Here is a 57,671-nt window from a genome sequence, read left to right as displayed (position 1 = left end):
TGCAGGTTACGACCTGATAGCACGTTTCCAGGGCGGCCCCAATGCCGGGCACACTTTGGAATTTGACGGTAAAAAATTCGTTTTAAATACCATTCCTTCAGGTATATTTTTTGAGAATACCATGAACCTGATAGGTAATGGTGTGGTGATCGACCCGATCACGCTGAAAAAAGAATTAGAAAAACTGAAAGATGCCGGGCATGACCTCTTAGCAAAAAAGAATTTGCTGATAGCTAAAAAGGCTCACCTTATATTACCAACACACCAGTTGCTTGATGCCGCTAATGAAAAAAAGATGGGTGATGGCAAAATTGGTTCTACCTTAAAAGGTATTGGCCCTACTTATATGGACAAAACCGGTCGTAACGGTTTGCGTATAGGAGATATCACCCTGCCCGATTTTAAAGAACGTTACCAGAAACTGGTTGATAAGCATGTATCCATGCTGCAAGCATTATATGGCGAAGTGGCCGATTTTTCGGAACGCGAAGCAGCGTTTTTTGAAGCGCTTGATCTGCTGCGTCAGTTCCCACTGGTTGATTCTGAGCATCTGGTAAACAACTACATTAAACAAGGTAAAAAAGTACTGGCCGAAGGCGCGCAGGGAGCTATGCTCGATATCGACTTTGGTTCATATCCTTTTGTTACTTCATCAAATACAACCGCCGCCGGGGCCTGTACAGGTTTAGGTATAGCGCCGCAACAAATTGGCGAGGTAATAGGTATTTTTAAAGCTTATTGCACCCGTGTTGGTGGTGGCCCTTTCCCTACCGAACTGGAGAATGAAACAGGCGAAGAATTACGCCAGACAGGCCATGAATTTGGCGCGACCACCGGAAGGCCACGCCGTACCGGATGGATTGATCTGCCGGCTTTAAAATACGCCATCATGCTGAATGGCGTTACCCAACTGGTAATGACCAAAGCCGATGTATTAAGCGGTTTTGATAAAATATATGCCTGCACCCATTACAACTACCTGGGCGAAAAAATTGACTACATGCCTTACGATATCTGTTCGGTAAGCCCAGAGCCAATTTTGAAAGAAATTGATGGCTGGAACGAAGACCTGACCGGTATTACCGAACTATCTGAGATTCCTGCCAAACTGCAATCATACATTGATTATTTAGAAGCAGAGTTAGGTGTTCCTGTTAAATACCTATCCGTAGGGCCCGACAGGAAACAAACCCTGGTAATGCACTAAGAATTCATTGCCTTATATTATTTATAAAAGGCCGCTTTATGCGGTCTTTTTGTTTTTATTTTTGCCTTGTGATTGCCCCAATTAAAAATCTTCCCCTGTTTAAACAAAAGGCCTTGCAATGGGCCTCGTCATTTGATGCGGTTTGCTACCTGGAATCCAACGGTTTTAATGATCCTTACAGCAAATTTGATACACTGATAGCTATTGGGACAAAAGACGAAGTGACCACACATGCCGGGCACGCTTTTGATCAACTGGAAACCTTTCGCCAAAATAACCCAGGCTGGATAACCGGATTCTTCGGTTATGATTTAAAGAATGAAACAGAGCGCTTATCGTCGGCTAACCCGGATGGATTAGAATTCCCTGATCTTTATTTTTTCGCGCCCTTACATCTTATTATCATTAAGGATGGCAAAACAGAGATCATCAGCGATGAGTCTGAACAGATTTTTAAGCTGATTGATCAACAGGAATTGATCATGTATACTGAACAACTAGCTATAGTGTTAAAATCCCGCTTTAGCAGGCAAGAATATATTGATGCCGTAAAGGGTATCCAAGAGCACATCAGCCGTGGTGATATTTATGTAACCAATTTTTGCCAGGAGTTTTTTGCTGAATATGCACAGATAGATCCACTGGGTATATTTATACAGCTTAACGAGGTTTCGCCAAATCCGTTCAGCACCTTTTTCAAGTGGAAAGACAACTATATATTGGGCGCATCGCCAGAGCGTTTCCTGGCCAAACGTGGCAATAAATTAATATCACAACCTATAAAAGGTACCGCCAAACGCCACATAGATGTGCAGGTTGACGAACAGATCAAACAACAACTACGCAACCACCCCAAAGAACTCCAGGAAAACGTGATGATAGTTGACCTGGTGCGGAACGATCTGACCCGATCTGCCAAACAGGGCACCGTTAAAACCGAAGAGCTATTTGGTATACATAGTTTTGAATATGTGCATCAAATGATATCAACCGTGGTATGCGAGCTTCAGGAGGGCTTATCGGCCATACAAGCTATCAAAAACACTTTTCCTATGGGTAGCATGACCGGCGCTCCTAAGATAAGCGCCATGCAACTCATGGAGCAATATGAGCGCAGTAAAAGGGGGGTATACTCAGGAGCTATCGGTTATTTAAGTCCGGATAATGATTTTGATCTGAATGTGGTTATTCGTACGCTCTTGTACAATTCGGCAAACCAATACCTATCGTTCCATGCCGGTAGCGCGATCACTTACCATGCCGATCCGGAAAAAGAATATGAGGAATGCCTGCTCAAAGCACAGGCGGTAATGGAAGTTCTGGGAGTGACGAGGTAAGATAATGTCCATCTTCACGTCATTGCGAGGAACGAAGACAACAGACCGGAGTTCATTAATACTAATAAAAACAAACACAACATTAATAATCTCTATGCTATACAGAGTGGATATGTATAATTTACCTGCTTGTGTAGGGATTGCTTCGTTCCTCGCAATGACGCGTTTATTTTATTAAGTCCCAGGCTATATAGTTATCTTATCCCCCATCCTCACTTTAATATCAGACCCTGCTGAAAAAAATACCGACACAGGCTCTTTTTTCAGATAAGGTTCAAAGGCCTCCCCATAAAGTCCGGCAACGTCTGCCTCAAACACGTGATCTTTAACCGAACCGGTTTGCCAGGAGATATGCTCAACCTGGTATTCCATTGTGCTGAAATCGGATAATTTATTGTAACCCCAGTAATGTTCCAGGATAAATTCTTCGGCGCTGCCGGGTGCAATATCCACTAATTGATTATTCGCAGTGGCGCCCAATTTGTTCCACTTGCCTTTGAATTTCCATTCATATAAAAACTCCGTATGTCCATCCCCGGTAAGAACAATTGAACTTCGCATGGGCATCGCGCTGTAATGCTCTTTATATAGGTTATTGGCAATAAGGGCTATCATATTTTTGGGTACTATCTCGCTTACAAAAACAGCACCGCGCTTCCATTCACTCCCGTTATAATACCTTACATAAAAACGCAGATTTACCTCTTCAAAATTTACATGCCCAGGCCATTTGATACCCAGCACACGCGTATTGGCAAATACAAAACCCACCATACTTACCAGTGCCTTTCCCTGCCAAAGGTCAAGTTCGGTACCAGGCGGTAAATACGCATCTAATATTTGCGGATCAACCTCGTAATTGATCATCACCAGGTTTTTCCACTGTGCCTGTAAAAATTGACGTTTAGCCATGTTGCGAATGTAAAATGCCAATACAACCGAAGAGTAGTATAATAAAAGGTCCCATTGAAAATGAGACCTTTTATTATTTTCATTATTTTTTATAATATTTCATGGCCTCAGGTATAAGGCGCTGGATATTAGCTATACGTGTAGCATCAGAAGGGTGTGTACTGAGCAACTCTGGTGGAGCGCCACCTTTATTCTGAGCAGCCATACGCTGCCAAAAACCTACAGCTTCATGCGGATCATATCCTGCCATGGCCATAAAGGTAAGTCCTAATCGGTCGGCTTCTGATTCCTGATCACGGGAATATTTTAATAAAACAACCTGCGTACCGACACCATACGCCTGGCTAAAAAGCCCCTGCATTACCTGCGACTGTTTGGCTACAGCTATACCGGCCAATGAACCGCCAAACTGGGCCAGGGTTTGCTGGGATATACGTTCGGCAGAGTGCCTGGCTATCGCATGACCAATCTCATGCCCCATTACAACGGCCAGATATGCATCAGTATTAGCAACAGGTAATAAACCGCTATATACGGCTACTTTACCACCCGGCATACACCAGGCATTTACCTCGCTGCTTTGTATGAGGTTAAACTCCCACTGAAAGTTATATTGATTGGCATAACCATTCTGTTGCAGGTATTGCTCAATGGAAGCAGCCAGATTGCTGCCAATCCGTTTAACCCGCTGAGCATCGGCACCACTGCCAACAACCTTGGTTTTAGGATCTGTTAATAATTGTTTGTAGCTGGCTGCCGCCGATTGGTTTACTTCGGCATCGCCTACCAGGCTTAGCTGCCGGCGACCGGTTAACGGCACTGTTGAACAGGAATTCAATGCAATGATAAATATCAGAGCAAGGGCAGGTCTGAATTTTTTCATGATGATCAGGTAGTTTTCTTCTTTAAAAAATTAACTTTCGACTCTGTGCCTTTTAATAAGCGTTCGATATTTTTCTGGTGCGTTACCAATATGAGCAAGCATATGCACATACCATAAATAACTACCGACCGGATTGACGTTGGAAAAATAAACGAAACTCCGATAGGATATGTAAACGCAGCGGCAATAGAGCTAAGCGAAACATACCTGGTAGTTAACAACACAATCACAAATACCAAAACACATAATAAAGCGGCATGTAAATGAATAGCCAAAATCATTCCAAATAAGGTAGCTACACCTTTACCACCTCGGAAACCCGCAAAAATCGGGAACAGGTGGCCCATTACCGCGGCTATGCCCAAAGCAAGCGCGTAATTGGTATAAGCTATAGAGTTAGACGGTCCGGTGGTTGATACCCCGATAAAGTAGGCCAGGTTAGTTGCTGTCCATCCTTTTAAAATATCCAGCAGCATTACAGGTATACCGGCCTTTTTACCCAACACCCTGAAAGTATTGGTTGCACCGGCGTTTCCGCTGCCATATTCACGAACATCAATATCATAAAAAGCCAGCCCTATCCAAACGGCTGTAGGTATAGACCCGCAGAGATAAGCCAGAATGAGCGCTGAAACTGAATAAACGGTTATCATTTCCCTGCAATATTACGAAATTGATACGGTACTAAATTTTTTATCATCATTTAAACGCTTAACGTTAAACCCTAAATTGCGAATACTGATTTCTAAATGCGAAAATCAGATAGCTTTAAGACTCAGGTCAAGACTTTTAATGGAGTGAGTTAGGGCTCCTACCGATATATAATCAACCCCGCACTCTGCATAACCACGTATATTATCAATGGTTATCCCACCCGATGCTTCGGTAATAAAACGGCCCTGAATAATATTAACAGCTTGCTTTAGGTTGGCAAAGTTAAAGTTATCTAACAAAATACGGTTTACATGGCCCGTTTGTAAAACCTGATCAAGCTCATCCAGATTACGCACTTCTATTTCAATAGCCAGTTTTTTGTTGTTGTCGATAAGGTATTGATTGGCCCTTTCAATGGCTTGTCTTATACCTCCGGCATAATCAACGTGATTATCTTTGATCAGGATCATATCATACAAACCAAAACGGTGGTTAACACCGCCCCCGATCCGTACCGCCCACTTTTCAAGATAGCGCAGGCCTGGGGTCGTTTTACGGGTATCCAGTACTTTGGTATTGGTATCTTTTAACAGGTCAACTATCTGCCGTGTTTTAGTGGCGATGCCCGACATGCGCTGCATACAGTTCAATACCAAACGTTCGGCTTTTAAAATACTTTGCGAATTGCCTTCTACCTCAAAAGCCACGTCCTGGGGTTTTATAGCAGCCCCATCATTCAAAAACACATTTACTTTCAGGTCGGCATCAACTATTTTAAAAATCTCCAGTGCCAGTTCAACTCCGGCCAGTATGCCTTCGTCTTTCACCAAAAGTTTTGCTTTACCGGTGCTATCGGCAGGTATGGTTGATAAAGAAGTATGGTCGCCATCACCAACATCTTCCTTTAAAGCTTCAATTATAAAATGGTGTATTAGTTCCTTATCCAAGAGTATTCAATTTAAACCTCAAAAGTAACAACATTTTGCAGATTTTTTTGATGTCCATGGTCGATGGTCTATAGTCCTTAGTAAATAATGTTTATTGTTCATGAGTTAACCATGGACAATCGACTAAAAATCACTTCACCTTCTCATTCTCAATCCGGAGTTCAATGATTGACATTTTGCCACCTACATCCTTCAGGGTAAAGGCAACCCGGTACAAGCCGGTATCGGTAGTTAAAATAAATACCCCAAAACGATAATTAGCGCTTGAGTTTACTTTATGCAGTAATTTGATGCTTTTGGGTTTATTTTTGGAGAAAAATTTATCCAGTATTAGGGTAGCTTGCGCCTGGGAGTAAATATTCTCCTCGGCCATTAATGTGATTTCAACGCTGGAGGCAAATGATTTAGCCAATTCCCTGGTATTACCCAACTTTAAAAGGTTGGCTACATCATCTATCGGATCGGCTGGTGTAAAGCCAGGCAAAAGAAACAGCATAATAAACGAGGACAGACAAACCAGCTTCATATAATTATTTAATAAACAGAATTTTAAACAATACGGATTATTAATTAGAATCAACGGGGCTATTGACCTTCAAATAAGATATAACTGTTTTTACAGACAATTATTATCAAATCATGAATAGTATATTCCGTAAACCGAAATTAAAAAAATAATCATATAAAGTACAGCGTTGCCTTTATATTTGCGATGTGGAAAATCAAAAAAAACTCGCATTAATTATTCTTGATGGCTGGGGTTATGGCCGTAACGACCAGTCGAACGCTATACTTGCCGCAAACACTCCTTTTGTTGATAGTTTGCTGCAGCAATATCCAAATTCAAAACTCGAAGCATCCGGAACCGCTGTAGGTTTACCCGCAGGGCAAATGGGCAACTCAGAAGTTGGGCACATGAACCTGGGCGCTGGTCGCATAGTTTACCAGGAGTTGGGGCGCATACATAAAGCGGTTGACGATAATGAACTGCCAACCATCCCGGTACTGAAAGATGCTTTTGAATATGCCAAACAAAACAACCGCGATGTACATTTCATCGGCCTGGTTTCTGATGGTGGGGTTCACTCCCATATCAGGCATGTAAAAGGTTTGTGCGATGCCGCGAAGCAATTGGATGTTAAAAATGTATACATCCATGCTTTTTTAGATGGCCGCGATACTGATCCTAAATCGGGATTAGGCTTTGTTACCGATCTGGAGCAATATATCGATGGATCTGATGCAAAGATCGCATCTGCTATTGGCAGGTATTATGCCATGGACCGCGATAATCGTTGGGAAAGGGTAAAACTGGCCTATGACCTGCTGGTTAACGGCGAGGGAGAAGCAACCCAGCACATTACAGACCTGATCAAAAAATCATACGAAGAAGGTGTAACCGATGAATTTATAAAACCAATTGTACGTGTTGATGCCGATGGCAAACCATTGGCCGTTATAAAAGAGGGTGATGTGGTGATCTGCTTCAATTTCCGTACAGACAGGGGTCGCGAGATCAGTATAGCATTAACGCAGAAATCATTCCCAGAATATAATCTGCACCCGCTGGCTATCCGCTACATCACCATGACCCCGTACGACGAAACCTTTAAGAACGTACAGGTAGTATTTAACAAGGAGGATCTGACCAAAACACTGGGTGAGATCTTGCAGAACGCGGGTAAAACACAGATCAGAATAGCCGAAACGGAGAAATACCCACACGTAACCTTCTTCTTTTCTGGCGGTCGCGAAAAAGAGTTTGATAACGAGAAACGCTTACTGGCGCCATCGCCAAAAGTAGCCACTTATGATCTGCAACCCGAAATGAATGCGGCAGGTATTCGTGACGCTATCATTCCTGAACTGGAAAGCGGCTGGCCCGATTTTGTTTGTCTTAATTTTGCCAATACCGACATGGTGGGTCATACCGGTGTTTTCAGCGCTGTGGTTAAAGCCGCCGAAACTGCCGATGCCTGCACCAAAGCTGTGGTTGAAGCAGGTTTGGCCAATGGTTATTCCTTCATCATCCTGGCCGACCATGGCAATGCCGATTATATGATTAACGAAGATGGTTCGCCAAATACAGCGCATACCACCAATCTGGTGCCTTGTATTATTATTGATAAAGATGTGAAACATGTAAAAGATGGTAAACTGGGCGATGTTGCCCCTACCATTTTAAGTATACTGGGCGTAGCTATCCCTGCGGAAATGACCGGGAATGTATTGGTATAAATTGAGATTACTACCCATAACCGCTTTTTTTGGCGGTATACTGCTTATATCCGGCTTGCCATCATGCAGGCCGGATATCAAGCAAAGCGGCGCTGTACTCAAATACGTCGATATAAGCGGCTTTTTCAAAACTGATACCGCAAAGCTCACCAAACTAAATCCGCTGGTTAATAAAACCGTAACCCATAACGGTGTAACAGAAAATAAAACTGTACATATTACCAATTGGGGACAGGAGTTAAACCTGTTCATCCAATCAGATATTAACCGGCCAGCCTGGAAAAACAGCTACAAGGTTCAAACCACCGATAGTTTGATCGTATATCAGGCCAAATACCCCGATCTGCGTACTACGCGCATCGTGATCAGAAAAAATGGTGCTCAAATAAAATGGGTGCTCATTTTTAATCATACCAAAAACCTGCTGTATGAAACCCGCGAAAAATTAAGCTATTTCCCAGATTCGGCCTATCTGATTGAAAAATGGCAGCAAGTGCGGTTAATGGGCCGTAACAATTATCGTATTGAAGGGGTTTTGGTTAAGTAGGACTATTGGATTTTGGGACTATTAGACTATTAGATTTTAGGAGTGTTAGATGGGGGAATAAAAAGGTAAAACTAAATTTGTTCTATTCCCAATGAAATCTTGGGGGCTTTCTCCTTTGTCTCAAAAGTCCAAAAATTCTATAGTCTAGAGATCTTTGATCCTCTGTCTAAAAATCCAATAATCCAAGAAATCTAAAAATCCCCCTTAATGGCGGGCTACTGCAGGGCTAACAGCCTGTGAAAGTTTATCTTTTGACTGATCGATCAGATTGGCAATATCCATTCTTCCGGGGTTATCGTTCAGCACTTTTTCAAGATCAGTTATAGATGCTTTAAGGGAATTTATACCCCTTGCCCTATCGTAGAAATGTGAGTTATTCTGTAGTTTAAATAATCCGTAATCACGGTAAGCAAGTCCCCTGTTCTGGTAGAATTTACTATCATTTGGGTCGCTGCTGATAGATATGGCCTTGGTCAGGTCAACAATTGCCCCTAACAGGTATAATTCCTTATCCGCAGGCGACGTCTGGTTATCTTTCCCTAGGTAGCTTTTTGCCCTGGCCCGGTAATAATAGGCCGAAGCATCCGCAGGTTTTATGGCAATAACACGGGTATAAGCAGCTATTGATTTTTTATAATTATCGCTATGGTAATAAGAGTAGCCCAACATCCACAGCGCGTTGGCGTTGGTTGAATCTGTGATACAGGCCTTCTCCAAGTGAGATACCGCCGATCTGAAATCGCCATCCATCAAGGCCTGCTGTCCCATTTTTACATAGGCACTTTGTGCCACTGCTGTTTCGAGCGAGGACATAATCAGAAAAGATACAATGACCGATAACTTCATTTAGCTATTAATAGTGAAACAGAAACGGTATAACAATAACTACCATTACATCGAATTATTATGCCAAACGGTACTTTTCTTTAAAAAAATATCGTTTTCAAAAAAATTCCAGAAGGCTATAGTATGACTTTTTTTCATATTTATCAATAATTTCTCATTTAATTGATTAACTTATAAGTCACTTGTAATAAACAAACGGGCAAACCAATATACTGCCATATTGCTTGTTAAGCATTATAACCATATCTTGGCACAGCTCTTGAAACATAGGTTACAACAAGTAACAACCGTGGTTTTACCTGTATTTTACAGCCTCATAGTAATGCAGGCTGACAACATGACGGTTTTATCTATATAATATATAATTAATGACTTTTGATCCATTCGATTTTAAAAATGCGCTACCGGTTATAAACGAAGACTCAGAGTTTTTTCCGCTAATGTCTACCGAAGACGAGGAGGAAATGAACAATGAGGAAATGCCGGAGGTATTATCCATATTGCCTTTACGTAACACCGTTCTATTTCCGGGTGTGGTAATACCGATAACGGTTGGCAGAGACAAATCAATTAAACTGATACGTGACGCCAACAAAGGCAATCGCATGATTGGGGTAGTTGCGCAACAGGATGTGGGGATAGAAGACCCTAATTTTAACCAGTTAAATAAAATTGGCACCATTGCCCTCATCATCAAAATGCTACAAATGCCCGATGGTAACACCACAGTTATCATTCAGGGTAAAAAGCGTTTTGTTTTAAAAGATGAAGTACAAAGCGAGCCTTATATAAAAGCTACTGTTGAACCTTTTAAAGAAATAAAGGCCAAAGAGGATAAGGAATTTAAAGCCATGGTATCGTCTATTAAAGATATGGCCATGAACATTATACAATTATCGCCCAATATCCCGAGCGAGGCCGGTATAGCCATCCGAAATATCGAAAGCACTTCATTTTTGATCAATTTTATTTCATCAAACATGAATGCAGATATGGCTGCCAAACAACGCCTGCTGGAGGTTGCCAACCTGCGCGAGCGGGCCAACATGGTATTGGAACACCTCACGCTTGATTTGCAGATGCTGGAGCTTAAAAACCAGATCCAAACCAAAGTACGTGTTGATCTGGATAAACAGCAGCGCGATTACTTTTTAAATCAACAATTAAAAACCATCCAGGAAGAATTGGGCGGTAATTCACCCGATCTGGAAATTGATGACCTGCGCCAACGTGCCTTGAAAAAGAAGTGGGCCAAGGAAGTAAAAGATCATTTTGCTAAGGAACTCGAAAAACTGGCCAGAACCAACCCGGCAGCTGCAGACTATTCGGTGCAAATCAACTATCTTGAGTTGTTACTGGATCTGCCCTGGAATGAGTTCACCAAAGATAATTTCGATCTTAAACGGGCACAAAAGGTGTTGGATAAAGACCATTTTGGCCTGGATAAAGTAAAACAACGTATTATTGAATACCTGGCTGTGCTTAAGTTAAAGCACGATATGAAAGCCCCTATACTTTGTTTGGTGGGCCCTCCGGGAGTTGGTAAAACATCCCTGGGAAAATCAATAGCTAAAGCGCTTGGACGTAAATATGTACGTATGGCCTTGGGCGGTATCCGTGATGAGGCCGAAATAAGGGGGCACCGCAAAACTTATATTGGTGCGATGCCGGGCCGTATCATACAATCAGTTAAAAAAGCAGGTGCGGCCAACCCTGTGTTTATACTGGATGAAATTGATAAGGTAGGTAACGATTTCCGTGGAGATCCATCATCGGCTTTATTAGAAGTACTCGACCCTGAACAGAACAGCACTTTTTATGACCACTATGTGGAGATGGACTTCGATCTGTCGAACGTGATGTTCATCGCTACAGCCAATTCATTAAGTACCATTCAGCCGGCTCTTTTAGACAGGATGGAGATCATCGAAGTAAATGGCTATACCATTGAAGAAAAGATAGAGATTGCCAAACAACATTTGTTACCCAAACAGCGCGAAGCCCATGGCTTAAAACTAAAGGATGTAAGCCTTAAAACCGATGTATTGGAAAAGCTCATCGTTGACTATACCCGTGAGTCGGGTGTACGCGCGTTGGAGAAAAAAATAGGTTCGGTAGTGCGCGGTGTAGCCAAAAACATTGCCATGGAAGAGGAATACAATCCCGTGGTAAACAAGAAAGATATCGAAAAAATACTGGGTGCCCCTATCTATGATAAGGACCTTTATGAAGGTAACGACGTTGCCGGTGTAGTTACAGGTCTGGCCTGGACATCGGTTGGCGGCGATATCCTGTTCATTGAAGCTAGTTTAAGCCCGGGTAAAGGACGTTTAACCTTAACGGGCAGCCTGGGCGATGTGATGAAGGAATCGGTGACTATCGCCTTAGCTTACCTGCGTGCACACGCCGACTATTTCAACATCAACCCGAAGTTATTTGACCAATGGGATGTGCATGTGCACGTACCTGCAGGCGCTACACCAAAAGATGGCCCATCGGCTGGTATAACCATGCTTACCGCCCTGGTTTCGGCATTTACCCAACGTAAGGTAAAACCTAACCTGGCCATGACCGGCGAGATCACCCTGCGCGGCCGTGTTTTAGCCGTAGGTGGTATCAAAGAAAAAATACTGGCAGCCAAACGCGCCAATATTAAAGAGATCATTCTATGTAAATCCAACCAGAAAGATATTCTGGAGATCAAAGAAGATTATATCAAGGATCTAAGCTTTCATTATGTAGCGGATATGCGCGAGGTTATCGCGCTGGCACTCCTGGATGAAAAGGTAAGTCATCCGATCGATCTTACCGTCAAGGAAGACGAAAAGCCGATAGCTAATTAAAAAAAGAGGGGTTAAAAATAATTTAACCCCTCTTTTTTTGTGCATACATAAATCAGCTCAATTTTTCTATATTAGGCGCTGATATATTTTACAACCTAATGTCTAATAAACTATTCCTCACACTGTTGTGCCTGTTGGGTTCCATCAGTTTATTTGCGCAAACCCGCGGTCACGAAATTGCTATACAAACTGATAATGATGGGTACCTGGGTCAGGGCTCAGACAGGTATTATACCAATGGTATCTTTATTTATTACCGTAAAGCTTTAAAAGCCGATGGTGATTTGCAGAACAAGGTTTTAGGGTTTGAGATCGGTCAGAAAATGTACAATCCTCAATCGGGCTATGTACCTAATGCCTCATACATAGACAGGCCTTTCGCGGCCTACTCCTACATTGGGTCAACACTCAACCTTTTATATAAAAACGAAAGTAACATCAAGCTTAGCGCACAGGTAGGCATTGTAGGACCAGCCGCAGGCGGCGAACCGATACAGAAATTCATTCATAATACTTTCGGCTTTTATTCCCTCAATGGCTGGCAGTACCAGATAAAAAACAACGTAGAACTTAATTTAGGCGCCGAGTATAATAAACTATTGGCCAGGGCATCATGGGTAGACCTGAGTTTTACCTCATATGCCAACCTGGGTAACGGGTTTACCGGTGCAGGTTTAGGTCCGTTGATCCGTCTGGGCAATTTTAACCAGCTTTTCAATTCGGTAAGTACCCAAAGTACAACTTCCCTGGCCGATCAAACCGGTTTGTTGCACGCGCATGAGATCTTTTTTTACTATAAACCGCAAATCAACGGTGTATTGTATGATGCCACTATACAAGGCCCCCTGTTTAACAAAAACAATGACCCAGGCAGCCTGGAGGTTACGTTAAACAAAAAGCCTTTTATATTCAGCAACCAGGTTGGGGTAGCCTTTACTACCAGTCGTTTTACTTTTGACGTGGCGGCTGTTTTCCACACTAAAGATGCGGAGCAGATGCTTAGGTCGCATCAATGGGCCAGCATTACCGGTGCGTATCGGTTTAAATAAATGATCTATCTTCTGAATCAGAATTAACTTGGTTGATGGCTTCGCTGTTTACAGAATTCAAGGATTAACAGAATGAAGACCAATTCTGTTAATTTACAAATTCTGAGAATTCTGATTCAGACAAAATTCGACAAAATCATGGTTTACACTTTTTATCAAGAAAAATAATTAATCTATTGATAGTCAATTGGTTAATCCAATATTAATGGTAAAAAGTGTAAACCATGTAAACCCACTTTTTAACAAAATTATTGTCGCCTTTTCAGGGCTCAATCAAAATCAACTTTCCGGTTTTCTTTCCTGGCGGAGTGTTTCTTTTTGTCATCCAAGCGGGCGACTTTTGCGGCCTTACTTACTTTGGTTGGTTTACGCACGTTGGGTTTCTGTAATGCGCGAGTAAGTAATAATATCAATCGTTCAATAGCTTTCTCTTTGTTAAGGTATTGGCTACGCTCTTCATCACAGATCACTTGCACAAAACCATCCTTATTAAAACGGTTCTGCAATTTATCGTTCAGCAGTAATTTTTCTTCTTCGGTAAACAGTGCGGAGCTATCCACATTAAATAAAAGCTCCACCTTGCTCGATACTTTATTTACATTCTGACCACCCTTACCCCCGCTACGCGAGGTTTTATAAGTAATTTCTTTTTGCAGATCTGATTTAGTAAGGTTCATTCGGCAAAGGTAATTATTTAGGTTGATTGGGTGAATGGTTGATTAAGTGGGTAGTTTCCAGGATGTACAAAGTATTCAAACTAAGCAACTACCTATTTCATGAACTTAATCAATCACTCACCTGCTCAATCAATCACAATTATTTGTACTTTAGCTACGCTTATGAGTAAAAACATAGTAGTGGCAATTGATGGCTATTCATCATGTGGTAAAAGCACACTGGCCAAAGCGTTAGCAAAAAAACTTCATTTTATTTATGTAGATAGCGGCGCAATGTATCGCGCTGTTGCCTTGTATTTTTTACGTAACAATATCGATGTAACCAACCACGATCAAATTGAGGAGGCATTAGAAAACATCCACCTTAATTTTCATTCGCGCGATTATCAAACCCACATTACCCTTAATGGTGAAGAGGTATCTGAGGAGATCCGTTTGATGCCCGTATCCGATAAAGTAAGCGAGGTTTCGGCCATTCGCGAAGTGCGGAAAGAAATGGTTAAACAGCAGCAGCGCATGGGCCATTCTAAAAACATCGTGATGGACGGCCGCGATATAGGCACAACCGTTTTCCCGAATGCCGATGTAAAAATATTCATGACGGCAGACCCTAAAGTGCGTGCCGAAAGACGCTATAACGAGATCAAGGACAAAAACCCCGAAATAACGTTAGAAGAGGTATTTGAGAATATAGCCCACCGGGATTACCAGGACACCACCCGTGAGGAAAGTCCGCTTGTAAGGGCCGAGGATGCAATTATATTGGATAATACCAACCTAACTCCACAACAACAGCTGGACTTTGCTCTGGACAGGGTAAAACCGCTCATTCTTTAAGTAAGGGTGAAAGGATAAAGGTCAAAGGCGAAAGGTGTAGATTAAAGATCAAAAGCGAAAAGTCCTTCTCCCTTTCGCCTTTGACCTTTCATCTTAAAGAGTCGGGCTTTAAAAAGCTGCCATCTATAATTAAGAGCTTTACACCGGCCGCGGATACAGACCGGTGCGAGCTCAGATCGTCAGATACGATATAGGTCATTCCTTTAGTTAAGGTAAACGCTTCGCCATTTTGAAGTTCACTTATAAACTCCCCTTCCAGGCAATGCACAATATGCCCTTTCTGGCACCAATGATCGGCCAGGTAACCGGCAGAATATTCTACCAATCGCACTCTGAGCCCATCAAGCAACAAAGTTTGCCAAAACGCGGTTCCAGTCTCTCCTTTGTGTTCTGTTTTCCCAACTGAGGCCCAGTCAATAGTTTGAAAAGGTATATTGTACATGATTTGCGAATTATTTACTTATCCAATAAACTTTTCGGCTTTAACACCAAAGTGATTCAAAAAATCAACTCCTTCATCGCTGGCTAAACCTTTGTATTCGGCATATGACTTATCAAAATACACGTGTTTAATGCCGGCCGAAAATATCAGGCGGGCACAAGGCAGACAAGGTGATAAGGTAGTGTACAGCGTAGCTCCTTCCAATTTAGCCCCATTTTTTACGGCATATAGTATGGCATTTTCTTCGGCGTGAAGTGCCAATGAGCAGCTTCCTTTTGAATCCCGGGGGCAACCCTCGCCGGGCCATTCCTCATCGCAATTATGCGTATGTGCAGGCGGCCCATTATAGCCAATGGATATAATACGGGTGTCGCGGGTTAAAACAGCGCCTACCTGGGCTTTAACGCAGTGTGAACGCTTAGCCAGATCAGTAGCCAGGTTCATAAAAATATGATCGAAACTTGGTTTCATGTAGTTTATTGGTTCATTAGTTCAATGGTTCATTAGTATCGGCAAATTTGCTACCAATAAACTAATGAACCATTGAACTAATGAACTAAATATTAATGTCCGCCTGATACTTCAACATGGTCAAGGTCGATGCCCTGGCTGCGAAGTTCACGGCTCACTTTCCATGCAAAATATGCCAGGTAAGCAAAGCCCAATACCGGTACAATGTACGAGAAATGGATACCGCTCATGCCTGGTACAACATTACCTGCACCATCGGCTATTTTACCTTGCAGTGGCGGGATAATTGAGCCCCCCAGGATCATCATGATCAAAAATGCCGAACCCTGGCTGGTGTATTTACCTAAACCGGTAATAGCCAATGAGAATATAGATGGCCACATGATTGAGCAGCATAAACCACCGCTAATGAAAGCGAAAGTGGCTACCCTGCCGGTAGTGAACAAACCGATGAGCATAAATATAACGCCAAGTATACCTAATACAGATAAAGTACGTGTTGGCTTTTGCTGACCGATAAAGAAGGCCACAATAAGCACTGCCACACAAACCGCGTAAACATACAGGTTACCTACATTTACACCGGTTATGGCGTTTACAAATAATACCAGACCAAACGCTACAAACGGAACAAGAACGTATAAAATATACTTGGTTGACGTAGAAAGGTTGAAAGCCCCAATTGAACCAGCAAAACGACCGATCATCAAGCTACCCCAGTATAAAGATATATAAGGTGCAATGTCCGATTCGTTGAATGATCCAAATTCCGGAGTTTTTAGTAAAGAGCCCATGTTACTTTGAATAGTAACCTCAGTACCTACGTAGGTGAAAATAGCCAGCATACCCAAAATCAATTGCGGATATTGCATAGCGCCCCAACCTTCTTTACTTTGTTTAGCGGCAAATATGGTACCTACAAGCGTAAATATGATAATAGCCAATGAAGCATACACAAAATACTGGCTTGGGATACCAATAGCATTGCTTAATGGGTCGGCAGCTAGTATCAATAAAAACGCGATGAATATGATAAATAACGGCGTATTAGCTTTTTTGCTCGATTCAATTTTCTCGTCGCTGGTAACTTTGGGCAGGTTTGAGAACCAGAAGAACACAGCCACAGCTATAAATAAAGCTGCCAGCATGTAGTAAAGGTTATTGATAGACGATATTTTAACTTCCGGTTTAACCTCGGAATTTGCAGTACCAAACAACACCACACTCACAACTATCGGGCCTAACAGGGCACCTATATTATTGATACTACCGGCAAAATTCAAACGGTTGGAGCCTGTTTCGGCAGGGCCTAAAGCCACCACAAATGGATTCGCAGCAGTTTGTTGTAAAGAGAAACCAACAGCAATGATAAAAAACACCGCCAATATAAAACCAAACGCGCCACTGGCCACAGCAGGTATCATACCTAATGCGCCTACGGCTGATATAACTAAACCCAGGATGATACCATTTTTATAACCCAACTTATTCATGATATCAACCTTACTGGCCTGTGATGCGAAGTAAAGTATTAATGAGCCTATAAAGTATCCACCATAAAAGGTAAAATCGATCAACTGCGACTCAAATTGAGTGAGATGAAAATGCGTTTTACAAAATGGTATAAAGATACCGTTTGATGCGGCTAAAAAACCCCAGAAGAAAAACACAGTAATCAGCGTGTATAATGCCGAACTGTAATTTTTATTGTCTTTTTGTTCCATTTTTAAGTTTAGTTATACAGAATGTATTTTGAATCGCTAAACATAATTCAATTTTTGTAAATGTTATTATTCTTTTTCAAATTAAATAAATCACAATTTTAAGTTTCGTTGTTTAAGAGATAAAATTGCATATTCGCATGGTTCAAAATTTTGGAACATAAGCCTAAATAATGATAGAAGCTGTTATTTCGGGATTGGGGATAGGATTAGTGTTGACGTTTTTGACTGGCCCGGTCTTTTTTGCTCTTATTAAAACCAGCATCGAAAAAGGTTTTCATGCCGGTGTTGCCTTGGCACTCGGCGTAGTTAGCAGTGATGTGGTTTTCGTGGGAGCAATTTTATTTGGCTCTCAATATTTTGATATATCTAACCATACCAAAACCATAGCCGGTGTTGTTGGAAGCATCATATTATTTAGTGTAGGGATACGCTACCTGTTTAAAAAGGGCGAGGTGAACTATGAAAACAAAGTACCCTCGGGTATAAACCGAGCCGGATACTTTTTAAAGGGGTTCTTGATGTGCATTTTTAACCCTACCCTGCTATTTCACTGGATTACCGTGATTGGTACTGCCAGTACGGTTTTTCATGAAGGTGTAGCCCATCGCTCTTTTAAAATCGCGGTGATGTTTGCCACGGTACTTATAGTACAGTTTGGCATGGATATCACCAAAGCTTTTTATGCCAATAAACTGCGCGACAAAATATCTGTTAAACTGGTTCACCGCCTTAACGAGGTAGCGGGTATAGCGCTCATCATAGCCTCCTTGATATTGGTAGATAAACTGGTTACTCACTTTGTATTTTCGGCTCCGGCAGGAAGTTAATCCTCTTTTTAATTATTGAATTAGTGAATTAGTGAGTGTTATTTCCATTAATCAATTTCTTCTCCGTTAGCAGTTATGTTCCGACTGAAATCAAAATCAGCAAAACAAAAAAAGGCGATGAGTTAAAACTCACCGCCTTGAATATCATATTCCCCCTTTCAGGGGGTTAGGAGGCTCTGCTTACATGTAAGCTCTCTGGTTTTTACCTTCCATCCAGTTTACAAAGGCTCGGTTAACTACTTTGTTACCGCCCGGGGTTGGGTAATCACCGCTGAAATACCAGTCGCCGGTATGATCCGGGCAGGCTATGTGCAGGTTATCCAGGGTTTGGTATAAAACCTCAACTTTACACTTGATATCTTTTGGAGTGATGATCTGCGCTATGCGATCAGATATCTGCTGATCGGTAAACAAAGAGTAGATCTCTTTTACATAGTTCTTCACTTCTTCTTTTGGCAACTTGGCACTATCCTTACATTTCTGGTAAACATCCAGAATGATGTCTTCGCGATCCATCTCCTTCAGTAAGCTGATAGCCGCCTCAAAAGCCACGAATTCACCCATACGCGACATATCGATACCATAACAATCCGGGTAACGGATCTGCGGAGCAGAGGATACTACCACCACCTTTTTAGGACCTAACCTGTCTAATATTTTCAGGATGCTTTGCTTCAGCGTGGTACCACGTACAATAGAATCGTCCAATACTACCAGTGTGTCGGTATTCTTTTTGATCAATCCGTAAGTGGTATCATACACATGCGCTACCATTTCGCTACGGTCGGCATCCTGGGTAATAAAGGTGCGCAACTTTACATCCTTAATCGCTATTTTTTCAACCCTCGGCGCCATCTGCAATACCTCTGTTAGCTCCTCTTCACTTATCTTATCCTCACGGTTAAGCAGTTTATCACGCTGGTATTTTTTAACGTACTTGTGTATCCCCTCAACCATACCGTAAAAGGCGACTTCTGCAGTATTTGGGATATATGAGAATACGGTGTTTTTGATATCGTTATCAACTGCGTTCAATATTTGCGGACAAAGCAATCTGCCCAATTGCTTACGCTCACGATAGATAGACGAATCGCTGCCACGTGAAAAGTAGATACGCTCAAAGGAGCAGGCCTTTTTTTCCAGCGGTTCGCTAAACATGTCCTCGGTTATTTTACCGTTCTTTTTAACGATAAGTGCATGACCTGGGCGGATCTCTTTAATATCTTCAACAGGTACATTGAAGGCAGTTTGGATAGCCGGGCGCTCTGAAGCAGCAACAACTATCTCATCGTTATAATAGTAATAAGCCGGACGGATACCCACAGGGTCACGCATTACAAACGCATCACCATGACCTATAATACCCGCAATGGTATAACCACCATCCCAGTTTTTGGCCGATTTGCGAAGTATCTTGGCTACATCCATATCATTGGCTATCAACTTGCTGATCTCCATGTTATCGTCCAAACCTTCTCGTTTGTATTGATCAAACAAGCCTTGATTTTCTGTATCCAGGAAATGGCCTATTTTTTCCAGAACGGTTATGGTATCGGCTTTTTCTTTAGGATGTTGGCCCAAGTCGTACAATTGCTGTAATAACTCATCAACATTGGTCATGTTAAAGTTACCGGCAATAACCAGGTTACGGGTCATCCAGTTGTTTTGCCTTAAAAACGGGTGGCAGCTTTCGATGCTGTTTTTACCGTGAGTACCGTATCGCAGGTGCCCCAGTAAAACTTCGCCCGTAAAGCTTACGTTTTCCTTCAACCATTCGGTATCAGCTAGTTTTTCAGGACTTTCTTTTTGAATATCCGCGAATTTCTTCTGGATATATTCAAAAATATCAGCAACAGCGTTTGATGCCATCGACCGGTGTCTGCTGATGTACCGCTTGCCAGGCTCTATGTCCAGTTTAATGGTAGCAACCCCCGCACCATCCTGGCCCCGGTTGTGTTGTTTTTCCATCAAAAGGTAAAGCTTGTTCAGGCCGTACAGAGCTGTTCCGTACTTTTTCTGATAATAAGACAGTGGCTTTAAGAGGCGGATAAATGCCACACCGCATTCATGTTTAATCTGATCGCTCATGATTTGGAATGAGGCTGCAAAGGTATCATTTTATAATGAACTATCCCCATATCAATTGTCATTAAACAGTAGTTTGTGGATAAGTTACCGCAACGTTAATTTTTTGCACACCTCATTTACCTATTCGGGAGATAGAAAGATTGTGTAATTTCTATCTGGCCTAATGTAATGATCTTGTTTGTTTACACTTTACTAATTTAGCCTATTTGCTCCTACTTTGCAAAACCAACCATCTGGTGCAGTTTTACCGGATCATAGATTCTGCCACCTTTTATAACAACCGAAACATTACGGATATCCCTGATATTTTTTACCGGATCACCATCAATAATAACCAGATCTGCCTGTTTACCAGCTTCCACCGATCCGGTTTGTTTATCCATCTTCATCACAGCAGCCGGAATAATGGTAGCTGTTTTGATAGCCTGCGCAGGTGTAAGTCCGGCTTCTACATACAGCTCCAGTTCCCGGTCGAGGCTATAACCCGGGAAACCCATATCTGTGCCTGCCACAATAGGAACGCCTGCATCATAAAGCTTCTTTACAGCTTGTTTAAGACTTGCGAATAAAGGCTTGAACTTATTGGCCTGTTCAGGCTCTTCGCCCATGTTTTTAAATAAGGCCTGCAATGGCATGGGTAGGTTATAAAATGCAGGCTCAAGCAGTGTTATATCATCTTTCAAATTCCGAAAAGCCAGTTCATAAACCCCTACCGTAGCATCAATAACCACATGATGCTGTTTGATAAAATCAATAACAGCTATGCTCTGCGGATCATTAAAATCAACAGACTTGTCGGCGTTCCGCTTCATGATCGAATAAACATATTGGATATGATTCACCATGTTCATTCCAGAATCAACACCTTGCTGTAGGGTCATTCCATTTGGGATATGTCCGGTTACCGTCAGCCCGAGGCGGTGTGCCTCATCACAAATTATCTTAACTATCTCAGGCTTTACCGAACTGTATATTTTTATCTGTACAAAACCATTTTCCTTATAGCGGTCAACCGCTTTGATAGCTTCTTCTTTGGTATCAGCCTGTATAATTCCTAAGGCTTTCTGGCCTTTGCCATCAATAATACCTGCCTTTAATATATTGGGGCCGATACCTTTATCGCTGTCAATAGCATTCTTGATGGCGTTGATATATTCAAACTCATTACCACAATCCCTCACTGTAGTAACGCCAGCAGCCAGGTAGACAGGTCCCCACTCGGCCTGCTCAAAATGCGAGTGCATATCCCACAAACCCGGTAAAATAGTTTTGCCTTTAGCATCAATTACTTTTACACCAGCAGGGATAGTTAGCGATCCGGCCTTGCCCGTGCGTACAATAACACCTTTACTGATCAGTATAACCGCGTCGGGAATGCTTGTACCGGTTACTACGTCATATAATGTCCCTCCTGTTATAGCAATGGTTTCATCAGTCGCAGTTGATTGTCCGGTGGCTTTCGTAAACAACTCCATACCATAAACAGCTGCCTTGCTGATGAGTTGCGGCAATAAGGCTTCATACTCCGTGCGCATCGCCTCTAATTTATCCCCTTCGGCATCATTGGTGATCAGGCAGATGAGGTTGCCTTTATTATCAGCCCAGATCAACTCATTACCCCAAACCAAACCGCTGATGGTAAACCTGTCAAAGCTTACTGATTTTCCATTAAAACTCAATTCATCAGTCCCCTCCTTTTTTATTTGTACCGAACCAAACGGCAGGGTGCGGATTGTCGCTGGTTCATGTTGCTTTTTCCAGTATTGCAACAGTACCTGCTGTACGGTTCCGGGAGAATATCCCGCTACGGTAAAGCTGGGTGGTGATACTTTTTGCGTATAGGAAGAATCATTTACCCGGATGGTCGCCTCGCCGCCACGTATGGTAATTTTATCATCCACTTTTGAAAACCTTGAAGTACTGCCTTTTATGGTAAGCTCCAGTGGATCGTTAACCGGATTTACTTTCAACTCGGCCTTTAAGGGTACAGGTGAACCACGGTCAACAAACTTAAAGTCGATGTTATACTGTATAGCGTCTTTATATTTATGCACTACATAGGTCTCTTTACCTATTTGCTGCGCAAACTTGTGCAGAAAGAAGGTTCCGCTATCGGCCGGAAGGCTGGTTTGAGCACTTGCATTTAAAAAAGACAACACGGAAATAGTAAACAGGATAGACTTCTTCATAGATCAGGTAATGTTTTATAGGTATGATAAATATATGACGATATTTTAAGAGCATCTGTTACAAGATCAATAAAAATATAATAGCCTCAATATATTTTCCGGTTGATGAAATATGCCAGCCTCTCCCCTTGCCAAACTTTTTAAACCTTAAATTTTAACAAATTTTAGTCAAAAATGGCCCGAAAACGATTCAAAAACATTCAAAAAACATCGATTTTAACACTTTTTAACAAATTCCAGCGTGGTTTTCAACGTGGTTTTGAAACTTTAAAAAGTATTAAATAATTAACTATCAAATAACTATGTGAAAATTAACTAATTTTTATGCCCTTTTCCCTCTTAACAAAACAGCCCGGTTATCTCTTTTCAGAAAAAACCGGGCTGGTATTGATATAAAGATACGAAAATTAGCGCTCAAATACAATCACATCATCAGCGGTTTTAATATTTAATATCCCGGAAAGTAATATTGATACGCGGGCCTGTATCGCCGGTTGTTTTGGGCACCTGGTGCAGCCAGTGGTGCTGGGTTTCGCCCTGCATAATTAGTAAGCTGCCATTGCTGAGCGCCATGGATACTTTGGCATTTTTTTGTTGTTTGTGTTTAAACTGAAAAGTACGCGTAGCGCCAAATGATGCCGAGGCGATAACAGGGTTGCCACTCAGTTCTTTTTCATTATCGCTGTGCCAGCCCATGCTATCCTCGCCATTGCGGTAAAAGTTGAGCAGGGCCGAATTAAATTGCTTATTGCATTGCTGCTCGGCTGCTTGTTTGATCTGGAGTAACAGCGGTGTAAACGGCAGGGGGATATTTACCACGCCAGAGTAGGTGTAAGTTTTACCGCTATCGGAGTACCAGGAAGTAAGGCGCGGAAAATTGACCTGCTTGCCATAGATCTTCATTTTATCCTGTTTCCACAGAACGGAATGTTTGAGCTCATTAAATATGTCATAAACATCATCCTCCTGGTAAAAATTGGGATATAAAAATACCTCCCCATCAAATGGCAACAGGTTTTGACGGGCCGCGCTAAATATATTCAATTGATTATCGGCGCTCATTTTTTAGAATCTTAATAGAATCAAGAACTAAGAGTCAAGAATCAAGACAAAACTCGATTAGTTCCGGCATCTACAAATTTAGACAAGGAATATGGATCACAGTTTAATATCATACACATACTTGTTATCTTTTCTTGACTCTTGATTCTTATATCTTAATTCTTTCCCCTACCGCCTATTTAAGCGTCTACGCTTAAATACCAAACAGGTGAGCGTCGACGCTCACCTAAAGTAAGGTTCAAGCGCAGACGCTTGAACCGGCGTAAGGCAAAGATTAAGACAATTCCGCGTTCCTCTTGATTCCTGACTCTTATATCTTGTTTCCAGCGCCGTCCTTGCTCCTTGCTCCCCAAATTCTTGATCAAAAAAAATCCGGCTTTTACAGCCGGACTCTCTCATGTTTATGTAATTGGTTTGAAATGCAATAGTTATAGCTTTTCGCCATGCTGGCTAATATCCAGCCCCACAACCTCTTCCTCGGCCGAAACCCTCAGCGGCGATATCATATCGGTAATTTTAAGCAGCAGCATGGAGCCAAAGAACGAGAATATAGAAACACAGATCAGCGCTACCAACTGCACGATAAACAAATGCGTTTGGCCAAAAAATAAGCCGTTGCCAGTTAAATTACCCGCATTTACATGCTGATTAGCAAAAACACCGGTAAGCAACATACCCACCATACCACCTACACCGTGGCAAGGGAACACATCCAGCGTATCATCAATAGAAGTACGTGTGCGCCACTCCACCACCAGGTTACTCACTACGGCCGATATGATACCAATGGCCAGTGAATGCGGCACGGTAACAAACCCGGCTGCTGGTGTAATGGCTACCAGGCCCACTACGGCACCAATACAGGTACCCATAGCTGAAGGTTTGCGTCCGCGCAGCATATCAAAAAATATCCAGGTAATACCACCAGCTGCCGATGCAGTGGTGCTTGTAGCCAAAGCGGTTACCGCCAAGGCGTTGGCGCCAAAGGCCGAACCCGCGTTAAAACCAAACCAGCCAAACCATAAAAGTCCGGTACCAATCATTACGTAAGTAATACGGGCAGGTGAATGATTAGCCTCGTTACGGCGTTTTAAATAAATAGCCGAAGCCAAAGCGGCCCATCCGGCCGACATGTGCACTACAGTACCACCGGCAAAATCAAGCACACCAAATTTGGCCAGTATGCCATCCGGGTGCCAGGTACAATGTGCCAATGGCGAAAATATAAATATCGAGAACAGGCAAAGGAATATAATGTATGAGTTGAAACGGATCCGTTCAGCAAAAGCACCGGTGATCAACGCCGGGGTAATGATAGCGAACTTCAGCTGATACATAGCGAATAACAGCAGTGGTATAGTTGGCGCGGCTTTCCAGGTGGCGTTGCCCAGCATGCCCTTCATCATAAAATAGGTTGATGGATTACCGATGATACCATAAAAGCTATCGCCAAAAGCTAAACTAAAACCAAATATGCCCCACATCACCGTAATGATCACCATACAAACAATGCTTTGCAGCATGGTTGATATCACGTTCTTTTTATTAACCATCCCGCCGTAAAAGAAAGCCAAACCGGGTGTCATGATCAAAACCAGGGCCGTCGACATCAACATCCAGGCAATATCGCCGGTATTAAAGTGAGGATTGCCGGAATTTTTGAATTCTACAGATGGAAAAAGAAAAGTTAGTACTAAAATGACAAGAATTACTAAGAAAGGAAAATACCGTTTCATGGAAATATTAGAATTGCTTTGTAAAACGGCCTGAAAGTATGATTTTAATTATAAAAAAACGAAGAATATTAAGTTTTTGTTAAAAAATTACGAAAATTGAAAAATTAGAGCAGTTGAAGTACCCAATGAGGGAAAATACCCAGCAAAACCAGGATAAAACTTATGAATATTGATAAAATGAGCAAATTCACAGATTTTTTGTTGCTTATTTCGGCCATTTCCTTTCTTTTCAGAAATAAATTCAAAGGGATCTTGATATAGTAAAACAGCGAAACAACCGTAGTGAGCGCACCTGTTGCCATCAACAACATCAACCAAATACTGTGCGTTTGCTGATAAACCCCGTAAACCGCCGAAAACACAAACAACTTACCGGTAAAACCAGCAGTTACGGGCAAGCCGGTTAATGAGATGAGGATGATCACAAAGCAAACGGAAGCTATGGGATATTTAAGACCCAGTCCGCGGTATTCTTCCACGTCTTCGGCGCCGGCTTCATTGGCAAAATAGGTAGCCAGCGCCAGTGCGCCGATATTGGCCAGTGCGTACACCAGCAGGTAATAGCTCAGTACCGATACGCTGTGCAAGGATAAAACCACAACAGCCATCAATGCGAAGCCAGTATGCCCAATGCTGGAGTAAGCCAGCATCCGTTTCACATTGGTTTGCAGCACCGCCGCGAAATTACCTGCTACCATGGTTACGGTGCCGATAAGGGCGAATGCAATACCTATATCAAAACCTTTCCAATAGGTGGTAAATATAAACGGCGAAATAAAATTGATCAGCAAGGCAAAGGCGGCTATTTTAGGCACGGTTGACAGGTATGCCGTAACCGGTGTGCTTGCTCCCTGGTATACATCGGGTACCCAGAAATGAACCGGCACGAAGGATAACTTAAACCCGATACCCAATAAAACCAATATCATGGCAAATGATGAACTAACCGGATTAACAGCCGACAAGTGCTGGATGCTATATTTAAATATAATATCTAAAGATCCGCTGAAACCATATAGCAGCGATATGCCATACAACATAATAGCTGATGATGCCGCGCCGAACAATACATATTTTAAACCCGCTTCGGTACTGAAAGCGTTTTCGGTACGGTAGGCTACCATCAGGTAAGAGGCGATAGAAACCATTTCGATAGCCAGGTAAATGGATAACAGGTTTACCGCCATCACCATCAAATGCAGCCCAAATACGGATGCTATGGCAATGGAATACAGATCGGACAAGCCTTTTTGGTGACCATTGAGCTTATTATCCCAACCGAAATACAACAACAGGATAAACGATAGCAGATCAATGATGAGTTTAAAGAATATGCCGCTACGGCTCAGCAGCAGCATATTACTAAATATCAAATGGTTTCCGTCAAGTATCAGCGCAAACTGCTTCAGGTCAAGATACACCACCAGCAACAAACCCGCGCAGGCTACTATACGGCATAACTTTAAAGAACGCTTACCAAATATCAAATCGGTTATCATGACTACAATAAACAGCAGCGCCAGGTAAACCTCGGGTTTAAAGAAGGCTATGCTGTCAAAAACAGATGATAAAGACTCGGATATATGTGATAGCAGATCGTGCATTTATTTTATTGTTATTTTTTTCTTTCCCCTCTTGAGAGGGGGTGTGTTGGGCTGAGTAATGGCAGGGGTGTGTTATTCCAAAAGCTATTAATCTGCTTTTATAAACACACCCCTCCGCCCCTCTCAAGAGGGGATTCGCACTTTCCCTTGCCCGCACAAATTATTATCTTTTTATTTCTATTGAACTATTACAGATTGATTTTTAGGGTATTTAACCTGGTACTTTAATTGTATTTTCTTATTATCCTGCGAATTTAGCATGAAATTCCAGGAAAGTTTGCCTGTAAGCTCATCCAGTTTTGCACCTGATATTTCCTGCTGCTCCACCTCGATGGCTGAGTTTTGCGAAACCGGCACCTGGTCTTCCACCAATAAACTCACAGGTTGGTTTTTGCGGTTCTTCACCTCGATGAGCCAGTTGCGCGTTTCTTTTTTATTAGAACCGAATGATTGGCGCTCGGTAAGATCCTTTTGCAGAGTACGGGTCACCACAATATTTTTATCGGCACCTAATGACAGGTTCAGCGTATCGGCAGTAGCCTGTGTATTGATCAATGATTTACCGATAAACGTACCTTCAAAAAACAGGTTCGCTTCGCCCGATAGGAAATTATACTTGTTCCAGTTGGTGAGCTGCGCGGTTAAAAACACATCGGTGCTTACTTTGGGCGCTACAAAATATTGGTAACTGGCGTTCAGATCAAATTGTCCGATCTCAACCGCATATTGTTTACCATCACTCGGCACAGAATATGGATTGGCAATATTAAACTCTACGTTGGTTTGATTTTCAACCGGTTTAACCTCTACCGGGATAGATTGCACACTGGCTGCTGCGCCCCGTATCCTGATACCTGGTGCTATACCTGCCACTGCTCCGGTTAAATCTTTTTTATATTCTGCCGAATAACCCGTTACCACCACTTCATTCAAATTTTTTGCTGAAGGCGACATCGTAACATTAATGAGCGGCATATTGGCTGGTCTTTCCACCGCCTCATATCCCATATAACTAAAAGCAAGATCGGGGCTATTTGGTGGTACCTGCAGGCTATAAAATCCCTGGGCATCACTAACCGTACCAATGGATGTTCCTTTAACTCTTATGGCAACGCCAGGCAAGCCATTACTTGTACCGGCTTCAAATACCTTACCGGTAACTTTGGTAACAGGTCCACTTTTGTTGGTGGAATACATACCCAAGCTCAAGTAATTGGGTGTAAGCTCGGGTTTGTTGCCACTGATGGTTGGATTACCTGTAGACAGCGTTACTTTAATATTTTTCCAGTCCTCGCCGCTTTGTTGTGATACATTGGCTTTATACGTAATACTGATAGGACTATTGACATTTTTTGCCCGGATATCATAGGTTGGATACCAACTGGCGTTTTGCACAACATAATTCAAGGTAAAGGTTGATTGTAAAGCGCTCTTGGCTGATACCGTTACCAAAACATTGCTGGTTATCTTGCTTCGGCCGTTAATGATAGTGACTATATGTTGATTAATCTTGTTCAGATCTTCGGTTAGGGCAGCAACCTGGTCATTGATATCCTGTTCTTTTTGTTTTATCTCGGTTAAGCGGGCTGTTTGAAAATCAAGCGCCTGTTTTAATTTGATTACATCCAGGCCATTCTTTTCACCACCGCCTATCTGGTTTTTGCCTAACATGTTTTTTTCTTCCGCATAAATCGGGAGCAGGCTATTTTTAAGACCGATTTTGTAATTAATGGCTTTTGCTTGAGTCTCCAGATCGCGGATCTCTTTTTGTTTAAGCTCATCGTTGGCATTGTCCAGTTCCTGCTTTACCGATAATATGGTAAATTCTCCACCGGCACTTACCTGCAGGCTCTGTACATCCATCCCTGGCGACATGTTACCGAAAACCAGGGTAGAAGTACCCGGGCTTACGCTGACCAGCGCCGTACGCGTTACTTGCGCACCGTTTAAGAAAACGGTTACTTTTTGAACTTTGGAAGCTATTTTTTGTCCTTCATCGGCTTTGGATGCCATCGCCATAAAAAGAAGAACCGCGGCGGTAGATAGTTTTTTGAACATCATGTCTTCGGTTAAATACATATCATCTGTTAATTGGCCCATGCGCGGCATTAAACCGGCTGGGTAAACTAAAGATGCATGGCTATGCATTTTTCCATAAAAGCATTGATGCTTATTCACCATTATTTATTTAAGCTGTAAAAACTGGATAAAAGCCAGTACAGAATCATTGATCTTATCAAAAACCAGCGAAGGCATAATGCCCAAAGCCAGCGCTATCAGCGCGAGGGGTGCCAGGGTCAGTTTCTCGCGCAAATTGAGGTCAGTAAGGGCTATTTTCCAAACATTACCGCCCTTTAATGATTCGGTGCCGAAAAACATGCGCTGCAATGTCCACAAAAAATAAGCGGCGCTCAGTAATATACCTACCGAACCGCAAACGGCCATCCAGTAAGGTAATAAACCATTTACCGTTGGCGATTTAAAAGCACCGGTTAAAGAAAATGCCTCGGCCACAAATGCCGAAAAGCCCGGTAAACCCAACGACGCGAAAAACGCGATCATCACAAAAGCGGTGTATTGTGGCATCAGCGTACCCAATCCCCGGAAATGGTTGATACCCCGGTCGTGCACCCTGTTGTACAGCACACCCACCAAAAAGAATAGCATGGTTGATAAAAACCCGTGGCTCACCATTTGCATTACCGCGCCGCTAACACCCTCGGCGGTTTGTGAGGCGATACCTAACAGCACAAAGCCCATGTGCGATACGGACGAATAAGCGATCATCCTTTTCAGATCTTTTTGAGCCAGGGCATTGAAAGCACCGTATAAGATAGATATCACACCTAATAGTCCCAACCAGAACGCACCTGTCGTGGCCACCTCGGGGAAGATGCCTAAACAAATACGGATGATACCGTACCCCCCTATCTTGAGCAGGATACCTGCCAGTATGATAGATACCGGGGTTGGCGCTTCCACGTGTGCATCGGGCAGCCAGGTATGCAAGGGCACTACCGGTACTTTGATGGCAAAAGCAACGAACAATACCACAAAACCAACCGTACGCGCAGGCATGCCCAATATGGTTTGATGACCTGCAATGGCAAACACAGACTGTGCATTGTAGTTGGCAGGGTTCATCATCTGGATGATATTAAAGGTATGATTGCCCGTTGCAGGGTCGGTAACGGAAAGGTACAGCCCCACCATCACCAGCAGCATAAATACCGAACCGAATAAGGTATACAGGAAAAATTTGATGGCCGCGTATTCCCTGCGCGCGCCACCCCACATCCCGATGAGGAAATACAGCGGTAACAGCATCAGCTCATAAAACAGGTAGAACAGAAAGAAATCCAACGCGCAGAATACGCCGATAACCGCCATATTCAACAGTAAAAACAGCAGGAAGAAACCTTTGAGATTACTCTTGATCTCCCATGACGACAGTGTGGCGATCACCATTACCAGCGATGTCATCACCAGCAGGCTGATAGACATGCCATCGATACCTACAAAATAATCGATCTGCATTTTGCCCATGCTGCCCAGGTTAAGGGAGATCCAGGGAAGTTTCTGCACAAACTGGAACTGATCCTCATGATTAATACCCCCATAAGCCGCACCCGTTTTAAAATGCAGGTACATCCATATGCTGATGCCTAATTGTATCAGCGTAGCCGCTAGCGTGAGGTACTTAAAGCAGCCCCGCACAGACGACGGCAACACCATAATGATAAGGCCGAACAGTACAGGTACCAGTAATAGTAAGGTTAGTATATTCATGCGTCGTGTTAAATCTTGGAGCCAGGAATCAAGAGATAAGAATCAAGAAAATAATAGTTGGTAATTAAACCCCAATTTTAATACCGGGCTCCCGGCTCTTGATTCTAACTTCTTGCTTCTCCTCCCTATATCAATATTTTTAAAATAAACAACAATAGTACGATCACCAGCATGCTAAACAGGTAATATTGTACTTTACCGCTTTGAAACTTACGTGCAAAATTGCCAATACTTTGCACTAGAGCGGCTAACAAATGCAAAAATCCATCAACAATATACTCGTCTGTCCAGGCGGCTAATTTGGCTATAGCGCCGCTGATACGCGCCAGCAAATGCAGCAAGCCATCCACAACCGTACGGTCGATCCAGAAGCAGGCGCTGCCCAGGCGTAATACCGGGTTTACAATAGCCCGTTTATATAAATTGTCGATATACCATTGATTGTAAGATAAACGGTAGAAATAGCCTCTTTGCGAAAAAGCAAAACCACTTTCCCAGGCATATATCCGGTAAGCAGTAAATAATACCAGCAAGCTGATCACATTAACACTAATGGGTACCAGGCTATGGTAGATACTTTCCCCAGTGTTATGGGTAGATGATCTTAATCCTTCAAATAACCACGCACGCTCATAGGATAGTGGATTGAACGAAAACAATGGAAATAAACAGCAAACAGCCAACAATATCAAAGGCAAGGTATACGGCCAATTGCCATCGCCCAGGTGCAATTTAATACTCGGATTGCTTTTCAAGAGCCTAAACTCGCCAAAGAAAACTTTAAAGATGAGCCGGGCCACATAAAACGCGGTTAACCAGCTGGTGAGCAGTGCTATCACCGGGATGATCTTAAACCAGACATTCCGGCCGTCGCTCCATTCAAAAGCCTGGATCAGGATACCGTCTTTAGACAGATAACCCGAAGTAAGCGGCAAACCCACCAGGGCCAGCGCACCTATAACGGCGGCTATAAAAGTAACCGGCAGTTTTTTGCGCAGGCCACCCATATAGGAGATATCCTGCGGATCGATATCCAGGTGGTTATCATCCTTAATGTGCTGCATCTGGTGGATCACAATACCTGCTACCAAAAACAGTAAACATTTAAAAAAGGCATGCGTTGCCAAATGAAACAGTGAAGATGCATAAGCCCCTACCCCCATCGCCAGGATCATAAAACCCAATTGCGATATGGTGGAATAAGCCAGGATGCGCTTCAGATCGTTTTGCGTAAGTGCGATGGTTGCCGCCATAAACGCGGTAAAGCAACCGATGCAGGCCAGTATAGTGAGTTCCATTTCGGTGAACATGGGATACACTCTGCCCAGCAAAAATACCCCTGCGGCAACCATAGTGGCGGCATGGATGAGGGCCGATACTGAGGTTGGGCCTTCCATAGCATCGGGCAGCCAGGTATGCAATGGAAATTGGGCCGACTTGGCTGCTACGGCCAGGAAAATACCCGCACAGGCTACATATTGCCAGATGGCTGGTATTTGACTAACCGGGCCTGCCCACAAACCATTTTTTATAACAGCTTGCGCGATCAGGCCTTTCCCGGCAAAGATAGTATCCATATCAAAAGTATGAAACTGCGCAAACAGGATAATGATGGCGCTCAGCAAGCCGATATCGCCTACCCTGTTCATGATGAAGGCTTTTTTATTGGCTTGTACGGCCTTGTCCTTTGTAAACCAGAAACCGATAAGCAGGTATGATGAAAAGCCCACCAGCTCCCAAAAGGCGTAGAACAACACCAGACTATCTATCACCACCAAAGCCAGCATACTAAAGCAAAAGAAACTCAAATAGGTAAAATAACGGCTGTACCTGTCGTCGTGCTTCATGTACGCGGTAGAATAGATGTGTACCGGCAACGCGATAACCGACACCAGCAACAACATCAGTACCGAAAGATTATTGAGCAGGATGCCCGCATAAACCTGGGTTTGGCCAATGGTGAACCAAATACGCTGGGCATGTATCTGCGGGTGATTCCATACCGTTGCAAAAACTTTGGCAGATAATATGCAGCTTAACAAAATAGCTATAGTTGATATCCAACCTGCAGCTTTGCTTTTTACGGGCATACAAAAGTTGATCAACGCAGCAAGCAGCGGCAATGCTACGGCAGCAACCGTATAGTTTAAACTTTGTATGGAGTGTAAAAAGTTGTCCAATTTATTTGGTATCTATTTTAACAAATGAAGGCGTACGACCATATCCCATCACATATTTCAAGTTAAGATCCAGAACCTTGTCATCTGAAAACGATTCATATATTTTTCTTATCCTGTCGTCTGTTGAGGTAATATACTTTTCTCCATTAATAATAAAAGTTAAACCCGCATCACTTTGATGGTGCTTGTTCAGATACGTTTTGTATCCTGTTGAAAGCCGGCTTAACTTTTTTTGATATTGCTTAATGGCATAATTCCGGGTAACGGCAATTAAGGTAATTTTGCTTTTTAATGGATCTATAGTCGGTTTTTTATCATATTTTGAACTTAAAATACGGTTTCCCAGGTGAGCTATCTCCATTTTATTTGATCGCCTGCCATCTAAAAGATACTCTGTGATATCTTTTTCACCGGGGGATGATTCCGCTGCAGATCTGCCAGTAACGTGGCCTTCTTTCATGGTGATCAGCATAGCGCCGTTTTTTCCTTTTTTCCCAAATACGGCCACTGCTTCAGTTGCCTTCAGCACTTTAAACTGAATAATATTATCGGTATTTAAGCTGTCTAATATACCAGTGTAGGCCCTGCCATTAACCGTAATGTATGATCTGTTGCTGTCGATAGCGGCGCTGCACATGATCATCTTCTTTTTGGGGCCATCAACATAAAATGTATCCCGTTTTTGCGCGAAGGCACCTGTACAAGCCAGTATGAAAATTATATATAAGAGGCTCTTCATCATCAATCTTTTAATTTATTAATCTCATTCGGATCGATGGTTTTATACCGGCGATATACATTCAGGATAATAGCCAGTGCTACCGCCGTAGTGGCTGCGGCCAGCACAATGGCAAACAGGGCGAATATTTGTCCGCTGTTATTTACTTTATCATATTTACCAAAGGCCACCAGGTTTAAAATGGCAGCGTTCAGGATCAATTCGATGCCTATTAGTATCTGGATGGCGTTGCGTTTGGATACCACCATGTACAGACCTATACAAAACAATGCAACGCTTACTACCAGGAAATCGGTGAGTGTGATCATGCTTTGCCCTCCTTTCGTGATAAATGGGCTGCCCCTACCAAAGCCACCAGTAACAAGATCGATATAGCCTCGAAGGGCAACAGATAACGGGTCATCAGATTTACACCGATATTATCGATCATGATATCCGTAGGAGTGACCTCATTTTTTAAGCTGATCGCATCTTTAACCCATGGCAGGTTATTAACATCCGCTTTAAACACCACATTAACCAGCACAATAAAAAACAATACTGCTAAAATTATGGCAGGCAGCTTTTTTATGTTCAGGAATTTTCCTTCCTGCTTTTGTAGTACGTTGAGGGTTTCTTTGCCCGAAAGCATAAAGGCAAACAGGATGAGCACCAATATGCCACCCACGTATATCACCACCTGGGTTACGGCCACAAAATCGGCCAGGGCCAGTACATATAAGCCTGCAAGCGAAAACAGGGTCACAAAAAATACAAATATACTGCGCACCAGGTTTTTGCTCGATGCCGCGTACAATGCCGAAACTATGGCTATAAAACTTAGGAAATAAAAGAGTACGCGTACAAGGGTCATGCTTCCCCCTCCTTTTTTTGCATGGCAGCCAGTTTGGCTGCCTGCTTTTCGGCTTGTTGCTGATCAAACAAAGCTCGTTTTTCGGCAGCAACTTCGGGCGACATGTCTGAAAACTGATAAGTAAGGTCGCTTAGCTGGAATACCGTTTTATCATACTGATTGGTCATTACGATGCATTCCGTTGGGCACACGATGGTACACAGACCGCAATACATGCATTTGGCCATATCAATATCAAACTTAGCAGCGTACAAGCGTTTGGTAGTACCATCAGATGTTTGCCCGATGGCTTCCGTCGCTTTGATCGATTCGATATCGATACAATTCACCGGACATACTTTGGCGCACAGATCGCATACAATACAATCATCCATCTCCACATCGAGCTGATAACGGCCCACTTCGGGTACGGGCAGCTGTTGCTTAGGGTATTGAATAGTATTGGTACCCTCCAGTTGTTTAAAGTAATTATCGTCACTTACGGTTGTGATCTTTCTGTCGGCATTAGAGGCAAAAAGATGTTTTATGGTAAGACTTAAACCTTTCCATGCCGTAGTAAAACCGTTAATTAACCTTTTAAACATCGACCGTTGATTTGTATAATTACGTTGATTCCGCTGATTTTTATTCTTTTATCTGAACCTTGATTTTTAGGATTCAGGGATTACCTTGATTTCTTTTCTTATTTATTTTTTATCTTATTTCTTGATTCTTATCTCTTGCCTCTCTCCATTTACATTAACCATAGCCTCCACACACCCGATATCAGCATACAGGCAAAAGCCAGTGGCGTAAGCACCTTCCAGCAAAGGTTCATCAGCTGATCTACCCGGAAACGGGGCAGTGTCCACCTGATCCACATCTGTACGGCTACCAGCCCAAGGGTTTTCAGGCTTACCCACAAAATACCCCAGGCCATACCTGTTGTCCAAGTAGCCAGATGCGCCGGTCCTATGTTCGGCAAAGGCGTATTCCAGGCGCCCAGGAACAAGATAACCCCAATCATAGATACCAGGAACATCATCGAATACTCGGCCAAAAACACCAGGGCAAACCTGATGCCTGTAAACTCGGTATGGAAACCGGCTACCAGTTCTGATTCTGCCTCAGGGATATCAAAAGGTGCACGGTTACTTTCGGCCAGTGAAGCTATAAAATAGATTACAAAGGCGATAATGAGATGTGGAGCACGGAATATGTTCCAGCTAAACAGACCACCTATTTTCGTAACATCCCAAAAGCCTAAGAATTTTATTTTTTCGCCCGCCAGAATGCCCTGTTGCATAGCTACATCCTGCAGATTGAGGGTTTGCGCTATCATCACTACGGCTATAATGGCAAAACCTGCAGGTATCTCATACGAGATGATCTGCGCGGCGGAGCGCATAGCGCCCAAAATAGAATATTTATTGTTTGATCCCCAGCCTGCCATCAGAATGCCCAGAGTTTCTACCGAGATAATGGCAAATATGTAATAGATACCCAGGTTTATTTTGGAGGGGACAAGTCCCGGCGCCCAGGGCAGGGCGGCAAAGCCCATATAAACCGCAATAAAAATTACCGCGGGCGCCAGCATGAACAACCATTTATCGGCCGCCGCCGGGATGATGAGCTCCTTTTGGATCATCTTTAATATATCGGCCAGGGTTTGGAGCGAGCCAAACTTACCGGTTTCTGTTGGGCCAAGCCTGTCTTGTATAAATGCCGATATTTTGCGCTCGGCATAAACACCAAACAGCGCGAAAACGGCCGAAAAGCTAAACAACCCAATAGCTACAATAAAATATATCAGATAAGTATTCAAGGGGTCTATTTTGCTTAAACCGCAAACTTACTAAATGTTATACTATTTTAGGGAGGTAAGTTATATTAAGTTGGTGGGGATTATGGGGTAGTGAGTAGTCAGTTGGGAGTGGTGAGTGATCAAAGTTGAGTAATGATTGCAACAACACCTCTGATCGGGTGTCCTTATAATAATACTGCAGCAAATCATCACTCACAACTGACCACTCCCAACTCACTACTTAGCACTTCACCAGATCATTGGCAGATATAAAGGTCGACTTTACCGGGGCCGAGAAAAACAGTGAAGCGTGATGATCAAAATCGGCAGTATCATCTGTTGTGGTGAAAAAGTCCCTGGTTCCGCCGCGGCTTAAATTTGTTTCTATTTCGGGATGGCGCAGCAGGTAATCAACCAGGCTTTTGGCCACAATATCGCCCTGGCCAATCACTTTAACATGCGCGGGTAAATTGGCTTCTATTTTTTGCTGGATGATAGGATAATGTGTGCAGGCCAATAAAATGGTATCTATCTGCGATGACTGCGCCATGATCTGATCGAGGTATAATTTCACAAAGTAATCAGCTCCAGGCTGGTCGTACTCACCGTTTTCGATCAACGGAACCCAAAGCGGGCAGGCTTGCTGGTAAACCTTAATGTCAGGAAAAAAACGCTGGATCTCCAAAAGATATGAGCCCGATTGCACCGTGCCCTTTGTACCTAATACGCCAATTTCTTTGGTGCTGCTAAAGTCGCCCACCACCTCGGCAGTTGGGCGTATCACGCCGAGCACCCTCTTTGTAGGATCAACTGTTTTAAGATCCTGCTGCTGAATGGTACGCAGAGCTTTGGCCGATGCAGTATTGCAGGCCAGTATAACCAACGGACAACCCTGGTCAAAAAGCCACTGTACACACTCCCAGGTGTACTGATGAATGGTGTTGAATGAGCGGTTGCCATAAGGCGCCCGGGCGTTATCGCCCATGTATATATAGTCGTACTCCGGAAGCTTTTCAATAATTGATTTAAAAACGGTAAGGCCTCCAAAGCCCGAATCGAAAATACCTATAGGTTGACACATTCAATTAATGAATTAGTGATTTATTGAATTAGTGATTTATTTGTCAGAATCAGAATTTTAAAATGATCAGAATTATTTTGGAAACTCTAAAATTCTGATTCAGACATATACAAAAATAAAAAAAGCGCCGCGTAAATACGCGGCGCTTTTTTTTAAATGACTAATAGTTGATGCTTATTTTAATCCTAATTTCAATTTAACAGCAGCCATCAGGTCGTCAGCATCCGGAGATACCAATAAACTTACCTGTGAAGAATCCAATACATATGCGTATCCTTTTTCTTTGGCAACAGCGTTAACAGCAGCAGTAGCTTTATCAATTAATGGTTTACCCAACTCTTGTCTTTTTTGATCAACTTGTTGCTGAGCATTGTTTTGATAATCCTGCATGCGTTTTTGCATATCCTGTAATTCATTACCTTTTGCTGTACGTACTGCGTCAGTCATAGTACCCTGGTTTTTTTGAAACTCGGTACCTTTTGCAGTGTACTCATTATTCATGGTAGTAAGCTGATCAATAAATGTTTTTTGATAAGCCTGCATCTGAGTGGTCACAGTTTTAGTCTCAGGCATCATGTCAATTAATTGATTAAAATTAATGTGCCCGATCTTAGTCTGCGCATTGGCAAAGTTGCCCGCAAATAACATACCTACTGCAACTAAAGCAACTTTAAATAGTTTTTTCATTGTTCTTGTCCTGTGTTTAATAATAGTCTGTTTATTTATTCAAAAATTTATTTAGCAAATACTCCGGGTTTAAGCCCTAATTTAGTTACCACCTCATCGCTCCTGTTGTAGCGAGGATTGGCATACAGCATAATTACTTCGCTGTTTTTATCAAATATCATGTCCAGGTTATCGCCTTCGGCAATTGCTTGTACAGCTTTAGACACACGATCCTGGATTGGTTTAATCAAAGCGTTACTCTTTTGTGAAAGTTCACCATCGGGCCCGAATTTCTGACGCTGAAAATCCTTGGCGGCTTTTTCTTTATCAACAATTTCGGCCTCGCGGCGCTTTTTCATATCAGCCGTCATTAAAACCTGATCGGCCTGGTATGCTTTGTACAGGCGGTCAATTTCCTGAAAACGGCTGTCAACTTCTTTTTGCCATTGATCAGATAATGCTGCCAGCTGTTTTTGTGATGAGGCATACTCGGGCATATGTTTTAATATATACTCCGAATCAACGTAAGCAAACCGTTGCGCATAAGCTCCCGTAATTGCTGTTAACGTTAAAAACGCTATTAAAATTATCTTCTTCATATATCGCTGTGCAAATTAATTAAATCCGCCGGATAAACTCTGAGAAATTGTAAAATGGAATTGGCCTCTGTTTGCGTCAGGCTGACCTGGTATTTTATCAAATCCGTAACCATAATCTAATCCAAGCAAGCCAAATATAGGTAAAAATATTCTTGCTCCAACACCTACAGAACGCCTAACGTTAAACGGATTGAACTGGCTAAAGTTATTCCAAACGTTACCGCCTTCGGCAAAAGCCAGTAAGAATATAGTGGCCGACTGACTGGCAATTACCGGGTGACGCAGCTCCATAGTGTATTTGTTATAGATGGTGCTACCGGTATTGGTATTTTGATTTTCGGTTGAACCTTCAGGCACTATCGAGAAGTTTTGATAACCCCTTAAACCGATGATCTCGCTACCTTGTAAAAACTGATAGCTCTGCATACCGTCGCCACCCAGTTTAAAGCGCTCAAACGGCGATGGGCCTACATCCTTATTGTACATACCCAGGAAGCCAAATCTTACTTGTGACATCAATACGAATTTACCAACCAGTTTAGAGAACCATTGCGCATCATATTTAAATTTATAATACTCCACAAAATGGTAGCGTTCCTCTGGGGTTGCTATTTTGTAGTTGATATTATTAAATAACGAGTATGGAGGGGTAGCCTGTATAGTAAGCTTCATATTTGAACCCTGAGTTGGGAAAATAGGCGCATCGATAGAGTTACGACTTAATTCCTGGGTTAATTTGATGTTATATGAGGTACCGTTGGTAAATAAATAACCGGTATAGTTATCCAGATTATAGTGATCGACGTTTAACGAGTAGTTTAACTGGAAGTAGTTATCCGGCCATTTTAAACGTTTACCCAAAGTTACACCAATACCGTTGATACGCAGGTTATTGTATAACGGGCTCGATTTAGGATAATACTGCCCGGTTGAGCTACCTTGTGTATATGCCGATAAAGCGAAATAAATAGGTTTTTTACCACCTAACCACGGCTCCGAGAAAGTAAACGAGAAGTTTTGATAGGTACGTCCGCTTGATTGGCCACGTAAGCTCAACTTCTGACCGTCGCCTTTTGGCAATGGTTTATAAGCTTTAAGGTTAAAGATATTTCTTAACGAGAAGTTATTGAACGTTAAACCCAGGGTACCCACCAACTGGCCGCCACCAAAACCACCTGATAACTCGATCTGATCTGAAGGTTTTTCAACTACGTTGTAAACCAAATCAACTGTACCATCCTGCGGATTGATGTTAACTGGTTTCGGCTCTGTTTTTTGCTCATCAAAGTTACCCAGCTGACCAATTTCACGTGAGCTGCGGATCAATAACTCTTTGTTGAATTTTTGACCCGGCTTGGTTTGTATCTCGCGCATAACCACTTTATCGTTGGTTACATCGTTACCTTTTAAGCTAACACGATTGATGGTGTACTGCGGACCTTCATAAACACGGATGTCCAAATCAACGGTATCATTGTAAACTTTAACCTGTACCGGATCGGCAGTATAGGTTAAATAACCATCATTAAGATATAATGATGAAACGTCGTCGTTACTTGGGGTTGGACCTACAAGCCTTTTATTCAGCTCATCCTCGCTAAATACATCACCCTTTTTAACGTGCAGTATCCTGTTGAGTAACTCGGTAGAGTATTTGGCGTTACCAGACCATTTCACATTACCAAAGTAATATTTAGGGCCTTCATAAACTTTAATTTTTACGTTAACAGTGGTTGCATCATGGCTCCATACAGAGTCGCTCACGATCTCCGCATCACGGTAACCTTTTCCCTGCATTGATTCCACCAAGCTTTGTTTATCCTCTTCGTATTTATCCTGCTTGAATTTTTTAGAACCAAACAAGTTATACCATTTACGCTCCCTTGTTTTTTTCAAGAAGCCCTTCAGCTTTTTTGATGAAAATGCCTTGTTGCCTTCAAAAACAACCTGGTTTATTTTTACCTTGGTTTTCTTATCAATGGCTACATCCAATATTACGCTGTTGGCATCTCCCGGATCTTTACGCTGGGTAAGTTTTACGGTTGTATTCAGGAAACCCTTTTCGCCAAAATGTTTTTTGATGATGGCCGTAGTGGTATTTATTAAATTTTCATTAACGATTTTCCCGGTACGGTCATTCAGTTTTTTCTGTACATCTTCAATTTCACCTTTACGTATACCTGTGATATGCAAACGCGATAAACGCGGGCGCTCGGAAACGGCTATCTCCAGGTAAATGGTATCCATGTTTATTTTGGTAATGTTTAACTGTACATCATCAAATAAGCCCTGGGAATATAATGTTTTTATAACCTCGGCATTACGCTCGCCCGGCAGGTTGATACGATCGCCTTTGGTTAATTTTGAAAGCTGTATCAAAATATCCTTATCCAGATATTTAGCCCCACTAACAGAAATACCACCAATAATATAATCCCGGGGATTAAGATAACTTAAACTATCGGCCGGTATCGATTTGGTCAGTGTTGTTCTCGGAGCATTTGAAACCTGGGCAAACGCGGAGGTAACAAAAACAGAGAAAAGAATAGCAAAAAGAAATTTATACATTCGAATATTTTAGTGGGCTAAAATTAATTTATACAGTTGTTAAAAAGTGTTAAAAGAAAAAATTTAGTTAACCTGCTCACTTGTCATACCAAAACGGCGCTCGCGTTTTTGATAATCAAGTATCGCTTCGTACAAATCTTCCTTTCTAAAGTCGGGCCAAAACTTAGGTGTAAAATACAACTCAGCATAGGCAATTTGCCATAATAAATAATTACTTATACGGTATTCGCCGCTTGTTCTGATCAATAATTCAGGATCGGGCATATCGCCGGTAAAAAGGTTATCTTCAAAAACATCTTCGTTGATGTCAGCTATCTGCAATTCGCCTTTTTGTACCTTAATAGCTATATTTTTAGCTGCACGCACAATTTCACGCCTTGAGCTGTAGCTTAGCGCCAGCGTAAGTACTACCCCGGTATTTCCAGATGTTTTTTCCATAGCGGCCTTAAGTTCCCGGTTACATTTATCGGGTAACATATCCAGATCGCCTATGGCATTTAGTTTAATGTTATTTTTCATAAACCCGGCTATTTCTTTATGGATGGTACTAACCATTAATTCCATAATGGCCATAACCTCCAGCTTGGGCCGGTTCCAGTTTTCGGACGAAAATGTGTAGAGTGTGATGTATTTTATGCCTAATTTATCAGCGCCTTCAACAACATCCCTAACAGATGTTACCCCGTTATGATGGCCAAATACTCTTAATTTGCCTTTTTCTTTTGCCCAACGGCCATTGCCATCCATAATAATGGCAACATGTTTTGGTAGCCTTAACAAATCAATCTGATCCAAATATCCCATACTGTTCATTATCAAAAGCTACTTTGTGAATGCCTGCAAAAGACATACTGGTGTTTTAATTTTATCAATGCTGTAACCAAATAAAATATTTGTTCAACGCCAACTCCCAAAAATAGCGCCCGGCCATACTATTGTAAAAATTCAATTTGCCGGTTTTTTCAGGGTACAAAGGTAAAACTTACTTTGTATTTTTTTAGTATGCGGTAGGAAAAGAAAATGTTATTATCAATAATGCACCAAAATGATGCAAAAAGCACACAAATAACAGGTTATGTACAGATTTATTACACTTATTTAAAACTCAAATGAAGAGGCCAAACATCAAAAATCATCAAATGATCATGATGCCCGGCCTCTTAATCTGCTTATTTAAGGTCGTAAAAGGAAGGTTGTTAATAAATCCCTTTTTGTTTAAGCATATCCGTATCGTGTGGGTCAATATCTACAATGGCATAAGAAGGCACATTGGTAATCGTAAGCTCATCCAAAACATTAACCAGGTTGCTGTACACCGAATGATCAGAAGGTTTCACCAGTACGATCATGCTTTTACTCGTTTTGTTATATATCACTTTGGCTGTTTCAAACAACACTTTACGAATACCGTCCTTATTAAAGCCGGTAATAGCAGGGGCAATTAACGGCTTTTTCAGCTCGCCCTGATAATACATCAGTTGGTTGTTTTTTCCCAGGCATACGGTAAGGCTGCGACTGGCAGGCACAGCATCACCTGAGCCTACGGGCATGGCCAAATCCATCGCTTTGGGTTTTGCCAGGGTGGTGGTCATGATAAAAAAGGTGATCAGCAGGAATGCCAGATCAACCATAGCGGTAACGTCAACCCGAAGGTTCATTTTTTTTCGCCCACGTGCCTTGCCTGTTTTTGGTGTTGAAGGATTTAATTCGGCCATGATCTTAAAGTTTAAGGTTAAATAATAAATGCCAGCTATTCTGGACGTTTACCTTTAAACGAAAAATTTAATTTCATTATTATATTTTTAACAAAATTAAATTTTGTTAAAAATATAAATTACAGAATTATTAATAATAACAGCGTTGTGTAACGAAGGTGTAGGAAACAGTAAAGCCAAAAAAGAAATAAGTATCGCGCGGCTTAAAATCGCCACGTTGCGAGCCCATTGGGTTAAAGGGTTTGCCTACTTCTCCCGAACGGTCGGACAGAGCTCTTGACAGATTATTGGGCAGCTGACCAGGATTGGGGTAAACCTTGCTTACATCATCCAGATAATCGGTCAGGGTATACCGGTAACCCAGATCGCCGGCTACCGTCCATTTACCATTAAAGTTATATTTTAAACCTACACCATAAGGAATTACGATGGTACTTTTGCTATAGGGGGATGATTCCCCTTCGGTTCTTAAATTCCGCAAACCATATGATCTTCCCTGATAATCAGTACGCGGCGCAAAAGCGGTTAAACCAATACCCGAGTATATATATGGTGTATACTTATGCGGGCCTGCATCAGGAATATAGTTCAAGAAATTGAACTCCCCGATAATGCTTATCTCCTTCAAAGGGTCGTTGAAACTCAAATTACGATCCCTGAACTGCTGACTGCTCGATTTACTATCGTCGGCACTGATCTTACCGTAAATAAAATTCAACTTGGCTGCAAAGTAGCCGTCAAAATTACGCTTTACGAATAAACCGCCAGAAATACCGCTTACTTTGATAGGATTATTGGGATTAAGATCACCGATATAGCCTGCGCCGCCAAGAGCACCGCCAACTTCCCAGGTTTGAGCCCGCAGTTGATAGGATATCAATAAAAAAAATAGAAGTGTTACAAATTTGGGCATTAAGCAAATTTAGTAATTACGGGCATCTAAGCCCCATAATAATTTGTTTCTTAACGTGGTTAAGTAACTTTCATTATTTAAACGTACCAAATTTAGCTGAAAATCGGCTTTTTGAACGTGAAATTTAACAGTTTGATCTAATGCGGCCACCCGCGAATCGCATGATACCAGGTAGTTCGCGCTGCGGCTCTCCACTTCAAAACACAGTTTGCTGTTATCTGGTATAATGATAGGCCGCACGTTAAGGTTATGGGGCGACACCGGGGTTAGCACAATACTGTTTGACTGCGGAAAGATAATTGGGCCACCGCAGCTCAATGAATAAGCTGTTGACCCGGTTGATGTAGATATAATGATACCATCGCCCCAATAGGAGTTTAAAAACTCATCGTTCAAAAACACATGGGTGATGATCATAGCGGCATCGTCGCGCTTATGAATGGTTACATCATTGAGGGCGAAATTATCCTCACCAAAAATTTTCATGGTTGAATCGATGGTGAGCAGCTCCCGACAATCCAAAGAAAATTCTTTGTTTACCACTGCATGTATAGCCGCGGTGATATCATTTTTATTGATGCTGGCCAGAAAACCAAGCCTGCCAAAATTAATACCGATAACCGGGATACCAGAATCGCGTATCACGGTTACCATATCCAACAGGGTGCCATCGCCCCCAAGGGTTAAAAAAAGATCAATAAACCCTTTGATGGAATTGGTATTTTCAAGTACGTTATATTTTACGCTGTTTATTTTGTCCTGCAGATATTCGTGCAACTGGTGATGAACATATATATCGACATTATGCTGCGCCAGGTTATCAAATACCTGCTGAATATATGGTATTACAGACGGATCATTAAACGGTCTGCCGTAAACTGCTATCTTCATTTGTTAGTTTGGTTCATTAGTTGATTGGCTCATTAGTTCATTGGTCTTTTATAGTTGAAGCCTTACCAATAAACTTTAAATATGCATTTAATTTGATATGGATAATTTGAAGTTTCTCAAATAACACATTGAACTGATCATCATTTATAAGTTTTCTGTTTAAAGATTTTTTTAACCACCCTTTTGTTTCTAAAATTGATCCTCGGCTAAAAAAGCAAAAGTTTCTATTTTCCTTGTAATGGTACCGGCCATAACCTTCGGCTATATTAGCACTTATTGAATCAGCTGCACGTACAATTTGTTTTCCTATGGTATCCTTTGCAAAATAATCCCATTCACTTACTAACATCCAGATCTCATCGCTAAAACTTTCAGCTAACTGATATACTTCTAACTCTTCAAGATTATAATAACTCATGGATATTTATTATTGAACTATTTACCAATGAACAAATAAACCACTGAACAAGTGAGCCAATTATAAATTAAGGTAATTCATGAGTGAGTCGTACCGGTCTTTCGCGTTATCGTTGTTATCGGTATTGTTAAAAGTAGCTTTTACATCGTACTCATAACGCAAAAAGGTGGCTATTATAGCCGAAATATCCTGTTTATTTACTTTCAGGGTTACTTCCATCTTGGTAGAATCTGGAAAAGTTTGCACGTATGAACTGAGTATCTGGGCGTTGTCAGACTCTACGATCTGGGCCATGTGCGCCAGGGAATTATTTTTGTTACCAATCTCCAATACAATAATACCACCCGGCTCTGCTACAGAGGTTATCTTGGCAAAATATTCTGTAATAGCATTAATGGATATCAAACCAAGATAGTTTCGCTTGGCATCAAGCACCGGTATGGCGGTAAGCTGGCGCTCATAAAACATCCGTATCACATCATATACATGCTGATCTTCGAGCACATAGGGGTTTACCTGCGATAGAGCCAGCGCGCCAACAGCGGTCTGGTAATCGCTCTCCCCTACCAGGTCATCTTCGGCTACCAGGCCCAAAAACTGTTCTTCGTTCACGATTGGCAAATGCCTGAGGCGGAACTCTACCATGCGGTCAAGTACTTTCTGTATCGTATCAGAAGTGTGTACCGGCGGAATCGCGTCTGCCATCAGTTCAATTGCTACCATGATATTAAACTTTTAGTTTTTCCAAAAATCCAGTTAACAACCTGTTAAATTCCTTCGGATGCTCCATCATCGGTGCATGTCCGCATTTATCTATCCAATGTAATTCGGCATTGGGTAATAATTCACTAAACTCAACTGCAACATCGGGCGGAGTAATTTTATCATCTCTACCCCAAATTAATGATACCGGCAGATTCATTTTGTGCAGGTCCTTTTTCATGTTGTGCCGTATGGCCGATTTTGCCATGGCCAGCAACCTTACCACACAATGCCTGTCGTTCACTACCTTATATACGTCGTTAACCAGTTCATCGGTTGCCACAGCAGGGTCATAAAAAGTATATTGTACCTTTTCCCTTACAAAATCGATGCTTTCACGGCGGGGGAATGATCCACCAAACGCGTTTTCATACAGGCCCGAACTTCCGGTTAATACCATCGCTTTGATATTTTCCGGATGAGCCAGCACATAGATTAAAGCCACGTGCCCCCCAAGTGAATTACCCAGCAGGGTTATATTGTTCAGCTCTTTGAACTTTATAAACTTATGTAAAAACTTCGAAAGACTTTTTACACCCGTGGTTATAAGAGGCATATCATAAATTGGCAGCATAGGTAAAATAACACGATAATTTGGCCTGAACTCTTCTACAACCTCTTCCCAATTGCTCAGTGCGCCCATCAACCCATGTAATAACAACAATACCTCACCTTCGCCCTCATCTATATAACTAAACCCGTGTTCCTCTTTAAGCACGAAATCCATATAAAATTCTGATATTAATTTTTTTTAAACTTTTTATACCGAAATCAAATTCAGTATAAATTCTATTATTCCGCCATAAAATTAGTTTATTACGGACGAGTTACAACAATTATAATAATAAATTTCTAAGTCGTTAGTTTTAAGTCTTGAGTTCTGAGTCTTGAGTTTTAAGTCAGTAACATGCTTTTAGGTTCTATTTTTGAAACTCAGAACTCAACACTTAAACTTCTGACTTAAAACTACCCCAGCAATTGTCTTACTACTTCTGATATGGTTTTGCCGTCGGCTTTGCCTGCAAGTTCTTTATTGGCGGCTCCCATCACTTTACCCATATCGCTGGTTGAAGTTGCCCCCAACCGGCTAATCAGTTCCTGCAGATAACCTTCAATTTCAAAACGGGTCATTTGTTGAGGCAGATAAGGCTCAATCACCTTCATTTCTTCCATCTCTATCTCGTACAGGTCTTCACGATTTTGCGTTTTATAAATATCTGCCGATTCTTTACGTTGTTTGATCAATCTTTGAAGCACTTTGATCTCCGCTTCGGCTGTAAGTTCTTCTGCCGCTCCCTTTTCGGTTTTGGCTAGCAGCAAAGCTGATTTTATTGCACGGAGACCTCTTAAACGATCGGCCTGTTTGGCCAGCATAGCCAGCTTAATATCCTGGTCTATTTGATTTATTAATGACATTTTATAATTAGTGAATTATTGAGTTAGCGAATTAGTGATTTGTGAAAATAGCAATTATTATTGCATCATCTGCACATCTAATATTTGCACATCTGCACATCTATTTTCTGAATATATTACCTGCTGTAGCCTGCGCGGTTGGCATAATCACCAGGTCATTGATATTTACATGCGCCGGGCGCGATGCCACAAACCATATGGTTTCGGCAATATCATCGGCTGCAAGCGGTTCAAAGCCTTCATATACTTTTTTCGCTCTGTCTTTATCCCCCTTAAACCGTACTTCCGAAAATTCCGTTTCCACCGCTCCCGGATGTACCGCTGTAACTTTTATACCATGCGGCAACAGATCAATACGCATACCTTTATTTAGGGCATCAACTGCGTGTTTAGTAGCACAATACACATTACCATTGGCGTATACTTCTTTGCCGGCAATAGAACCCAGGTTAATAATATGCCCAAAGCCATTACCAATCATCCAGTTGGATACCACACGGCTTACATAAAGCAGCCCCTTCACATTGGTATCAATCATGGTATCCCAATCATCATAGCTGCCATTTTGTATTGGGTCAAGACCCTGGCTCAAACCGGCATTATTCACTAATATATTAACCTTTTTCCATTCGGCAGGTAAACCTTCCAGGTTTTCTATCACATGCTCCCGGTTGCGTACATCAAATGACGATACGGCAACCTCAACATTATATTTATCATTTAAATGGTGGGCAATCTTTTCCAGGCGGTCAAGCCGGCGGCCGGTTAATATCAAATTATAGCCTTCGCGGGCAAATACATGGGCACAAGCCTCGCCAATACCGGCGGTGGCTCCTGTGATTAAAGCAATTTTAGTCATGGTATGTAGATAACTATTGCGGCGAAATTATGTTTTTTACTTTAAACTATTGTCGGGCAGGGGTAATGAAGTTTGGTTAGCAAAACTTGCTAAATAAATTTGTCATGCTGAACAACGTGAAGCATCTGTTAAGCGATTGATACATCGAAGAAGATCCTTCACTCCGTTCAGGATGACAAAAAATCTAAAATTTGAATACTATTCAAAAAACAGGCTGAACATAATGGTATGCAGCGATAATTTGCTGATAGGTGCCGAGAAGGGCTGATTCTCCGGAACCAGCATATTACCAAAGGAATTGGATATTTTAATTTCGGGCGAAAGTTTAAAAAATTCAAAGTAGATATCGCAACCCAGGCCAGCTTCATATGAGCCATAACCACTCACATTTTTAACCAGCTTATCCATCAGATCGAGATTAGCATCATTCTTTTTTGCCGCGATAGAGTGTGAATATTTAACCCCACCCAGCATATAGGCCCTGAAATTACCTAACCTGTCTGATTTTAGTTTGAACGATAACGGAGCATCAACAGTGGTTGACTGCACTTTTTTGGTTACATCCGGGTTTTGTGTATTATTTTCATAAGTATAAGTTAAATCCCGGTCGGCAAAAACCAATGAAGGAGTAAAACGAACTTCCAAATGATCAGTTAAACTATAACGGGTAACAAAGCCAACCGCAAAGCCGGGCGTACTTTTAGAACTAATACTGCTTAGATGACTGGTAAGTGGCTGTCCGTTTTCGGGATTGGTAAAAGGAGTGCTCCAGTTTGGCTTCTTAACGATCTTAAAATCGCTGCTTACATAGGTAAAGCTAAAGCCAAAGCTAAAATCCTGCAAATCGGCGCCACCGCCCCATGCCGGTACCCTATCCTGTGCAAACAATAAATTGCTGCACAGCATCAGTATCAATACAATCAGGTACCTTTTTAAACTCATTTTTATTTAATGCCTGTATATATAGAACATATGCCAAATAATAATGGCCGGTGTTTGGTGTTTTTAAAACCTACCTTATCCATGAGGCTAACAAAACTTTTCCCATCCGGAAAAGCCGCTACCGACTCTGGCAGGTAAGAGTAAGCTCTTGCATCCTTACTGAACAACTTGCCAATACCCGGTGTAATATAGTTGAAATAAAAATTATACAACTGTTTTACCGGGAATGCACGTGGCTTTGAAAACTCCAGCACTACCGCTTTGCCACCGGGTCTTAATACTCTTTGTATATCGGCCAGGCCTTTTTCCAGGTTTTCAAAATTACGAACGCCATAAGCCACAGTAACGGCGTCAAATTCATCGGCCTCAAATGGCAGCTTTTCAGAATCGCCCAGTTTTACTTCAAACTTATCGCTAAGGTTGCGTTTCTGTATCTTCTGTTCGGCAATATCCAGCATTCCGCGTGAAATATCAACACCAATTATTTTTTCTGGCCGAAGCGTTTTCAGGGCCTCAAACGCGAAATCGCCGGTACCGGTAGCTACATCCAGTATCAAACGGGGTTTATCGTTTTTTAGTTCGTTGATTGCTTTTTTACGCCAGATGATATCGATCCCCAATGACATGAAATGATTGAGGAAATCATAGGTTTTAGATATATTGTTGAACATATCGGCCACCTGTTCTTTTTTGGTGGCCTGCTGATCATGGTAGGGAGTTATGGTTTTGCTCATTTGTATAATGGAGGCAAAGATAGTGATTGTTGACGGTTCATTGGCTCATTTGTTCATTTGTTCATGGGTGATAGTTCATGGATCATGGTTCATAGTAAGAAAGAAATAATTCAAAATACAATAATTAACATGAGGCTACCATGAACTATCATCCATGAATTATAGGCTACAACTATGATTCATGAACTATAAACTATGAACCTTCAACTATGAACTATCAATTCAATTCATTACTTTTAAAAGCCAATTATGACCAATCATGGTGAACGGGTTATTCTTCTCAAAAGGATAATCCAGGTTCATTAGTTCTCTTTTAAATTAATTATTGTTATAAAATTCATTTCCTGATCTATGAAAGAAAAACAAGAATCGTCGCGTCGCAGCTTTATTAAAAAATTAGCCACTACCACAGCCGCCGTAGCTGCGGGTACCAGTATTTTTGCCGCTGAGCATGAGCTAAAACCTTTTTCTATACTGAAAAGGCCCTTAGGGCACAGCTTTAACGACCAAATCAACATCGCGTTGATAGGAGCCGGTGGGATGGGTACGCAGGATGCTATTGTGGCCCTGCAAATCCCGGGGGTAAAACTGGTAGCTGTTTGCGACCTTTATGATGGCCGGCTTAAAGATGCAAAAACCCGCTGGGGCGCCGATATTTTCACTACAAAAGTTTATAAAGAGATCCTGAACCGCAAAGATATCGACGCGGTAATTGTTGGTACGCCCGATCATTGGCACCAGCAAATATCCGTTGATGCGATGCACGCGGGCAAACACGTGTACTGCGAAAAACCGATGGTACATGGTATTAGCGAAGGCCCTGCCGTAATCAAAGCTCAAAAAGAAACCGGGAAGATTTTCCAGGTGGGCAGCCAGGGCGTATCATCACTGGGTAACGAGAAAGCGCACGAACTGTTAAAAAGCGGTGCTATTGGTGAGCTCAACTATGCCGAAGGGTTCTGGGCCCGCCGCGAACCGTTGGAGGTTTGGCAATATCCTATTCCGGACGATGCATCGGCCCAAACGGTGGATTGGGAAACCTACATCAGCAATACCAAGAAACGCGATTACGATTCCAAACGCTTTTTCCGCTGGCGCAACTACACCGACTATGGCACAGGCATGGCCGGCGATTTATTTGTACACCTGTTCTCCAGCCTCCATTTTATAACAGATTCTGTAGGTCCAAATAAAATATACGCCTCAGGCGGTTTGCGTTTCTGGAATGATGGCCGCGAAGTTCCGGATGTATTACTGGGCACTTTTGATTACGGTAAATCGGCAGCTCACCCTGCCTTTAACCTTTCCTTGCGTTGTAATTTTGTGGATGGTACCAGTGGTACTACCTACCTGAAACTTGTAGGCAGCGAAGGCTCCATGGATATTACCTGGGATAAAGTAACGCTGAAACGTAACAAGACCTTTGGCTCCGACGATCCGTTTTATCTGGACAAACTCAAAAAAGCGGGCAGCGGTTATGCCGAACGCAAAAAGATGGTACCACCCGAAGAGATTGTTTATGATGCCGAAAAGGGATATAAAGGAGGCCCGTACGACCATATGAATAACTTTTTCAACGCCATTCGTAACAATGGTAAAGTAACCGAGGATGCCATTTTTGGCTATCGCGCCGCGGCCCCTGCCCTGCTGTGCAACGACAGCTATTACAACAACAGCCCAATGTTCTGGGACCCTGAAAAAATGCAGTTAATTAAAAAATAGTTAGTTGATGGTTCATAGATCATGGTTCATGGCTAAATCTCAATTTAACTATGATCTATGAACCATCAACTATGAACATAACAACACCAAATAAACATGAAACAACATATTAAAAAACTTGGTTTGATATTGGCTGCGGCTGGTTTGGTTTGTGTACATACTTCTGCTATTACAGCAAAAGATCCAAAGCATGTAAAAAGAGTTGCCCCCAAAGGTGGTTGGGTAAGTTTGTTTGATGGCAAAAGCCTCAAAGGCTGGCATGGTTTTAATAAAAAAGGCCCTGTAAAAAACTGGACCATTGTTGATGGTGCACTCGTATGTTTGGGTGCTGCACAGGGTGATACCGGCGGTGATATTGTTACCGATAAAAGCTACGCCAATTTTGAGCTCTCCTGGAAATGGAAAATTGACAAGGGCAGCAATAGCGGCGTATTATACCACGTGGTTGAAGATCCTAAATTTGACGCCACCTATGTAACCGGTCCAGAATACCAGATCATTGACGATAACGGCTGGCCCGAGAAACTGGAAGACTGGCAAAAAACAGGCTGCGATTATGCCATGCACCTGCCTAACGATAAAAAGAAGATCATGCCCGTAGGCGAATGGAACACCAGCAAAATCGTCTTCAACAAAGGTCATGTAGAACACTGGTTAAATGGTGCCAAAATTTTAGAATTTACCGCCTGGGATGCCGATTGGCAAAAGAAAAAAGCCGAAGGTAAATGGAAAGATCACCCTGATTACGGCAATGCCAAAACCGGCCTGATAGCCTTGCAGGACCATGGTCACAAAGCTTATTTTAAAGATATTAAGATAAGGGAGCTATAACACGATCAGGGATTAGTAAGATTTACAGGATCCTAACTAAAAAAGAGGCTGTTCCCGATTCAAGGAACAGCCTCTTTTTTGGTTGAAGTGGGATATGCTAATTAAATTAAAATCCTGAAATCCCTAATCATCCTTTAATCGTGTTTAGTAGTCCCTCTATATCCAACCTGCTGGTATACATACCCAGATTGCCGTGCTCATCCACGGGCCATTGTTCTTTTGGTCTGTCCCAGTACAATTCTACACCATTCTGATCAGGATCATTCAAATATATGGCTTCCGATACACCGTGGTCTGATGCTCCGGTGATGTGGTATTTGGCATCGATCAGGCGTTGCAGTGCTACGGCCAGATCTTTCCGTTCGGGGTACAAAATTGCGGTATGGTATAAGCCTGGCGCATACTCGGGAGCTGGCGGTGCGCCTTTACTTTGCCAGGTATTCAGGCCTATGTGATGATGATAGCCACCAGCTGATATAAAAGCAGCCTGATCGCCATAAGCAGCCATTTTTTCAAAACCCAGCAAGCCACAATAAAAATCAAGCGAACGCTGCAGATCGCTCACCTTTAAATGTACATGGCCTATACGTGTTTGGGCAGGAATTTTATAATCGTTCATTAATTTACGTGTTTAAACATCAAATTTAATTATTATTGCGTTCATAATTGTTGAGCTATTGTAAAACAAGCTGATCGGGTAGATATAACACAAACCTAATCAACTTTAATGCCCATGAACGCGCAATTAAAAATAATTACCTTTGCAGCATGATTGTTAAATCGGCCGAATTTATTTGCAGCAACACCCAAATCTCCAAACTGCCACCACCGGTAAAGCCCGAGTATGCCTTTATCGGACGCTCAAACGTGGGCAAGTCATCGCTGATCAATATGCTCACGGCAAAAAAAGGGTTGGCAAAAACATCGCAAACACCAGGAAAAACCCAGCTCATTAACCATTTCTATATCAACGAGAGCTGGTATATTGTGGATTTACCGGGCTATGGTTATGCCAGAGCCTCCAAAACCGAAAAAGCCAAATGGGATAAGTTTATCCATACCTACCTGGATAAGCGCGAAAGCCTTCAATGCGTTATGGTGCTGATAGACAGCAGACTGGAGCCGCAAAAGATCGATCTGGAGTTTTGTAACTGGCTTGGCGAAAAAGGCTTATCATTTGTGTTGGTATTCACCAAAGCTGATAAACAGTCAAGCATCAAAACCGATCAAAGCATCGCCAAATTTAAAAAAGCCCTGTTGGCTACTTTTGAGGAAGCGCCGCAATATTTTGTAACCTCTTCAGAAACCCAATTGGGCCGCGAGGAGATTCTGGCTTTTATTGATACGATTAATAAGGAATTTGTAATACCGCCTTACCAGGGCCCCGGCCAGGAGTAAGAAGCTGGCTCCCCTCTTGAGAGGGGGCGCGAAAGACAGTGTGATGGCAGGGGTGTGTTATCCAATAGAAAAGAAATATACATGCCACGTAAAATTATTCCATACAATCCTAAATTAAAGGAATTGGCCCGAAAGCTCAGGAATGATAGTACATTAGGTGAAATACTTCTTTGGAATGAATTAAAGAACAAACACCATGGCTATGATTTCCATCGTCAAAAACCATTATTAAATTATATTGTAGATTTTTATTGTTACGAATTAAATTTGGTGATTGAAGTTGATGGACATTATCATAATCACAAAGAAAAAGCAGAGACTGATAATATCAGAGACCAGGAACTCGCTAAGTATGATCTAACAGTGGTACGTTTTAGCGAGAATGAAGTACGAAAAGATATGCTTAACGTTTTGAGAACGCTTGAGAGATATGTTGTAGAACACACCCCTTACCCTTCTCAAGAGGGGAGCATAGAATAAAAAAACATATTGTAGAACACACCCCTTACCCCTCTCAAGAGGGGAGCATATTTAAGACATGAAAAAATATCTTTCATTAGTAACATTTGCACATACCATTTTTGCTATGCCCTTTGCCTTCATAGGCTTCTTTTTGGCAGTTACCACTACGCAAAACCATTTTGACTGGCGTAAGTTGGTGTTGATGATATTGTGCATGGTATTTGCGCGCAACTCGGCAATGGCCTTTAACCGCTACCTGGACAGGGATATCGACGCACAAAACCCGCGTACAAAACAACGCGATATTCCGGCGGGGCGCATCAGTGCCCCGGCGGCTTTAACTTTTACGTTGGTTAACTGCGCCTTATTTATCGTGGCTACCTGGTTTATCAATCCGCTGTGTTTTTACCTGTCGCCGGTGGCTTTGTTTGTGGTGATGGGTTATAGCGCTACCAAACGTTTTACAGCGCTTTGTCATTTGGTGTTGGGCTTGGGTTTATCCCTCGCACCCATTGGTGCTTACCTGGTGGTAACCGGGGCCTTTGCTTTAACGCCATTGTTCTTCTCGCTTTCGGTTTTGTGCTGGGTAAGCGGCTTTGATATTATTTATGCCCTGCAGGATGAAGATTTTGATCGCAGTCTTAAATTACACTCTATCCCGGCATACCTGGGTAAAGTAAACGCTTTAAGATTATCCACCTTTTTACATGTGCTTTCGGCTGCATTTATTATCATGCCTGTGCTTTTTACACATGTAGGCTTTCTGTATTATATAGGTATCGTATTCTTTTGTGCTATGCTTATTTACCAGCACTTGCTGGTTAAACCAAATGATCTGAGCCGGGTAAATTTTGCCTTCATGACCACCAATGGTATAGCCAGCGTAGTATTTGCCGCATTATTTCTGTTAGATAGAGTATGGATACATTAACCGCGCTAAACCAGTTCAGGGAGCATATCCAAACGTTCGTCCCGCTTACGGATACGGAGTGGCAGGTTATAGTGCCCTACCTGGAAGTAAGCGTGCTTAAGAAAAAGAAGAATTTTGCCGAGCCCGGCAAAGTATGTAACCAGATTGGTCTGGTGGTAAAAGGATCGGTACGCTTTTTTCATGTGAAGGATGGCGAAGAGATCACCGGTTACTTTTGTTTCGAAAACGAATTCATCAGCTCATACAAAAGTTTTTTAACCCGCCAGCCGGCCATTAACTATATTCAGGCCCTGGAAGACAGCATATTAGTTACGCTTAACTATAACAACACACAACAACTTTATGCTGATGATTTGGTAGGCCACAAAATGGAACGCATCTACAGGCTCGTTGCAGAGCATTACCTCATCTGCTATGAAGACCGCGTAACTTCATTCATCACCCAAAGTCCCGAAGAACGTTATAACAAACTACTGGAAACCGGCGGCGAAGTTCTACAACGTATCCCTCAGCATTATGTGGCCAATTTTTTGGGCATAACCCCTGTTTCGCTTTCCCGCATCCGCAGGCGGATCATGAAGATAAGCGCTTGATAAAAGCCTCACCTAAATCCTCTCCAAAGGAGAGGACTTTATTAGCATATTAATTTCCAACTTTATTTAGCTCCCTCTCCTTTGGAGAGGGCTGGGGTGAGGCACCAAATTCTTATCTTAAGTTAACGTTTTGATTTACAAAGCCCGGCTACCTTTGTTATATACAAAACGAGAAAACATATGCATACTATATTAGGAGCCGGCGGCCCAGTGGCCAACGCCCTCACCCAGGAATTAATCAACAATAATGATACTGTACGTTTGGTAAGTCGTAAACCCGTACAAATAAACGCAGCCAACGTAACCTGGCAAAAAGCCGATCTGTTAAATTACGACGAAATATTACAAGCATCCCAAGGATCAACAGTCATATACCTGTGCGCGGGCCTGGTTTATGATAAAGAGGTATGGCGGCAGCAATGGCCTGTAATTATTCAAAATGTGATCAACGTAGCCAAAGCAACCGGGGCACGACTGATATTTTTTGATAACGTTTACAGCTATGGCCTTGTTAACGGTGCCATGACCGAAGATACCCCTTACCATCCCAGCAGTGTTAAAGGCCAGATACGTGTAGATGTTGCCAACACTCTAATGGACGAAGTTAAAGCAGGTAACATCAGGGCCAGTATCGCCCGCGGGGCTGATTTTTACGGCACCGACTCCCTGAATGCCTTTTTTGACCAGATGGTGCTGAAACGTCTTTCTGAAAAATTGAGCGCGCAATGGATTGGCAAAGCCAAAACGTTACACAGCTTTACCTATATTCCTGATGCCGGTAAAGCGATGTTCCTGCTGGGGCAACATCCCGAAAGCGATAACCAGGTGTGGCATATACCAACCGCGCCCGCTATAACCGGGCAGCAGTTTATTGAACTTGCCGCACGTATTTACAAAATGAAACCCAGCTTTTTCGCAGTTAATAAATTTTTATTGTGGTGCTATGGTCTTTTTAACAAAACGGTTATGGGTACGGTAGAGATGTACTACCAATATGATCATGACTACATTTTTGACTCCAGCAAATTTGAAAAAGCTTTCAACTTTAAAACCACCAGTTATGAGGATGGTATCAAACACATGTCTGAAACATTGTATAAGGCATCAGTTTAAATACCAATAGTAATAGCCGGTGAGTAAATCGGGCAAATCAATAATATCACAAAAAGAGGGGTGTCACCCTGAGCGCCGTCGAAGGGTAGTGCGTAGAGGCCTGCCCACCATGCTTCGACTGTGCTCAGCATGACACCCTCCTTATGATGTGGATTTAGAGCCAATGTGCTACATTCAGCAATATTACCTTGCGATAACAATAAATGTAATAATTGCAGCTAATTTCAACCATTATAATTTCAACCTTAATAGTATGAAAACCATTTTAGCTGCAACCAATTATACCGATCTGGCCGAAAATGCCGTTACCTGGGCCGCAGGCATTGCCCGCTTAAACAATTATAAATTAATCCTGTTGAATGATTTCACAATCTCCGTACATGTGGAAAACGCGCGTCTTTCAGCCGCTCATGTGGAAGAAATGATAGAAGCCAACAGGCTGCTCCTCGAGTCGAAAGCATTATTACTGGCCGACGAATATGGTATCGAAACAGTGGCCCGGGCTACATTCTCTTTTATAGATAATGCCATTAAAGAAGTAGTTACCGAATATCAGCCCGAGATGATTGTGATGGGCATGGAGGAAAAATCGT

General features: G+C 42.3%; 55 protein-coding genes (2 of these 55 cut by a window edge). 16 read left to right on the top strand and 39 right to left on the bottom strand.

The genetic code is table 11. The features are described 5' to 3' along the window. Together ACTJKG_RS22650 and ACTJKG_RS22645 are read left to right on the top strand one after the other, a co-directional pair. A protein-coding gene (locus ACTJKG_RS22650; protein ID WP_172336312.1) for an adenylosuccinate synthase crosses the window boundary here: on the top strand, positions 1 to 1,207 show its 3' portion. The gene continues 71 nt to the left of window position 1, outside the view; 1,207 of the gene's 1,278 nt are visible here — the last part of the coding sequence; the start codon falls outside the window, past its left edge; the stop codon is at positions 1,205 to 1,207. A gap of 68 nt (positions 1,208 to 1,275) precedes the next feature. Further along, the gene (locus ACTJKG_RS22645; protein ID WP_440740472.1) at positions 1,276 to 2,544 is read left to right on the top strand and encodes an anthranilate synthase component I family protein; all 1,269 of its coding nucleotides are present in this window, start codon (positions 1,276 to 1,278) and stop codon (positions 2,542 to 2,544) included. A gap of 186 nt (positions 2,545 to 2,730) precedes the next feature. Here the strand turns inward: ACTJKG_RS22645 and ACTJKG_RS22640 are convergent, their stop codons facing one another. The 5 genes from ACTJKG_RS22640 to ACTJKG_RS22620 form a co-directional block, all read right to left on the bottom strand. Continuing rightward, entirely contained in the window at positions 2,731 to 3,456 is a 726-nt protein-coding gene (locus ACTJKG_RS22640; protein ID WP_440740471.1) for a YqjF family protein, read from the bottom strand. An 82-nt stretch (positions 3,457 to 3,538) separates the two neighbouring features. After that, positions 3,539 to 4,339: a M48 family metallopeptidase gene (locus tag ACTJKG_RS22635; protein WP_172336315.1), complete on the bottom strand. Its 801-nt coding sequence runs from the start codon at positions 4,337 to 4,339 to the stop codon at positions 3,539 to 3,541. A gap of 5 nt (positions 4,340 to 4,344) precedes the next feature. Next, entirely contained in the window at positions 4,345 to 4,992 is a 648-nt protein-coding gene (gene plsY / locus ACTJKG_RS22630; RefSeq protein WP_076374174.1) for a glycerol-3-phosphate 1-O-acyltransferase PlsY, read from the bottom strand. A gap of 105 nt (positions 4,993 to 5,097) precedes the next feature. Continuing rightward, on the bottom strand, positions 5,098 to 5,940 hold the full coding sequence (nadC, locus tag ACTJKG_RS22625) for a carboxylating nicotinate-nucleotide diphosphorylase (protein WP_440740470.1): 843 nt from the start codon (positions 5,938 to 5,940) through the stop codon (positions 5,098 to 5,100). Positions 5,941 to 6,070: 130 nt separating this feature from the next. Continuing rightward, the gene (locus ACTJKG_RS22620) at positions 6,071 to 6,466 is read right to left on the bottom strand and encodes a DUF4783 domain-containing protein (RefSeq protein WP_172336317.1); all 396 of its coding nucleotides are present in this window, start codon (positions 6,464 to 6,466) and stop codon (positions 6,071 to 6,073) included. Positions 6,467 to 6,654: 188 nt separating this feature from the next. Here ACTJKG_RS22620 and gpmI point away from each other — a divergent pair, with 188 nt between their 5' ends. After that, on the top strand, positions 6,655 to 8,178 hold the full coding sequence (gpmI, locus tag ACTJKG_RS22615) for a 2,3-bisphosphoglycerate-independent phosphoglycerate mutase (RefSeq protein WP_440740469.1): 1,524 nt from the start codon (positions 6,655 to 6,657) through the stop codon (positions 8,176 to 8,178). Position 8,179: 1 nt separating this feature from the next. Further along, complete coding sequence (locus ACTJKG_RS22610; RefSeq protein ID WP_440740468.1) at positions 8,180 to 8,725, top strand: hypothetical protein; 546 nt, start codon at positions 8,180 to 8,182, stop codon at positions 8,723 to 8,725. A gap of 204 nt (positions 8,726 to 8,929) precedes the next feature. On the opposite strand, the gene ACTJKG_RS22605 is transcribed toward ACTJKG_RS22610, so the two are convergent. Continuing rightward, positions 8,930 to 9,571, bottom strand: coding sequence for a tetratricopeptide repeat protein (locus tag ACTJKG_RS22605; protein WP_172336320.1), 642 nt, complete (start codon positions 9,569 to 9,571; stop codon positions 8,930 to 8,932). Positions 9,572 to 9,939: 368 nt separating this feature from the next. Between ACTJKG_RS22605 and lon the strand changes: the two genes are divergently transcribed. Next, the gene (gene lon, locus ACTJKG_RS22600) at positions 9,940 to 12,414 is read left to right on the top strand and encodes an endopeptidase La (protein WP_172336321.1); all 2,475 of its coding nucleotides are present in this window, start codon (positions 9,940 to 9,942) and stop codon (positions 12,412 to 12,414) included. Positions 12,415 to 12,512: 98 nt separating this feature from the next. Continuing rightward, positions 12,513 to 13,463 carry a lipid A deacylase LpxR family protein gene (locus ACTJKG_RS22595; protein WP_172336322.1) on the top strand — a complete coding sequence of 317 codons (951 nt, stop codon included), beginning with the start codon at positions 12,513 to 12,515 and terminating at the stop codon, positions 13,461 to 13,463. Between the two features lie 269 nt (positions 13,464 to 13,732). On the opposite strand, the gene arfB is transcribed toward ACTJKG_RS22595, so the two are convergent. Continuing rightward, on the bottom strand, positions 13,733 to 14,140 hold the full coding sequence (gene arfB, locus ACTJKG_RS22590) for an alternative ribosome rescue aminoacyl-tRNA hydrolase ArfB (protein ID WP_440740467.1): 408 nt from the start codon (positions 14,138 to 14,140) through the stop codon (positions 13,733 to 13,735). Positions 14,141 to 14,302: 162 nt separating this feature from the next. On the opposite strand from arfB, the gene cmk reads away from it, so the two are divergent. Next, positions 14,303 to 14,977, top strand: coding sequence for a (d)CMP kinase (gene cmk, locus ACTJKG_RS22585; protein WP_172336324.1), 675 nt, complete (start codon positions 14,303 to 14,305; stop codon positions 14,975 to 14,977). 88 nt (positions 14,978 to 15,065) lie between these two features. On the opposite strand, the gene ACTJKG_RS22580 is transcribed toward cmk, so the two are convergent. The 3 genes from ACTJKG_RS22580 to ACTJKG_RS22570 form a co-directional block, all read right to left on the bottom strand. Next, positions 15,066 to 15,419 carry a DHCW motif cupin fold protein gene (locus ACTJKG_RS22580; protein ID WP_172336325.1) on the bottom strand — a complete coding sequence of 118 codons (354 nt, stop codon included), beginning with the start codon at positions 15,417 to 15,419 and terminating at the stop codon, positions 15,066 to 15,068. 18 nt (positions 15,420 to 15,437) lie between these two features. Beyond that, positions 15,438 to 15,890: a deoxycytidylate deaminase gene (locus tag ACTJKG_RS22575; protein ID WP_172336326.1), complete on the bottom strand. Its 453-nt coding sequence runs from the start codon at positions 15,888 to 15,890 to the stop codon at positions 15,438 to 15,440. A 92-nt stretch (positions 15,891 to 15,982) separates the two neighbouring features. Further along, the gene (locus ACTJKG_RS22570) at positions 15,983 to 17,614 is read right to left on the bottom strand and encodes an MFS transporter (RefSeq protein ID WP_172336327.1); all 1,632 of its coding nucleotides are present in this window, start codon (positions 17,612 to 17,614) and stop codon (positions 15,983 to 15,985) included. Positions 17,615 to 17,784: 170 nt separating this feature from the next. Here ACTJKG_RS22570 and ACTJKG_RS22565 point away from each other — a divergent pair, with 170 nt between their 5' ends. Beyond that, positions 17,785 to 18,441, top strand: coding sequence for a LysE family translocator (locus ACTJKG_RS22565; RefSeq protein WP_172336328.1), 657 nt, complete (start codon positions 17,785 to 17,787; stop codon positions 18,439 to 18,441). A gap of 180 nt (positions 18,442 to 18,621) precedes the next feature. On the opposite strand, the gene ACTJKG_RS22560 is transcribed toward ACTJKG_RS22565, so the two are convergent. From ACTJKG_RS22560 to ubiE, 28 genes are all read right to left on the bottom strand, one after another. Next, positions 18,622 to 20,529: an amidophosphoribosyltransferase gene (locus tag ACTJKG_RS22560; RefSeq protein WP_440740466.1), complete on the bottom strand. Its 1,908-nt coding sequence runs from the start codon at positions 20,527 to 20,529 to the stop codon at positions 18,622 to 18,624. A 212-nt stretch (positions 20,530 to 20,741) separates the two neighbouring features. Further along, on the bottom strand, positions 20,742 to 22,718 hold the full coding sequence (locus tag ACTJKG_RS22555; protein ID WP_440740465.1) for an amidohydrolase family protein: 1,977 nt from the start codon (positions 22,716 to 22,718) through the stop codon (positions 20,742 to 20,744). 441 nt (positions 22,719 to 23,159) lie between these two features. Next, on the bottom strand, positions 23,160 to 23,780 hold the full coding sequence (locus ACTJKG_RS22550) for an alpha-ketoglutarate-dependent dioxygenase AlkB family protein (RefSeq protein WP_440740464.1): 621 nt from the start codon (positions 23,778 to 23,780) through the stop codon (positions 23,160 to 23,162). 428 nt (positions 23,781 to 24,208) lie between these two features. After that, positions 24,209 to 25,516: an ammonium transporter gene (locus ACTJKG_RS22545; RefSeq protein WP_440740463.1), complete on the bottom strand. Its 1,308-nt coding sequence runs from the start codon at positions 25,514 to 25,516 to the stop codon at positions 24,209 to 24,211. Between the two features lie 104 nt (positions 25,517 to 25,620). Continuing rightward, positions 25,621 to 27,120 carry an NADH-quinone oxidoreductase subunit N gene (locus ACTJKG_RS22540; RefSeq protein WP_440740462.1) on the bottom strand — a complete coding sequence of 500 codons (1,500 nt, stop codon included), beginning with the start codon at positions 27,118 to 27,120 and terminating at the stop codon, positions 25,621 to 25,623. Positions 27,121 to 27,297: 177 nt separating this feature from the next. After that, positions 27,298 to 29,220 carry a mucoidy inhibitor MuiA family protein gene (locus ACTJKG_RS22535; protein WP_440740461.1) on the bottom strand — a complete coding sequence of 641 codons (1,923 nt, stop codon included), beginning with the start codon at positions 29,218 to 29,220 and terminating at the stop codon, positions 27,298 to 27,300. Positions 29,221 to 29,304: 84 nt separating this feature from the next. Further along, complete coding sequence (locus ACTJKG_RS22530; protein WP_172336335.1) at positions 29,305 to 30,909, bottom strand: complex I subunit 4 family protein; 1,605 nt, start codon at positions 30,907 to 30,909, stop codon at positions 29,305 to 29,307. Positions 30,910 to 31,034: 125 nt separating this feature from the next. Beyond that, entirely contained in the window at positions 31,035 to 33,089 is a 2,055-nt protein-coding gene (nuoL, locus tag ACTJKG_RS22525) for an NADH-quinone oxidoreductase subunit L (RefSeq protein ID WP_440740460.1), read from the bottom strand. A gap of 1 nt (position 33,090) precedes the next feature. After that, entirely contained in the window at positions 33,091 to 33,831 is a 741-nt protein-coding gene (locus ACTJKG_RS22520) for a hypothetical protein (RefSeq protein WP_172336337.1), read from the bottom strand. Further along, positions 33,831 to 34,136, bottom strand: a complete 306-nt coding sequence (gene nuoK, locus ACTJKG_RS22515) for an NADH-quinone oxidoreductase subunit NuoK (RefSeq protein ID WP_216650607.1) — start codon at positions 34,134 to 34,136, stop codon at positions 33,831 to 33,833. The genes ACTJKG_RS22520 and nuoK overlap by 1 nt, the downstream gene beginning before the upstream one ends. After that, a complete protein-coding gene (locus tag ACTJKG_RS22510) occupies positions 34,133 to 34,681 on the bottom strand; it encodes an NADH-quinone oxidoreductase subunit J family protein (RefSeq protein WP_440740459.1) in 549 nt (182 codons plus the stop codon). The genes nuoK and ACTJKG_RS22510 overlap by 4 nt, the downstream gene beginning before the upstream one ends. Next, on the bottom strand, positions 34,678 to 35,265 hold the full coding sequence (locus ACTJKG_RS22505) for a NuoI/complex I 23 kDa subunit family protein (RefSeq protein ID WP_172336339.1): 588 nt from the start codon (positions 35,263 to 35,265) through the stop codon (positions 34,678 to 34,680). Before ACTJKG_RS22505 ends, ACTJKG_RS22510 begins: the two co-directional genes overlap by 4 nt. A gap of 149 nt (positions 35,266 to 35,414) precedes the next feature. After that, complete coding sequence (nuoH, locus tag ACTJKG_RS22500; protein ID WP_172336340.1) at positions 35,415 to 36,485, bottom strand: NADH-quinone oxidoreductase subunit NuoH; 1,071 nt, start codon at positions 36,483 to 36,485, stop codon at positions 35,415 to 35,417. A gap of 220 nt (positions 36,486 to 36,705) precedes the next feature. Continuing rightward, positions 36,706 to 37,545 (bottom strand): glutamate racemase, encoded by an 840-nt coding sequence (gene murI / locus ACTJKG_RS22495; protein ID WP_172336341.1) that lies wholly within the window; start codon positions 37,543 to 37,545, stop codon positions 36,706 to 36,708. A gap of 174 nt (positions 37,546 to 37,719) precedes the next feature. After that, positions 37,720 to 38,232, bottom strand: coding sequence for an OmpH family outer membrane protein (locus tag ACTJKG_RS22490; RefSeq protein WP_172336342.1), 513 nt, complete (start codon positions 38,230 to 38,232; stop codon positions 37,720 to 37,722). Between the two features lie 47 nt (positions 38,233 to 38,279). Continuing rightward, positions 38,280 to 38,810 carry an OmpH family outer membrane protein gene (locus ACTJKG_RS22485; protein WP_172336343.1) on the bottom strand — a complete coding sequence of 177 codons (531 nt, stop codon included), beginning with the start codon at positions 38,808 to 38,810 and terminating at the stop codon, positions 38,280 to 38,282. Between the two features lie 15 nt (positions 38,811 to 38,825). Then, positions 38,826 to 41,378 (bottom strand): outer membrane protein assembly factor BamA, encoded by a 2,553-nt coding sequence (gene bamA, locus ACTJKG_RS22480; RefSeq protein WP_172336344.1) that lies wholly within the window; start codon positions 41,376 to 41,378, stop codon positions 38,826 to 38,828. A 63-nt stretch (positions 41,379 to 41,441) separates the two neighbouring features. Beyond that, positions 41,442 to 42,182, bottom strand: a complete 741-nt coding sequence (locus ACTJKG_RS22475; protein ID WP_172336345.1) for an isoprenyl transferase — start codon at positions 42,180 to 42,182, stop codon at positions 41,442 to 41,444. 392 nt (positions 42,183 to 42,574) lie between these two features. Continuing rightward, positions 42,575 to 43,093, bottom strand: a complete 519-nt coding sequence (locus ACTJKG_RS22470) for an ExbD/TolR family protein (protein ID WP_440740458.1) — start codon at positions 43,091 to 43,093, stop codon at positions 42,575 to 42,577. Positions 43,094 to 43,223: 130 nt separating this feature from the next. Beyond that, entirely contained in the window at positions 43,224 to 44,006 is a 783-nt protein-coding gene (locus tag ACTJKG_RS22465; RefSeq protein ID WP_440740457.1) for a DUF6089 family protein, read from the bottom strand. Between the two features lie 9 nt (positions 44,007 to 44,015). Continuing rightward, on the bottom strand, positions 44,016 to 44,897 hold the full coding sequence (locus ACTJKG_RS22460) for an NAD kinase (RefSeq protein ID WP_172336348.1): 882 nt from the start codon (positions 44,895 to 44,897) through the stop codon (positions 44,016 to 44,018). Between the two features lie 37 nt (positions 44,898 to 44,934). Beyond that, positions 44,935 to 45,315, bottom strand: coding sequence for a four helix bundle protein (locus ACTJKG_RS22455; RefSeq protein WP_172336349.1), 381 nt, complete (start codon positions 45,313 to 45,315; stop codon positions 44,935 to 44,937). Positions 45,316 to 45,375: 60 nt separating this feature from the next. Continuing rightward, on the bottom strand, positions 45,376 to 46,038 hold the full coding sequence (locus ACTJKG_RS22450) for a CBS domain-containing protein (RefSeq protein WP_172336350.1): 663 nt from the start codon (positions 46,036 to 46,038) through the stop codon (positions 45,376 to 45,378). Between the two features lie 4 nt (positions 46,039 to 46,042). Next, a complete protein-coding gene (locus tag ACTJKG_RS22445) occupies positions 46,043 to 46,804 on the bottom strand; it encodes an alpha/beta fold hydrolase (protein WP_172336351.1) in 762 nt (253 codons plus the stop codon). 239 nt (positions 46,805 to 47,043) lie between these two features. Beyond that, positions 47,044 to 47,493 (bottom strand): GatB/YqeY domain-containing protein, encoded by a 450-nt coding sequence (locus ACTJKG_RS22440; protein WP_166089923.1) that lies wholly within the window; start codon positions 47,491 to 47,493, stop codon positions 47,044 to 47,046. Between the two features lie 100 nt (positions 47,494 to 47,593). Further along, the gene (locus tag ACTJKG_RS22435; protein WP_172336352.1) at positions 47,594 to 48,352 is read right to left on the bottom strand and encodes an SDR family oxidoreductase; all 759 of its coding nucleotides are present in this window, start codon (positions 48,350 to 48,352) and stop codon (positions 47,594 to 47,596) included. A 198-nt stretch (positions 48,353 to 48,550) separates the two neighbouring features. Next, positions 48,551 to 49,294, bottom strand: coding sequence for an outer membrane beta-barrel protein (locus ACTJKG_RS22430; protein ID WP_172336353.1), 744 nt, complete (start codon positions 49,292 to 49,294; stop codon positions 48,551 to 48,553). A 2-nt stretch (positions 49,295 to 49,296) separates the two neighbouring features. Then, on the bottom strand, positions 49,297 to 50,028 hold the full coding sequence (gene ubiE, locus ACTJKG_RS22425) for a bifunctional demethylmenaquinone methyltransferase/2-methoxy-6-polyprenyl-1,4-benzoquinol methylase UbiE (RefSeq protein WP_172336354.1): 732 nt from the start codon (positions 50,026 to 50,028) through the stop codon (positions 49,297 to 49,299). 351 nt (positions 50,029 to 50,379) lie between these two features. On the opposite strand from ubiE, the gene ACTJKG_RS22420 reads away from it, so the two are divergent. Both ACTJKG_RS22420 and ACTJKG_RS22415 read left to right on the top strand, forming a co-directional pair. Beyond that, positions 50,380 to 51,750, top strand: a complete 1,371-nt coding sequence (locus tag ACTJKG_RS22420; protein ID WP_172336355.1) for a Gfo/Idh/MocA family protein — start codon at positions 50,380 to 50,382, stop codon at positions 51,748 to 51,750. Between the two features lie 96 nt (positions 51,751 to 51,846). Beyond that, a complete protein-coding gene (locus tag ACTJKG_RS22415) occupies positions 51,847 to 52,581 on the top strand; it encodes a 3-keto-disaccharide hydrolase (RefSeq protein WP_172336356.1) in 735 nt (244 codons plus the stop codon). Between the two features lie 127 nt (positions 52,582 to 52,708). Here the strand turns inward: ACTJKG_RS22415 and ACTJKG_RS22410 are convergent, their stop codons facing one another. Then, positions 52,709 to 53,200 carry a VOC family protein gene (locus ACTJKG_RS22410; protein ID WP_172336357.1) on the bottom strand — a complete coding sequence of 164 codons (492 nt, stop codon included), beginning with the start codon at positions 53,198 to 53,200 and terminating at the stop codon, positions 52,709 to 52,711. A gap of 149 nt (positions 53,201 to 53,349) precedes the next feature. Between ACTJKG_RS22410 and yihA the strand changes: the two genes are divergently transcribed. From yihA to ACTJKG_RS22380, 6 genes are all read left to right on the top strand, one after another. After that, a complete protein-coding gene (gene yihA / locus ACTJKG_RS22405; protein WP_172336358.1) occupies positions 53,350 to 53,979 on the top strand; it encodes a ribosome biogenesis GTP-binding protein YihA/YsxC in 630 nt (209 codons plus the stop codon). A gap of 81 nt (positions 53,980 to 54,060) precedes the next feature. Further along, complete coding sequence (locus ACTJKG_RS22400) at positions 54,061 to 54,459, top strand: endonuclease domain-containing protein (RefSeq protein WP_172336359.1); 399 nt, start codon at positions 54,061 to 54,063, stop codon at positions 54,457 to 54,459. Positions 54,460 to 54,517: 58 nt separating this feature from the next. Next, positions 54,518 to 55,372 carry a UbiA-like polyprenyltransferase gene (locus tag ACTJKG_RS22395; RefSeq protein WP_172336360.1) on the top strand — a complete coding sequence of 285 codons (855 nt, stop codon included), beginning with the start codon at positions 54,518 to 54,520 and terminating at the stop codon, positions 55,370 to 55,372. Continuing rightward, positions 55,360 to 55,965 carry a Crp/Fnr family transcriptional regulator gene (locus tag ACTJKG_RS22390; RefSeq protein WP_440740456.1) on the top strand — a complete coding sequence of 202 codons (606 nt, stop codon included), beginning with the start codon at positions 55,360 to 55,362 and terminating at the stop codon, positions 55,963 to 55,965. Before ACTJKG_RS22395 ends, ACTJKG_RS22390 begins: the two co-directional genes overlap by 13 nt. 180 nt (positions 55,966 to 56,145) lie before the next feature. Further along, entirely contained in the window at positions 56,146 to 57,078 is a 933-nt protein-coding gene (locus ACTJKG_RS22385) for an NAD-dependent epimerase/dehydratase family protein (protein ID WP_440740455.1), read from the top strand. Between the two features lie 253 nt (positions 57,079 to 57,331). After that, positions 57,332 to 57,671 carry the start of a universal stress protein gene (locus tag ACTJKG_RS22380; RefSeq protein WP_440740454.1) on the top strand. It continues 482 nt past the right edge of the window, so 340 of the gene's 822 nt are visible here — the first part of the coding sequence; the start codon lies at positions 57,332 to 57,334; its stop codon lies off the right edge, out of view.

This window comes from Mucilaginibacter sp. 22184, from assembly GCF_052045695.1.
GTDB lineage: Bacteria > Bacteroidota > Bacteroidia > Sphingobacteriales > Sphingobacteriaceae > Mucilaginibacter.
The sequence above is the reverse complement of the archived record's forward strand: the minus strand, read 5'-3'. Positions and strand labels throughout refer to the sequence as shown.

Bases quoted from the DNA above. Each gene is read 5' to 3' on its own strand.
- ACTJKG_RS22640 (WP_440740471.1), bottom strand. From the start codon at position 3,456: ATGGCTAAACGTCAATTTTTACAGGCACAGTGGAAAAACCTGGTGATG.
- ACTJKG_RS22635 (WP_172336315.1), bottom strand. From the start codon at position 4,339: ATGAAAAAATTCAGACCTGCCCTTGCTCTGATATTTATCATTGCATTG.
- plsY (WP_076374174.1), bottom strand. From the start codon at position 4,992: ATGATAACCGTTTATTCAGTTTCAGCGCTCATTCTGGCTTATCTCTGC.
- ACTJKG_RS22620 (WP_172336317.1), bottom strand. From the start codon at position 6,466: ATGAAGCTGGTTTGTCTGTCCTCGTTTATTATGCTGTTTCTTTTGCCT.
- ACTJKG_RS22605 (WP_172336320.1), bottom strand. From the start codon at position 9,571: ATGAAGTTATCGGTCATTGTATCTTTTCTGATTATGTCCTCGCTCGAA.
- lon (WP_172336321.1), top strand. From the start codon at position 9,940: ATGACTTTTGATCCATTCGATTTTAAAAATGCGCTACCGGTTATAAAC.
- ACTJKG_RS22595 (WP_172336322.1), top strand. From the start codon at position 12,513: ATGTCTAATAAACTATTCCTCACACTGTTGTGCCTGTTGGGTTCCATC.
- arfB (WP_440740467.1), bottom strand. From the start codon at position 14,140: ATGAACCTTACTAAATCAGATCTGCAAAAAGAAATTACTTATAAAACC.
- cmk (WP_172336324.1), top strand. From the start codon at position 14,303: ATGAGTAAAAACATAGTAGTGGCAATTGATGGCTATTCATCATGTGGT.
- ACTJKG_RS22580 (WP_172336325.1), bottom strand. From the start codon at position 15,419: ATGTACAATATACCTTTTCAAACTATTGACTGGGCCTCAGTTGGGAAA.
- ACTJKG_RS22575 (WP_172336326.1), bottom strand. From the start codon at position 15,890: ATGAAACCAAGTTTCGATCATATTTTTATGAACCTGGCTACTGATCTG.
- ACTJKG_RS22570 (WP_172336327.1), bottom strand. From the start codon at position 17,614: ATGGAACAAAAAGACAATAAAAATTACAGTTCGGCATTATACACGCTG.
- ACTJKG_RS22565 (WP_172336328.1), top strand. From the start codon at position 17,785: ATGATAGAAGCTGTTATTTCGGGATTGGGGATAGGATTAGTGTTGACG.
- ACTJKG_RS22560 (WP_440740466.1), bottom strand. From the start codon at position 20,529: ATGAGCGATCAGATTAAACATGAATGCGGTGTGGCATTTATCCGCCTC.
- ACTJKG_RS22555 (WP_440740465.1), bottom strand. From the start codon at position 22,718: ATGAAGAAGTCTATCCTGTTTACTATTTCCGTGTTGTCTTTTTTAAAT.
- ACTJKG_RS22550 (WP_440740464.1), bottom strand. From the start codon at position 23,780: ATGAGCGCCGATAATCAATTGAATATATTTAGCGCGGCCCGTCAAAAC.
- ACTJKG_RS22545 (WP_440740463.1), bottom strand. From the start codon at position 25,516: ATGAAACGGTATTTTCCTTTCTTAGTAATTCTTGTCATTTTAGTACTA.
- ACTJKG_RS22540 (WP_440740462.1), bottom strand. From the start codon at position 27,120: ATGCACGATCTGCTATCACATATATCCGAGTCTTTATCATCTGTTTTT.
- ACTJKG_RS22535 (WP_440740461.1), bottom strand. From the start codon at position 29,220: ATGGGCCAATTAACAGATGATATGTATTTAACCGAAGACATGATGTTC.
- ACTJKG_RS22530 (WP_172336335.1), bottom strand. From the start codon at position 30,909: ATGAATATACTAACCTTACTATTACTGGTACCTGTACTGTTCGGCCTT.
- ACTJKG_RS22520 (WP_172336337.1), bottom strand. From the start codon at position 33,831: ATGATGAAGAGCCTCTTATATATAATTTTCATACTGGCTTGTACAGGT.
- nuoK (WP_216650607.1), bottom strand. From the start codon at position 34,136: ATGATCACACTCACCGATTTCCTGGTAGTAAGCGTTGCATTGTTTTGT.
- ACTJKG_RS22510 (WP_440740459.1), bottom strand. From the start codon at position 34,681: ATGACCCTTGTACGCGTACTCTTTTATTTCCTAAGTTTTATAGCCATA.
- ACTJKG_RS22505 (WP_172336339.1), bottom strand. From the start codon at position 35,265: ATGTTTAAAAGGTTAATTAACGGTTTTACTACGGCATGGAAAGGTTTA.
- murI (WP_172336341.1), bottom strand. From the start codon at position 37,545: ATGTGTCAACCTATAGGTATTTTCGATTCGGGCTTTGGAGGCCTTACC.
- ACTJKG_RS22490 (WP_172336342.1), bottom strand. From the start codon at position 38,232: ATGAAAAAACTATTTAAAGTTGCTTTAGTTGCAGTAGGTATGTTATTT.
- ACTJKG_RS22485 (WP_172336343.1), bottom strand. From the start codon at position 38,810: ATGAAGAAGATAATTTTAATAGCGTTTTTAACGTTAACAGCAATTACG.
- bamA (WP_172336344.1), bottom strand. From the start codon at position 41,378: ATGTATAAATTTCTTTTTGCTATTCTTTTCTCTGTTTTTGTTACCTCC.
- ACTJKG_RS22475 (WP_172336345.1), bottom strand. From the start codon at position 42,182: ATGGGATATTTGGATCAGATTGATTTGTTAAGGCTACCAAAACATGTT.
- ACTJKG_RS22470 (WP_440740458.1), bottom strand. From the start codon at position 43,093: ATGGCCGAATTAAATCCTTCAACACCAAAAACAGGCAAGGCACGTGGG.
- ACTJKG_RS22465 (WP_440740457.1), bottom strand. From the start codon at position 44,006: ATGCCCAAATTTGTAACACTTCTATTTTTTTTATTGATATCCTATCAA.
- ACTJKG_RS22460 (WP_172336348.1), bottom strand. From the start codon at position 44,897: ATGAAGATAGCAGTTTACGGCAGACCGTTTAATGATCCGTCTGTAATA.
- ACTJKG_RS22455 (WP_172336349.1), bottom strand. From the start codon at position 45,315: ATGAGTTATTATAATCTTGAAGAGTTAGAAGTATATCAGTTAGCTGAA.
- ACTJKG_RS22450 (WP_172336350.1), bottom strand. From the start codon at position 46,038: ATGGTAGCAATTGAACTGATGGCAGACGCGATTCCGCCGGTACACACT.
- ACTJKG_RS22445 (WP_172336351.1), bottom strand. From the start codon at position 46,804: ATGGATTTCGTGCTTAAAGAGGAACACGGGTTTAGTTATATAGATGAG.
- ACTJKG_RS22440 (WP_166089923.1), bottom strand. From the start codon at position 47,493: ATGTCATTAATAAATCAAATAGACCAGGATATTAAGCTGGCTATGCTG.
- ACTJKG_RS22435 (WP_172336352.1), bottom strand. From the start codon at position 48,352: ATGACTAAAATTGCTTTAATCACAGGAGCCACCGCCGGTATTGGCGAG.
- ACTJKG_RS22430 (WP_172336353.1), bottom strand. From the start codon at position 49,294: ATGAGTTTAAAAAGGTACCTGATTGTATTGATACTGATGCTGTGCAGC.
- ubiE (WP_172336354.1), bottom strand. From the start codon at position 50,028: ATGAGCAAAACCATAACTCCCTACCATGATCAGCAGGCCACCAAAAAA.
- ACTJKG_RS22420 (WP_172336355.1), top strand. From the start codon at position 50,380: ATGAAAGAAAAACAAGAATCGTCGCGTCGCAGCTTTATTAAAAAATTA.
- ACTJKG_RS22415 (WP_172336356.1), top strand. From the start codon at position 51,847: ATGAAACAACATATTAAAAAACTTGGTTTGATATTGGCTGCGGCTGGT.
- ACTJKG_RS22410 (WP_172336357.1), bottom strand. From the start codon at position 53,200: ATGAACGATTATAAAATTCCTGCCCAAACACGTATAGGCCATGTACAT.
- yihA (WP_172336358.1), top strand. From the start codon at position 53,350: ATGATTGTTAAATCGGCCGAATTTATTTGCAGCAACACCCAAATCTCC.
- ACTJKG_RS22400 (WP_172336359.1), top strand. From the start codon at position 54,061: ATGCCACGTAAAATTATTCCATACAATCCTAAATTAAAGGAATTGGCC.
- ACTJKG_RS22395 (WP_172336360.1), top strand. From the start codon at position 54,518: ATGAAAAAATATCTTTCATTAGTAACATTTGCACATACCATTTTTGCT.
- ACTJKG_RS22390 (WP_440740456.1), top strand. From the start codon at position 55,360: ATGGATACATTAACCGCGCTAAACCAGTTCAGGGAGCATATCCAAACG.
- ACTJKG_RS22385 (WP_440740455.1), top strand. From the start codon at position 56,146: ATGCATACTATATTAGGAGCCGGCGGCCCAGTGGCCAACGCCCTCACC.